This window comes from Micromonospora sp. NPDC003816 (assembly GCF_042874705.1).
Taxonomy (GTDB): Bacteria; Actinomycetota; Actinomycetes; order Mycobacteriales; family Micromonosporaceae; genus Micromonospora.
This window is the reverse complement of the sequence record NZ_JBIANP010000001.1, coordinates 1-57,671: the sequence shown is the minus strand read 5'-3', so window position 1 is coordinate 57,671 and position 57,671 is coordinate 1. Positions and strand designations below refer to the sequence as shown.

Here is a 57,671-nt window from a genome sequence, read left to right as displayed (position 1 = left end):
GGTGGCGTGGCGGTGGCGGCGACGAGCAGGGACAGCTCACGGACGAGGTCGTCCAGGGACTGGCCGCTCTGCGCGCGGAGCAGTCCGAGGCTCAGGTCCGCCAGGAGGTAGAAACCGAGGGTCTTGGCCTGTTCGGAGCCGAACGCCGACATGAGTTCCTCGGCGCCGTCGAGGTCACCGCGGTGCTTGGCCGCGATGACCCCGGCGGCGCGTTGCACCAGCTCCGCCGCGGCCGGGGTGAGGCCGGTCACGCCGCTCAGATCTTCGGCGTGGCGGCGCGGGCGGCGTCGAAGCGGGCGATCACGTCCGACCAGTTCACCAGGTTCCACAGCCGGTCCACGTAGTCCGGCCGCACATTCTTGTACTGCAGGTAGTAGGCGTGCTCCCAGGCGTCGAACACCAGCAGCGGCGTCGATCCCTGACCGACGTTGCCGTGGTGGTCGTAGACCTGCTCCACGATCAGCCGCTGCCCGAGCGGCTCCCAGGCCAGCACGCCCCACCCGGAGCCCTGCACGCCCTTGGTGGCGGCGGAGAGTTGTCCGGCGAACGCGTCGAACGAACCGAAGTGCTCCTCGATCGCGGCAGCCAGCTCACCGTCGGGGCGGTCACCGCCGTCCGGGGAGAGGTTGCCCCAGAAGATCGAGTGCAGCACGTGACCGGACAGGTTGAACGCGAACGTCTTCTCCAATCCGACCAGGGTCGAGAAGTCGCCCTTGGCGCGAGCCTCGGCGAGCTGCTCCAGACCGTCGTTGGCGCCCTTGACATACGTGGCGTGGTGCTTGTCGTGGTGTAGCTCCAGGATCTGCCCCGACATCGCCGGCTCCAGAGCGCCGTAGTCGTAGGGCAGATCCGGCAGGGTGTAGACCGCCATGAGAACTCCTCCAGGGTTGCTGCCATGATGATGCTCTTGCCACTATCTTGCAATAGAACCGACGATCGCGCGGCGAGGAGGGGCGGTTGACCACATCGGAGACCGACCGGGTGACCGCCGCCGTGCGGCGACTACGCCGTGCCGGCCTGCGGAACACCGCTGCTCGACGAGGAGTGCTCGACCTACTCGCCCACGCGGTCGGTGGCCGCGGGCACCTCACCGTGACCGAGCTGCACCACGCGCTGCTCGCCCGTGGTGTGGCCGTGGAACTGTCGACGGTGCACCGGGTGCTGCGGCAACTGGTCGAGCTGGGCATCGCCCACACCGTGCCGGTCGGCCGGACGACCACGTTCGGGCTCGCCGACGACGCGCACCACCACGCCGTCTGCGGCACCTGCGGCGACATGCGGCAGTTGCCGGCCGAGACGGTCGAAGCCAGCCTGGCCGCCGCACGCGCCGTCGGGATCGACCCGGATCCGCCCGGACAGCCCAGTGGTGTCGTCGTCTACGGGCGGTGCGCGGGGTGCCGGACAGCGCCCCGATAAGGGCCCAACCCGTCGGCGTACGGGCGGCACCGGCGACGGTGGGTCCACCGCGCCCGTCCCGTGCCCGCGGCGCCGGCACGGGCAACCGCAGCGGGCTGGCCGACAGCTACCGACTGGCCCTTCGGGCGGCGGCACTGGCCAACGCGCGGCTCGACGATCTCACCGACGCGCGGACGCTGCTGGCGCAGCATCCCCCACTTCCCGCCGTCGTGGATGCCGACCTGCAGAGGCTGCAGGAGGTCGGACATCGCCTGCGTCAGGTGTTCCAGAGCGTGACGGCAGGCGGTGAGCAGCAGGCGGCGGACGAAATCAACGCCCTGCTGACCCGGTATCGGGTCCGACCGATGATCTCCGGCACCTCGGCGGTCGACTGGCACATGCACGTCGCCACACCCGGCACACCGCGCTCGGTCGAGTACGTCGCCGCCGCCGTGTGGGGACTCGCCGTCTGGCTGTGTGAACGTGGCATCGACCGGCTCGGCGTCTGCGCGGACCCAGAGTGCCCGACCGCCTTCCTCGACGACAGCAGAAACCGGTGCCGCCGGTTCTGCTCCGACCGGTGCGCCACCCGCCACCACGTCCGCGCCCACCGTGCCAGACGCCGCGCCACCCGACCCTGACCACCGCCCGGAGCACCTCGGCCGGCCGGCGGGACCACCACGAGACAGCCCTTACTGCAAACTCTTGGCAATTGCATATTATAGGTGGCTGTGCAGACTTCGACCGGCACTCCGCGCCCCATCACCCGCTACGGCACGCCCGTACTGCACCGCCGCTGCGCCGAGGTGACCGACTTCGACGACGCCCTCGCCCACCTCGTCGCTGACATGTTCGCCAGCATGTACGCCGCCCACGGCGTCGGTCTGGCCGCCAACCAGATCGGCGTCGACGCGCGGATCTTCGTCGTCGACTGCCCCGACGCCACCGGCGCCCACACCGTCGCCACCGTCGTCAACCCGGTCCTGCACCTGCCCGAGCACCGCGACCTGGTGACCGACACCGAAGGCTGCCTCTCCGTCCCCGGCCAGCACGCCGAACTGGCCCGCTGCGCCACCGCCACCGTCACCGGCTACGACGTCCACGGCCACGAGATCCGGCTGGACGGCACCGGCACCCTCGCCCGCTGCTTCCAACACGAAGTCGACCACCTCGACGGCCTCACCTACGTCGACCGACTCCCCACCAAACTCCGCAAACGCATCCTGGCCGCCAGCGCCGAACACCCCGGCGTCGGTGCGGGCACCGACCAGGACGACTGACCGATGCCGATCGTCCTGGGCATCGAAACCTCCTGCGACGAAACCGGCGTCGGCATCGTCGCCGACGGCGTCCTACTCGGCGACGCCCTCGCCACCAGCATGGACGAACACGCCCGCTTCGGCGGCGTCGTCCCCGAGATCGCCGCCCGCGCCCACCTGCACGCCGTCACCCCCATGGTCCGCCACGCCCTCGACCGCGCCGGCATCGGCTTCGCCGACATCGACGCCGTCGCCGCCACCGCCGGCCCCGGCCTCGCCACCGCCGTCCAGGTCGGCCTCGCCGCCGGCAAGGCCTACGCCCTCAGCCTCGGCGTCCCCCTCTACGGCGTGCACCACCTCGCCGGCCACGCCGCCGTCGACGTCCTCGAACACGGTCCACTCCCTGACCGCTGCGTCGCACTCATCGTCTCCGGTGGGCACACCTCCCTGCTCCTCCTCGGCGACCTCGCCCGGGATCCCGTCGTCCACCTCGGCGACACCGCCGACGACGCCGCCGGAGAAGCCTTCGACAAAGTCGCCCGCCTACTCGGCCTGCCCTACCCCGGCGGACCCGCCATCGACCGCACCGCCCGCGACGGCAACCCCACCGCGATCGCCTTCCCCCGACCGATGACCGGCCCGACCGACCCGCCCTACCGGTTCTCCTTCTCCGGCCTCAAGACCGCCGTCGCCCGCTGGGTCGAGAGACACGGCGACCGGGCGCTGCCCGTGGCCGACGTCGCGGCGTCGTTCCAGGAAGCCGTCGCGGACACCGTCACCCGCAAGGCCCTGGCCGCCTGCCGCGACCACCAGGCCGACACCCTGCTGCTCGTCGGCGGGGTCGCCGCCAACAGCCGAGTACGCGCCCTCGCCGAGCAACGCTGCGCCGCCGCCGGAATACGGCTACGCGTGCCCGCACCACGACTCTGCACCGACAACGGCGCCATGATCGCCGCCGTCGGCGACCTCCTCGTCCGCGCCGACGTCACACCCGACCGACTCGACCTCGGCGCCGACCCCTCCGCCGTCCTGCACGGCGCGCTCCTACAGGGCCTTCGCCCCTGAATAAGGCAGCGGCGCCCATCCCGGGGGCCTGTGCCGCTCGGCCAGTCTCGACAAGTTCGATACGCCCAGACCCGTGGGCAGGACCCATGTGGCAGCCATCCGCCCCGGTCGGCGAGCCGAGCATCACGCGTGCGGAGGGACAACGCACCCGTCATTTAACGACGATCGTCCGCCTTCGTTTCAGGAAGCCGCTCTCAAGGCGCGGCGCACACCCCCTAACCATCCTAGGAGGATCCCGGTCACTGCCACTTCCCCGCTACAGCCACTCGATCGAAGCCGTGGTACGGCAAGAGGCCCGAGGACACGCATGCCTAACGACCTCGATGACGCCGTCACCGAGGCCGCCAAGGACGCCGGCGTCACCAAGACCGCCTGGATCCGCCAGGCCATCGAGATCGTGCTGACCATGCAGTCCGACGACGATCAGCCCATCTCCCGCGCCAACGCCCTACGAGCCCTGACTCTGCTCCGCTCGGTACGCCGCGCCGCTTGATCAGCGTGAACGTGAGCCCCGCCAATTGCTCGCATTTGGGCTGTCAGCATGCAGTCGCAGCGACACGATCGGCATGCAACTTCCGTCGAAGAGCCCCTGGCCAAGAGAGCGATTGATCAATTCGGGATTCTAGAGTGTGGGCCGTCGGCGAGTTAGGCGGATTCAGAAGTCTTGCCCGCATATGTTCTATTCCTCTAGAAACGGACGCACTCTTCTCGGCATGTCCGGATACGGGGCGCCTCCAGGTCCTTTTCCGAGCGCTCGGTGGTGCATCATGTACTCCACTCCTGGTGCGGCGTTGATCAGAGTCGCCGCTTACCCGGACGGCCTGGTCCTGCCGGCCTGGCCCGACCTGACCTCGCTGTCTCACGGCAAGGAGTCACGTCCCGCAAAAGAGGCCGTCGGCGGTGAATGCCTGCTTCGCGAAGCGTTCGGCGATGCGCCGGTGGGTGGCGGTGTCCGGGTGAAGCTCGTCGGGCAGCGGCATCTCGGCGAAGTCGGTCTTGTCGTAGAGGTCAAGGCCGTCGAGGTAATGCAGATGCGGATCGCGGGTCGCACGCTGGGCGGTGATCCGCGCCAGTTCGTCGCGGATGACGCCGAGGGTGAGCTTCCCGCTTGCCCGTTCCGCCGGGTCGCCGGTGGCCCGGAACCGCACCTGGCCGGCGCTGAGGGCGGCGAGGTCGAAGGCACCGGGGCCGGGGGTGTCCTCGTGGATCGGACAGTAGATCGGGGAGACGACCAGCAACGGCGTGCTCGGGTGGCCCTCGCGGATGATGTCGAGGAACCCATGTACGGCCGAGGCGAACGCCCGAAGCCGCATCACATCGGTGTTGACCAGGTTGATGCCGATCTTCACGCTGATGAGATCGGCCGGGGTGTCGCGCATGGATCGGGCGGTGAACGGGTCGAGCAACGCGCTCCCGCCGAAGCCGAGATTAACCAAGTCGACATCGCCGAAGGACGCGGCGAGAGCGGGCCAGGTGGCGGTGGGACTGGTCGCGTTGGAGCCCTGACTGATGGAACTGCCGTGGTGCAGCCACACCCGGCGTCCCTGCTGCGGTGTCGGTGTCACCGGTGCGTCGGTGCGCAGGGCGACGAGCTCGGTCGTCTCGTTGTGCGGTAGCCAGATCTCGATGTCCTTCATCCGGTCGGGCAGGCCGGTGAAGCGGAGGGTGCCGGGTGGACCGGACCGACGCTCCGTCGTCCCGGTGGTCATGTCGATGGTCACCGTGTCGCCACCGGTGACGCTGGCCTGGCCGGCCAGCTGGCCCTCGACGAGCAGGTCGTAGACGCCGTCGGGGCGGGACGGCAGGCCGGGATAGATGTATCGGGTGGGCAGCGTGTCCAGCTCGACTACGGTGGCCTGGGTGCGAACGGCCAACCGCACGCCGGCGGGTTGGGCCTCCACCATGGCGAGCTGTCCGTCGGTGTTCTGGGCGCGGGCCCAGGCTGGCAGCCGATGCGGCAACAGCCCACGTGCGGTGTGCTCCACGTCGAGTGCGCCGCGCAGGATGTCCGTGCTGATCGGGGTAGTGATCCAGGAGGAGGTCATACTCTCAATCCATGGTCGGGATGGGTGGTCGCGCAGGGCGAGGACCATCCGAGTACCGGGTACTGCCAGTCGTGCTCGCGGCCGTACCGTGCCGCCTCATAGCGGGGGTTAAGCTCGGGCACAGCGATTTCCTTCCAGCCCGGCACCAGGGTAAGCCAACTCAGATGTCACCTATCGGTGCAGCAGACCCCGGAGCCGCTGGCCTGGGGCGTTCTGGCCCCTCAGCAGCCGGTGAAGTGGTTCACCCAGGCCGGCAGCTGCTCAGACGGGAGGAACACCTGGAGGTCCCCGACCGTCTGAGTCGCCGTGCCCCGCACCTCGTACGCACTTTCGTCGTTGATCGGAGTCCGGTCGGACAGCAGGGCGTGAAGCAGCTCCACGGTGATCGCGTCCACCCGGCCATGGAGTCGAGCTGTATGCGTCAGAGCGAGCAGGCTCTGTCGACGGGTCTCCGGATTCGGCGACCGTAGCCCTCGGGCGACCCTGGGCAGGACCGCATCGGTGTCGGGGTTGTTGTGCACCAGAGCGATCAGCGCAACCCCGACGTGCCCTTCGCCTCGGTCGAAGGCCGCGTCGACATCGCCGGGCTCCCGACAGCTGTTGAGGTTGCGACCCTGCTCCCAGTCAAGATTGACGGACTCGACGTCATCGCCGTCCGAGGCGTCCGCAGTCGCATAGATCACCCGTCGAGTATCGGGCCGATCACCACGTCAGTGTCAACCAGCACCCAGGTCAGGGGTTGAGGTCGGCCCACTGCGCCTGCGTCAGCAGACCACCACGCTCCAGCCGGTGAGCAATCTCCGTCTTCGTGGCCGCGTCCAGCGTCTCGGGCAGGCCCTCGAACGAGGCGGGCAGGACATCCACTCCGACGTATCCACCGCATTGACCGTGCGGGGAACGTCTGAGTTCACCGCGTCAGTCTCGGGTCCCTGCTCAGCTCGGGCGGCACATCGTTCGGTAACGCCCGGGCGGGGCACCATGTGACCGGGTGAAGGCACGGCTGAACGCTGGCGCGGAGTTGTAGCCGACGGCTGCCGCGATGGACTCGACGGGCTGGTCGGTGGTCCTCAGACGGCTGGCGGCGACGTCCAGCCGCCATTGGGTGAGGTAGGCGGCGGGTGCCAGGCCGAGAGCCGCGGAAAAGCGGCGGGTGAGGGTCGACCGTGAGGCGGCGACTGCGGCAGCGAGGGTCTCGGTGGTCCATTGGCGGGCAGGGTCGGCATGGAGGTGCTGCAATGCGCGGTGGACCACCGGGTCGCCCATCATGCCGAGCCAGGTGCCTCGGCGTTCGCCGGCACGTGTGGGCAACCAGGCGCGCAGCACCTGGATCAGGGCGATGTCGATAAGCGAGGCGAGCACCGTCGTGGTGGCAATCTGCGGATGGGCGAGTTCGCGGCCGAGCATCCGGACGGTGTCGTCGAGGTCGCCGGCACCGGTGCTGCCCTGGACGTGCATCAGCTCGGGCAGGGCGAGAAGGAGTTGTGTTTTTAAGGTGCGGTCGCAGTCGGATTCGTAGGTGATGGTGATGATCCTGGTGTCCGGGGCACTGGTGCCGAGCCGGACCGCCTCGCCCGTCCGCCGGACCCGGGCCAGCTCGATCGGATCACAGGCTGTCACCGGTGAAGCGGGGGCGTCTCCCAGCACATAGGAGACTCCCGCCGCGAGTAGGACGACATCACCGGCGTCCAGCCGCAGCGGCGAATGCCCCGCTCTCGTCAGCCATGCCTCGCCCGCGGTGATGGCGTGCAGACCCGCAGCCGAGCTGTCCTCGCCGGCGACGGCCCACCGCCCGCCGGCCTCGACGCACGCGCCGAGCGTGCCTCGAACCCTGGCCACTCTCAGCACGTCACTCACCACATCCATGATGCGCAAGGTTAACGATCTGACGCAGAAGAGCATCGACTGGGTCATTCTGCGTTCCGTACGGTTACAACATGATCAACAAGGCAGTGCGGGCCCCGGACGCCACCGAGCCCCGGCACGATCGTCGTCACCGGATGCGGGCTCTGCAGTTCGACCGCTTCGGATCCCCCGACGTCCTCGTGCTCCGCGACGTCACCACACCCGCACCGGGCACCGGCCAGATCCGGATCGCGGTGCGGGCGTGCGGCCTGAATCCCGCCGACTGGGCGATCGTCGCCGGCCTCTTCGCCGACCAACTGCCGCCACCGCCGCGCGGCCTCGGACTTGAGGTCTCCGGCGTCGTCGACGCGGTCGGCCAGGGCGTCACCGACATCGAGGTCGGCGACCGGGTGTTCGGACCGGCGCCCTACGACGGCCCGACGGCCGGCGCCGCCGAGTACGCGCTGATGACCACATGGGCACGGCTTCCCGGCGGTGTCGCCGACGAGCAGGCCGCCGCGCTGCCGATGGCCGCCGACACGGCGTGGCACGCCCTCGACGACCTCGGCGTCCAGCCGGGTGAGCTGCTGCTGGTGCACGGCGCGGGCTCCGCCGTCGGCGAGGCGGCGGTGCGCCTCGCTCTGCACCGCGGCGTCCGGGTGATCGCCACCGCCGGACCGACCAAGGCCACCACCTTGAGGCAGGCCGGCGCTACCGTGACCGGCTATGGCGAAGGCATGAGCGAGCGGGTCGCCACCCTGGCCGCCGGCCGCATCGACCGGGCTCTGGACACCACCCCGATCGCTGGCCGGGCCGACCGCCCCGGCCAGACCAGCCCGTCCGGTAGTTCGCTGCCGGCCCTGATCGACCTGACCGGCAACCCCGACCGGGTCCTGACCATCTCGGACTTCGCCGTCGCGGCTGAACTCGGTACCCGGATCACGTATATCGACATGCGCTTCGACCTGCTGAACGAGATAGCCCGGCTGGCCGGCAGTGGTGTCCTGACCGTCACGATCGTCCGCACCTTCACCCTCGATGCCATCCAGGAGGCCGCCGAACTCAGCTGCTCCGGGCGGCCCGGCGGCAAACTCATCCTGCTCCCGTAATCGGAGGGCGACCCGCCGACGGCGGGCACGTCGTCTTGGCTGCCGTCGGTACCCATGACGACCCTCGCCCCCGCCGAGCGTCTCGGCGTGGAGTTAGCGCAGTCGTGGCGCGACCGCCACCCGCCGGACGGGGGCGGGTGACGGTCGCGCTCGTTGAGAGAGTCAGCAGGGCAGCCGGTTGGCCACCTCCAGCAGACACGGATCGAAGGTGATGTCGACGTCTGGGGCGGTCGGTGCGCCGGGCATCGGCGTCTGCGACGCCGGCTCGTTCACCACGTACCCGTGGAAGGTCCACGCCTTGATCCGGCCGTCCGGGCTCTCCACCAGGTAGTCGGCCCGACGGTCGCCGTTCAGGTCGGCGAACCTGACCTGCGAGCCGCTCGCCCCGACCCCGGAGGCGACCAGTCCGTCGAAACGCCAGGTGAAGCGGTTGTTGCCGTACGCGTTGAGCCAGGCCCAGGCGCGTCCGGCGGCGTCGACCAGCAGGTAGTCGGCCCGGAAGTCTCCGTTGAGGTCCGTCAGGTGGATCTCGTCGCGCACCAGGTGCGGGCCCGGCGCGATCGACCCGGCGTAGTCCCAGCCCCACCCGGATGCGGTACGCCTGTTGAGCCAGGCCCTCACTCCGCCGTCGTCGCCGAGGACGAGGTAGTCGTCCTTGCGATCACCGTCCATGTCGGCGAACCGCACCTGTTCCTTGGGTGCCTGGACACCCGGGGCGATGACACCGACGTAGTTCCAACCGAAGCCGCCGTCGGGCGTGTACCTGTTGAGCCATGCCCGGGTCGCGCCGTTGTCGTCGAGGACGAGGTAGTCGTCCTTGCCGTCGCCGTCCACGTCGGCGAACCGGACCCGGTCCCGGCCCGGAGTGGTGCCGGTGGTGATCGCTCCGGCGTAGTCCCAGCCGTAACCGCCGCCCTGGCCTACCCGGTTGACCCAGGCGGCGACGCTGCCGTCCGCGCGGATCGCCACCCAGTCCGCTCGGCCGTCGCCGGTCAGGTCGACCATGCCGCTGCGGGTCGTGGGGTCCGGGTTGCGGCCGATGACGCCCTGCCAGTCCCACACGTCCGGGCGGCCGTACCTGTCGTTGAGCGCGGCGGCGGCCCGGCCGGCGGAGTCGACCAACAGGTAGTCGTCCTTGCCGTCGCCGTTGATGTCGGCGAACCTGACCTGGTCGCGGTTCGCGCCGGCGGCGGTCAGGGTACGTCCGTGGTTCTGCCACACGATGCTCGGGGGTCGGGTTCCCGGTGCCTGGACGGTCAGGGCGGGAAGCGTGTTCAACCAGACGTTGACGTGCCCCTCGTCGTGCACGACCAGGTAGTCGTCGCGGGCGTCGCCGTTGACGTCGGCGAACCGGACCCGGTCCCGGGTCGCGTTCACGCCGCTGGCCACCTGCCCCATCGAAGACCACCCGTACGCGCCGGCGGTCGAGTACGCGTTGGCGTACGCGGTGACCCGGCCCTGATCGTCGACGACCAGGTAGTCGTCCTTGCCGTCGCCGGTCATGTCGGCGAACCGCACCTGGTCGCGGGTGGCGCCGACGCCGGTGGCGATCACCCCGGCGTACGACCAGCCGAACCCGCCCGCCGGGGTGAACTGGTTGATCCACGCCGACACCCGGCCGGTGCCGTCCACCACGAGGTAGTCGTCGAGTGCGTCCCCGTCGACGTCGGCGAACCTGACGTTCTCCGGAACCGTCCCCACCCCGGTCGCGACCGTCCCGCGATACTTCCAGCCGTACCCGCCACCGAGGGTGTGCGCGTTGGTCCACGCCTTGACCCTGGCCTGATCGTCGAGCACCAGGTAGTCGTCCAGGCCGTCCCCGTCGACGTCCGCGAACTGCACCCGGTTGCGGGGTGCGCCGACGCCCGGGGCGACGATGCCCTCCCAGCGCCACCCGGTACCGGACGCGGTGCTGCCGTCTGAGATCGAGTCGGGCGCCTTGCCGACCTCACCAGCGCACGCGTCGGCTCTCCCACCGACCGGGTCGACGATGGTGCCGGCGGCGCGGGCGGCCCGGACGGCGCCGAGGAACGCGTCGGCCATCTTGCGGTAGCCGTCGGCGTTCGGGTGGACCGAGTCGGTCAGGTCGTCCCGGGTCACGGCGCTCATGTCGACCACTCGGACCCGCTTGCCGGCGGCTGCGTGCTTGGCGACGATGCCGGGGATAGCCCGGTTGTACGCCTGCACCTGGTTGTTGGTGCCCGCGTTGTACGCCGGCACGAGCTGCGCCACCAGCAGCGTGGTCTCCGGGGCCAGCGTGACGATCTTGCCGATCAGGGCGTCCAGCCGAGCCGGAGCGCCGGCCACCTCGAAGTTGCGCGACATGTCGTTGGTGCCGATGTGCAGCAGCACCACGTTCGGCCGGTAGCGCGGGATCGCACACTCCACCAGCCGGTCGATCTGGTCGATCCGCCAGCCCGGATGGCCCTCGTGGTTCTTGTCCGGCAGGGTCCCCGAACTCTGCGAGCCGACGAGGTCGAGCACCGCGTCGTCCTTCAGCCCGTCGAAGAGGCGTGCGCGATATCCCGTGCCGTCCGGGTTGTCGACACCGACGCCGTAGGTGATCGAGTCACCGAGCGGCATCACCCGCAATGCGGCCAGCCCCCGCGGGATCGCCGGGACCGTCGGGGCGGACCTGATGAACTTGTCATACAGCGCTTTGTAGACGGAGCCGAGGTACGTCCTGCACAACGGGCAGACCCGGCCGACACCACTCGCCATCCGGTCGATCACGGCCACGACCTGTCGGAAGAACTCCCCCTTATCGTCCACCACCTGGCCGACAAGTTTCCACTCCCACAGGCCGGCAACCCCGGCGGCGACGAGCACGGCAATGACATCAGCGCCCCAGGCCTGCAGGTCGTTGATCAGGCCGGTCCTCGCGTTCTCCGCAGTACGACTGATGAAGTTGGACAGTGCCTCGCCGAAGGCGGCACAGGTGGCCACCACGACCGGGTCAGAAGCGAGGTGCCCCCGGTTGACGCGGTAGTCGAGGCAGGCTGCCTCCAGGAAGACCCGCAGGACATTACCGACGATCGACATTCCGGCCGACGCCCACTCTCCTCCGTTCGCGTCCGGTGGCGTGGTGTCCTTGATCTCGATCGTGGTCGTGTCCGTGCCCTGATGGAGCTCGATCTCGACCTTCTTCGGCAGCGTGCCGTCCGGGTTCGCGTTGTACTTCTTCCTCAGGCCGCACAAGATGAGCTCATCGGCGGTCTTGTCGGCGATGCTGCCGACATCGCATGTCAGGTCCCGCTTGACCAGCTCGTCCGAGTCGAGCGGCATGTCGTCGGCATCGAGGTCGTAGTACCGGGCGGGGTAGGCGCTCGCGAGCGCCCGCTCGACAAAGTGTTCCTGCTCGGCCGGGTAGCGGACGTCGAATCGCCAGGTGAAGTCAGCGGCGGCACGTGCCGGAACCACGACGGCGACCGGGGCCAGCACCACGGCGAGAAGCGCACTCAACACGCTGCGGACAAATAGGGGGATTTTTGTTTTCATCGGACTTCCTGTCTGCGGAAAGGGGCGCGACTGGGCCGCGGACGCCGGTGGCGCCCGTCACGCGATTCGGGTGTGGGGCTAGTCGACCGGGGCGGCGGTGGCCGGACTGGCCAGGGCGACGATCGCGACCGCGGTGCTGTCCTGCACCAGCAGGACGCGGGTGGTGTGCTGTTCGGTGCCGGCGTCGGCCTCGGTGGCCCAGACCCTCAGCGCGGCCTGCGACGCGTCGGGCAGCGAGATCTGCTTGTCCCTGGTGTTCACGACGACGGTGCCCTTCGGGCCGTCCAGCGCCGCGCACATCGCGGTGTTGTTCGCCTCGACGTACCACGCGTCGGTGCCGCACGGCAGGCCGAGACCGCCGAACCAACCGTCGGTCTGGCCGCGCTCGGCCGGTTCGCTCAGCTCGTCACTGATCAGATAGACGTCGGCAGTCGAGGCGCCTTGCGGCAGCTGGGCGGGTCCGGCCGGCCAGCCGATCCAGGCCACGAACGCGGCGACGAGCACGGCGACCGAGACCGGCGCCCAGATCACGAGGGGGTTGACGCGGGTTCTGGTGGTCATGACACATTCCTCTTCCGGCGCGACGCGGGGTGGGTTTCTCCTGCTCAGAGGCCGTTCTCATCGACCTCGTCGATGGGAATGACACTACGGACGCCCCGCCGGGCAGCCATCCGACCACGGTGCTCATCCTGAGTGGTACCGCGGTACCACACGACTCAGACGAGCCCGTTCGTGTGCGCCCAGATCACCGCGTGCACCCGGTCGCGGGCCCCGAGTTTGGCCAGCACCCGGCCGACATGGGTCTTCACCGTCGACTCGGACAGGAACAACTCCCCGGCGATCTCAGGGTTGGACAGTCCACGGCCGATCGCGACCAGCACCTCGCGCTCCCGGGCGGTCAGCTCCTCCAGCAGGCCCGTGCCCGCCGGGTCGGGGGCCCGCCCGCCCTGGTAGTGGTCGAGCAGGGCGCGGGTGATCCGGGGCGAGACCACCGCCGCGCCGGCTGCGACGGTGCGGACCGCGTCGATCAGGTCGGCCGAGGGCGCGTCCTTGAGCAGGAAGCCGCTGGCCCCGGCGCGCAGGCCGGTGAACGCGTACTCGTCCAGGTCGAAGGTGGTCAGGATGAGGACCCGGGTGCCGGGACAGTTGGCGACGATGTCCCGCGTCGCCTCGATCCCGTCCATGATCGGCATCCGGACGTCCATCAGCACCACGTCGGGGCGGCGTTCCCGGGCCAGCAGGGCACCGGCCCGGCCGTCGCCGGCCTCACCGACGACACGCAGGCCGGGTGCCGCGCCGAGGACCATGGCCATGCCCTCGCGCAGCAGTTCCTGATCGTCCACGAGCAGCAGGGTTATCTCAGACATCGGCGCCTTCCGCGGGATGGGGCAGGTCTACTCGGACGGTCCACCCGACCACCTGACGGCCGGCTTCGACGGTGCCGCCGTACATGGCGACTCGTTCGCGCATCGCGTTCAGACCCTGCTCGCTGCCGACCGACGGGGCCGGCGTGGTGCCCCGGCCGTCGTCGGCGACCATGATCCGGATCGGGTCGTCGCCGTAGTCCAGGTCGACCAGGACGTCGGTGGGCCTGTCGGCGTAGCGCAGCGCGTTGGTCAGCGCCTCCTGCACGACCCGGAACACCACCCGCTGCAGACCCGGTGAGGACGGATCCGGCCCGTGGCGGCGCAGGGTCACCGGCAGGCCGGCGATCCGGAACGTCTCGATCAGGCTCTCCAGGTCACCAGGAGTGTCCGGGGTGTCCTCGCGCAGCACGCCGAGCAGCCGGCGCATGTCGGTCATCGCCTCCCGTCCCAGGGCAGCGACCCGCTGCACGGCCTTGCGGGAACGCTCCGGGTCGGTGTCGGCGACCGCGGTCGCGCCGTCGGCCAGGCGGACCATGATGGTCAGGTTGTGGGCGACGATGTCGTGCATGTCGTGGGCGATCCGCACGCGCTCGCGGGCGGCGGCCAGCTTGCCCTCCTGCTCCTTCTCACGGGCCAGCCGGGCGGCCCGGTCCTCCAGTGACCGCACGTGCCGGCGGCGGGTGGCGACGGTCGCGCCGACCAGCACCGCAATGATCACCGCGAGGCCGTAGAGGCCGATGAAGGGGCCGAGCCCGTAGCGGCCCTCATGCTGGAAGGTGACCACCCCGAGCACGGCCACCGAGAGCACCGCGCCGATCGTCGCAGCCCGCAACGAGCGGTGTACCACCAGCGCATACATCACCACAGCGAACGCGAACAGCTGGGTGTCGCCGGACAGGACGTCGCCGGTCACCGTCACCGCCAGCACCGCCCACGGCCACGACCGCCGCCAGATCAGCGCCAGCGAGATCACCGTGTTGACGGCCACCGCCCACCAACTGGCGCGGGTCATGTCGCCGGTCAGCATGTCGAAGTCGAGGCCGGCCGTGAGGCTGACCACGACGACGATGACGGTGGCCAGGTGGGGATGGTGGGCCCAGAAGACCCGGATCCCGGTGTCGGGCTCCACGGGTCAGAGGTTCCAGAAAGCCGTCGACGGGTCGGCCCCGAACATCACGCTCACCACCATCAGCACCAATCTGACCAGCAGGACGACGCTGAGGGCGAGGCTGACAGCGGACGCCGTGTGCTTGACGACGAGCGTGACGGCGAACGCGAACAGCGCCACGAGCACGCAGTATCCGATATCGACGGCCCACCGGCCCACGACTGTGCCGTAGCGCACATCGACCGGCGTCACGACAGCGTAGGCCAGGATCAGGCACACGGCCCCGAGCACCGCCGCGACCACGGCCACCACCAGGGCCTTCGCGGTCATCACGGCGATCCGGCGAGGTGTGGCCAGGAAGGTCGTCCGGATGGTGCCGCTGGCGTACTCCGCACCGGGCACGACAGCCGCCAGCACGACGATCACCGTCTGGAGGACCACAGCGGCCAGGAGCCCGGACACCGCCGCGGCCGAGGGGGTGAGGACCAGCGCGGTTCCCACGCAGATCCAGAACGATGTCAGGGTACGGAGTTTCAGCCACTCGGCGGCGACGAGGCGGATCATCGGCCGCGGGCCAGCGCCAGGTAGACGTCATCGAGGCAGGCGTCCACCGGGGTGTTCTCGATCAGCAGGATCCCGGCGCGGGCGGCCAGCCCCGCGATGTCGGCCGAGGTCAGCCCCGTGATCTCCAAGCGGCCGTCCGGGCGCAGAGCGACGGCTGCGCCGTGCCCACGCAGCAACTTCTCCAGGTCGCCCGAGCGGTCCGGGCGGACCCACACCGCCGGGACCGTGTTCCGTGCGATCACCTCGGCCGCCGGAGCGTCGGCGAGCACCCGGCCTCGCCCGAGAATGATCAGCCGGTCGATGTCGCGGGCCAGTTCCCCGGTCAGGCGGCCGGTGACCAGGACGGCCCGGCCCTCGCGGGCGAGCGTCCGGAGCAGGGCGCGCAGCCAGGCGACACCGTCCGGGTCCAGTCCGGCCGCCGGATCGTCGAGCAGCAGGGCCGGCGGGTCACCCAGCAGCGCGCCGGCCAGGCCGAGCCGCTGCCGCGGGCCGGGAGAATAGACGCCGGCCCGCAGCCGCGCGACGTCGGCCAACCCGGCCATCTCCAGGACCTCGTCGGTGCGGCGGTCCGGGATCCCGTGGGTCCGGGCGAGGATCCGCAGGTGGTCGCGGCCGGTACGGCCGGGATGAGCCGGCGGCGGGGCGAGCAGGACGCCGACCTCCCGCAACGGGTACGCCAGATCACGGTAGGACCGGCCGTCGAACAGGCACCGGCCGGACGTGGCCCGTTCCAGCCCGACCATCAGGCGCAGCGTCGTGGACTTGCCGGCGTCGGCCGGGCCGAGGATCCCGTGCAGGACACCGGGTTCCAGGCGGAACGACACGTTCCGCACTGCCGAGACGCCGCCGTACCTCCTGGTCAGGGCGTGAACTTCGATCACCGGGCCGACGTTACGGACGGCCGGGCGGCCCGCCATCCGACCACGGTGCTCATCCCGCGTGGTACCGCCGTACCACGCGGAGGGGAGACTCCAGGACCGGCTTGCCAGCAGCACCGAGCCACCGGTGGCCGACGCCCGTCATCGTGATCGGCTCGCCGCAATGGCCTCCCCTGGAGGTGGCGACCGAGATGGTGGCTGCGCCCCAGGTGGCAGTCGCGGGTGGTACGCAGTCGTCGATGAGGCTCGGGGCGAGCAGGCCGGCGGCGGCCCTCACGTGAAGGCGGCGTGTCCGGTCAGCATCTGCCCGATGATCAGTTGGTGCACTTCGGAGGTTCCCTCGTAGGTGAGCACCGATTCGAGGTTCGCTGCGTGTCGGATGACCGGGTAGTCGAGGGTGATTCCGGCCGCGCCGAGGATCGCCCGGCATTCCCGGGCGATGGCGATCGCCTCCCGTACGCTGTTCAGTTTGCCCAGGCTGATCTGCCGGTGGTCGAGAGTCCCGGCGTCCTTGAGTGCGCCGAGCTGCAACGCCAGGAGCATGCCCTTGCCCAGTTCGAGACCCATGTCGGCGAGTTTGAGTTGGGTGGCCTGGTACGCGGCGAGCGGCTTGTCGAAGATCTGCCGGCTACGGGAGTACGCGATGGTCGTCTCCAGGCAGTCGTGCGCCGCGCCGAGCGCTCCGAAGACGATGCCGAAGCGGGCCTCGTTGAGGCAGGACAACGGCCCGGAAAGGCCGGCAGCCTGAGGCAGCATCGCGTCGGCGGGAAGCCGCACGTCGTCGAGGACGAGTTCCGACGTGACCGAGGCGCGCAGGGAGAGCTTGCGCTTGATCTCCGGGGCGGTGAAACCGGGGGTGCCGGCGGGCACGAGGAAGCCCCGCACTCCCTCGTCGGTGTATGCCCAGACCACGGCGACGTCCGCCACCGATCCATTGGTGATCCACATCTTGGTGCCGTTGAGTACCCAGTCGTCGCCGTCGCGGCGGGCCCGGGTCCGCATTCCGCCCGGGTCGGAGCCGAAGTCCGGCTCGGTCAGCCCGAAGCAGCCGATTGCCTCGCCCGCGGCCATTCGGGGCAGCCACTGCTGCTTCTGCTCCTCGGAGCCGAATCGCCAGATGGCGTACATGGCCAGCGAGCCCTGCACCGAGACCAACGAGCGGAGCCCGGAGTCACCCGCCTCCAGTTCGAAGCAGGCCAATCCGTACGCCACGGCGGAGGTGCCGGCGCAGCCGTAGCCGCTCAGGTGCATACCGAGCACGCCGAGGTCGCCGAGTTCGCGGGCCAGTTCCTGGACGGGCAGGCCGCCCTGTTCGTACCAGGTGGCGATGTGCGGGCGGACCCGCCGGTCGACGAAGCCACGGACGGCGGCCTGGAGGTCCCGGGTGTCGTCGTCGACGAGGGTGTCGACGCCGACGGACGCGAGCGCGGACACGGGGGCAGACAGGGTCACGGTTCGGTTCCTTCCGAGGCTTGCAGGTGCGCGATCACGCCACGTGCCACGGCGACGGCCATCGCATCGAGCGCGTCGTGGGTCATCGCCGCCATGTGCGGGGTCGCGAAGACCCTGGGATGGTGCAGCAACGGGTCGTCGGGAGCGGGTGGTTCGGGCGCGAACACGTCGACGGCGTAGCCGCGTAACCGCCCAGCGTCGAGTGCGGCCAGCACGGCTGCGCCGTCCACGACACCCGCCCGTGCGGTGTTGACCAGCAGGGCGTCCGGCCGCATCCGAGTGAGCGCGGCGGCGTCGATCAGCTCGGTCGTCTGCGGAGTCTGCGGTACGTGCAGGCTGACCACGTCGGCTTCGCGCAGCAGGTCGTCCAGCCCGACCAGGCGTACCCCAGCTGGTGGGGTGGTGGTGGCGACGTCGTATCCGATGACCGTCATGCCCAGTCCCTGGGCACGGATGGCGACGCCCCGGCCGATCGCGCCGAGCCCGATCAGGCCCAGCGTGCGGCCGGCGAGCATGGTCCCGGTCAGCCCGGCCGCGACGACCGCCGACGGCAGTGAGCGGCCGGCCGGAAAGACACCGCCGGCCAACGAGGATGCCGCCGCCGGTGCCTGGCGGGCCAGGGTGAGGGCGGCCAGGACGACGAACTCGGCCACCGACTCGGCGTTGGCGCCCGGTGTGCTGACCACCGGTATGCCGAGGCGTTCGGCGGCGGCCAGGTCGATGCCGTCGACGCCGGCGCCGTGCCGGCCGACGACCTTCAGTCGCCGGGCGGCCGTGAGCATCCCGGCAGTCACGGCCGAGGAGCGCACTATCAGGGCGTCGGCCGTGGCCAGGGGCCCGGCGAGGGTCTCCGGGTCGGTGGCGTGGGCGACGTGCACCTCACCCGCGGCGTGCAGCAGGTCCATTCCGGCTGCGGCGATCGGCTCGGTGAGCAGGATCTTCGGTGTCATGGACGTGTCCTCACCAGCCGGTGTAGCAGGTCACCGGCACGCTGTAGAAGTCGCGCGCGTAGCCGCCCTGCTCCCGTGGGCCGTGGTTGGAGGCGCCGGTGCCGCCGAAGGGCAGGTGCAACTCGGTGCCGGCGGTGGGCAGGTTGACGGTGACGATGCCGGCGCTCGCGTCCCGCTTGAACCGCTCGGCCGCGGACAGGGACGTGGTGACGATCCCGGCGGACAGCCCGAAGTCGGTGTCCCCGGCCACGTCGATAGCCTCGTCGAGATCGTTGACGCGGATGACGCAGGAGACCGGACCGAAGATCTCCTCCCGGGCCACGCGCATGGTGTTGCGGGCGTCGGTGAAGAGGGTGGGGCGCATGAACTGCCCCTCGTCCGGGTGGTGCTCCCCGCCGGCCACCACGGTGGCGCCCTCGTCCCGTCCGATCCGGACGTAGTCGAGGTTCTGGGCGAGTTGCTCGGGACTCACCACCGGACCGAGGTCGCTGCGCGGGTCGAGCGGGTCGCCGACCCGTAGTGCGCTGACCGCTGTGGCCAGCGCCGCCACGAACCGGTCGTGGATGTTCGCCTGCACGATCAGTCGGCTCGACGCCGTGCAGCGCTGGCCGGTACTGAAGAAGCTGCCGTCCAACGCGCAGCGGACCGCCACCTCCAGGTCGGCGTCGTCGAGCACCACCAACGGGTTCTTGCCGCCCATCTCGAGCTGGAACCGCTTGTTGCCGTGGGCGATGCACTGCCGGGCGACGTGTGCGCCGGTGCCGGTGCCGCCGGTGAACGAGACACCGTCGACTGCGGTCGAGGTGAGCAGCTCCTCGCCGACCACCCGGCCTGCGCCCATGACGAGGTTGAACACGCCGGGTGGCGTTCCGGACTCGGCGACGATCCGGGCGAGTTCCCCGGCCGAGGCGGTCACCAGCTCGGCCGGCTTGAGCACCACCGTGTTGCCGTGGGCGAGCGCGGGTGCGACCTTCCACGCCGGAATGGCGAGCGGGTAGTTCCACGGCGTGATGATCCCGACCACGCCGAGTGGCCGGCGCCGGACCTCGGCGTGCACGTTCGGACGGGTGGACGAGTAGACCTCGCCCTGCGGTTGCAGGAGTTGGTGGGCGTAGTACCGGAAGGTCTGACCAGCCCGGACTACCTCTCCCCGGGCCTCGGCGAGGAGCTTGCCCTCCTCCCGGGCGAGCAGGACGGCGAGTTCCTCGGTCCGGCGCAGCAGGGTGGCACCGATCCGGTCCAGGATCTCCATCCGGGCCGCGACCGGCTGCCGGGCCCAGCCGGGTTGGGCCCGACGGGCGGCCTCGATCGCCGCCCGCGCGGTGTTCCGGTCGGCCAGGGCGTACTCGCTGACCACCTCGCCAGGACGCGCCGGATTGTGGTTGGCGCGGCGTTCGCCGTCGACCCACTCCCCGTCGACGAGGTTGAGATGGTGCGGCATCGTCCCGGTCACCGGTCGCCACCGGTCACGGTGACGAGGGCCTGGTCGGTCGGGCCGGCCGCCTCGGGGAAGTGGCAGGCCACCTGGTGACCGCTGCCCACGGCAGTGGTCAGCACGGGCTCCTGCGTCGCGCAGATCTCCTGTGCCTTCCAGCATCGGGTCCGGAAGCGGCATCCGCTGGGCGGGCTCAGTGGGCTCGGCACGTCTCCGGTGAGGATGAGGCGCTTGCGCTCGGTCTCGACCAGCGGGTCGGGAATCGGGACCGCCGAGAGCAGCGCCTTGGTGTACGGGTGCTGCGGCCGGCGGTACATGTCCTCGCACTCGCCCACCTCGACGACGGTGCCGAGGTACATCACGGCGATCCGGTCACAGAGGTGCCGTACGACGGCCAGGTCGTGCGCGATGAACATCATCGTGAGGCCCAGGTCGTCCTGCAACTGCTCCAACAGATTGACGATCTGCGCCTGCACGGAGACGTCCAGCGCGGAGACCGGCTCGTCGGCCACGATGAAGTCCGGGTTGCTGACCAGCGCCCGGGCGATGCCCACCCGCTGGCGCTGACCACCGGAGAACTCATGCGGGTAGCGGTCGTGCCACTGCTCACTGAGCCCGACAAGTTGCATGGTGTCGACTGCCTTGGCCCGCCGCCCGGCTGCGGAGAGCTCGGTGTGCACCAGGAGCGGTTCCTCGATGAGTTCGCCGATGGTCATGCGCGGGTTCAGCGAGGCGTAGGGATCTTGGAAGATCATCTGCATCCGGCGGCGCATCGCCCGCATCCGGCTTCGGCTCAGGGTGGTCAGCTCGGTGTCGTCGAAGGTCACCGTGCCGCTGCTGGGCGTGAGGAGTTGGAGGATGGCGCGTCCGGTGGTGGATTTGCCACAGCCGGACTCGCCGACCACACCGATGATCTCGCCTCGTCGGACGTCGAGGTCCACTCCGGACACCGCCCGCAGGCGGGCCGGTCGCAGCTTGCCGCGCACCGGCACCTTGAAGTCGACCGCCAGGTCACGCACCTGCAGCAGGGGCCGTTCGGGTGTGGCGGCAGCAGCCTGCGACATCAGCTCTCCTTCGTCGAGAGGTAGGGGTGCCGGTCCTTGGTGGTGAGCCAGCCACCCTCGTCGATGGACCGCATCCCCCAGCAGCGGGTCAACTGACCCCGGTCGGGGGTCTCCCAGGTGGTGACGAGATCGGGTGCGCGACCCCGGCAGGTCTCGCGCACGTGTGCGCAGCGCGGTGCGAACCGGCAGCCGTCCGGCATCTCCGACAGCTCCGGCGGGCGTCCGGCGATCGGGCGGAGCTTGCCGCCGCGGACCAGGTCGAGCCGGGGCACCGAGCCGAGCAGCCCCCAGGTGTAGGGCATCTGCGGACGGTGGAACAGGTCGACCGTCTCGGCCCGCTCGACGATCTGGCCGGCGTACATCACGTTGACCCGTTCGGCCATGCCCGCCACGACCCCGAGATCGTGGGTGATCAGCAGGACCGCGGTACGTGTCTCCCGGGCCAGCTCGCGGAGCAGATCCAGGACCTGTGCCTGGATGGTCACGTCGAGTGCGGTGGTGATCTCGTCGGCGAGGATCAGTCGGGGGTTGCAGGAGAGCGCCATCGCGATCATCACGCGTTGCCGCATCCCACCCGAGAGCTGGTGGGGATAGGAGCTCAGTCGGGTCTCGGCGGCGGGGATGCGCACCATCTCCAGGAGTTCCACAGCTCGCGTCCGCGCGGCGCGGCGGCTCAGATCGAGATGCAGTTCCAGGGTCTCGGTGAGCTGCTTGCCCACGGTCAGCACCGGGTTCAGCGAGGTCATCGGGTCCTGAAAGATCATCGAGATGCCCTTGCCGCGGACTGCCCGCAGTTCGCGCGGGCGCAGCCGCAGCAGGTCCCGCCCTTCGAAGAGCACCTGTCCGCCGGTCACCTCGCCGGCTGGGGGCACGATCAGGCCCATGATGGACTGCGCGGTGGCCGACTTCCCGCAGCCGGACTCCCCCACCAGGGCCACCGTCTCGCCCGCGTCGACGGTGAACGAGACGCCGTCGACCGCCGTTACCGTGCCGCGCGCGGCACGGAATTCGGTACGCAGATCGCGCACCTCCAACAAGGCCATCGGACCCCCCGCAGTTCGGGACGCTAGAGCGTCGCTATCCGTCAACCAGGAGTGTTGCACAGACGATGTTCGTCGTCTAGGCTCCCGTCTGCGACGAATACCGCCACCAATCCAGTTGGAGCAACGTTGGCATCCAAGGACTCGATCGAAAAAGATCGCAGCATCATCCGGGAACTCGTCCAGGACCCCCGGCAGACAAACGTGGCGCTGTCCGTCAAGGTCGGACTCTCCGAAGGTTCGGTCCGACGGCGGATGGAACGGCTCGTCAGCGGCGGCCTGTTGCAGTTCGCCGCGATCCCCAGCGCCGCCTTCATGGGGCGCCCGGTGCACACCCTGTTCGAGATCCAGAGCGCTCCCGGCAGCACCGATCAGCTGATCGACAAGCTCGCGGGCATGCCGGAGATCGCCTACGTCTATCACGTCACCGGGCAGTTCGACATCATCGCCGTCGGCTACTTCGCCTCCAGCAACGCCATGCGGCGGTTCTGGACCGAGCGACTGGGTCACCTCGACGGCGTGATGGAGAGTCGCTCGGTGATGGTGCTACGGGTCGCCAAACGGGCCCACGAATGGGCTCGCGACATCGCCGTCACCGGCGACGACGAGTCCGCCCACGCGGACTCGGAGCCACACACACCCGGCTCCTGAACCTGACCTGACCGAGAGAGACACGCCATGCTGCGCATCACGCTGATCCGCCTTATATCGGTTATTCCGGTCCTGTTCGGAATCTCGGTCATCTCGTTCCTGGTGATCCGCATGATCCCCGGTGACGTGATCAGCTCGATCATGGGGCAGGACTTCGGCGACCCCGCGATCGAGGCGGAGATGCGCCGCTACTTCGGTCTCGACATGCCCGTCTGGGAACAGTTCCTGAGGTGGCTGGGGGCGCTGCTCCAGGGCGACCTCGGCACCTCGATGCGTACCGGCCAGCCGGTTCTCCAGGAGATCATGCAGCGCTTCCCGTCCACACTGCTGCTGGCGGTCTCGGCGCTGCTGGTCTCGATCCTCATCTCCATCCCGCTCGGGGTGCTCAGCGCCACCAAGCGCAACGGCCTGCTCGACGCAAGCACCCGGGTCGCCTCGCTGATCGGGCTCTCCCTGCCGAACTTCTGGCTGGGCATCCTGTTGGTGTACGTCTTCTCGGTCGCGCTCGGCTGGCTCCCGTCGCAGGGCGCCGGGGAGGGCGAGGGGTTTCTGGGCAGCCTGAAATACCTCGTCCTGCCCTCGGTCACCCTCGGCGCCAGCCTCGCCGCGATCAGTATGCGGATGACCCGTTCCAGCATGTTGGAGGTGCTGAACCAGGACTACGTCCGCACCGCCCGAGCCAAAGGGCTGGGCGAACGCGGAGTCATGGTGCGGCACGCCCTGCGCAACTCGCTGATCCCGGTGGTGACCGTGCTGGGCATCCAGGCCGGGGCGCTGCTCGGCGGCACGGTCATCGTGGAGCAGGTCTTCGCCTGGCCGGGGCTGGGCACGATGGTCATCCGCGGGATCAGCCAGCGTGACTACCCCGTCGTCCAGGGCACGCTGCTCTTCCTGGCCTTCTTCTACGTCGTGGTCAACCTTCTCGTCGACCTGCTCTACACCTACCTGGATCCGAGGTTGCGCAGTGGTCACTGAAGCCGTGCACGGTCACCCCGAGGGCAGCAAGCAGCAGTCCCCCGTCGCGAAGCCGAAGCCGACGGGTCGGCGCGGCGGTCACCTGCTCAAGCTGATCACGCGGGACAAGGTCGGACTGGTCGGACTGGTCATCGTCGTGCTGATGGTGGCAGCCGCAGCGCTGGCTCCCCTGATCTCGCCCTACGACCCGACCGCGATGAGCAACCAGCGACTCGCGCCGCCCGGCGGCGACTTCCCACTCGGCGCCGACGAGGCCGGTCGCGACCTGCTCAGCCGGGCACTCTACGGCGCACGTACCTCGCTGACGGTCAGCCTGATCGTGGTCACCTGCGCCGGTGCCATCGGCGTACTGCTCGGACTGCTCGCCGGCTTCTACCGGGGCCTGCTCGACGCGATCATCACCCCGGCGACCGACATCATGTTCTCCTTCCCCACCCTGCTGCTGGCGCTCGCGGTGGTGGCCGCCCGAGGCCCGGGCACCGAGAACCTGATTCTCGCCCTGGTCATCGTCTTCATCCCCAGCTTCGCTCGGATCGTGCGCGGCACCGCGATGTCGGTGCGGCGTGAGCCGTATGTGGAGTCCGGTCAGGCGGTCGGGCTGAGCAACACCAGACTCATCCTCAAATACATCCTGCCGAACTCGGTGGCACCTATCGCGGTGCAGTTCACCACGAGCATCGCCTACGCGATCCTGATCGAGGCTTCGCTGGGCTACCTCGGGCTCGGCGTGCAACCTCCGCAGCCGTCCTGGGGCTCGATGCTCTCCAACGGCAAGTCGTTCATGGAGTTGTCGATCTGGCCCTCGGTGGTGCCAGGGGTCTGCATCGTGATCGCCGTGCTCGGCTTCAACCTGCTGGGGGACACCCTTCGCGACGTTCTGGACCCGCGGCTACGGGGCCGCTCCAGTCGCTGACCCGCAAGGAGCACAACCGCGTGGAATCCATCGACGACCACGTCGTTCGCCGGCTCACGGAGTGGTCGCAGGGCCGCCCCGCGCCTGCGCAGACCTCTGCCGACATCGACCTGGACTCCGACCTGCTGATCGACTATCTCGACGCTCAGATCCAGAGTCGACACCTCGACTTCGCGCTGCGCTGGTTGCAGACGCAACGGGAGGGCTTCTACACCATCGGCTCCAGTGGACACGAGAGCAACGCCGCCGTCGCACTGGCGCTGCGCCCGACCGACCCCGCCCTGCTGCACTACCGCTCCGGCGGCTTCTACGCCGCACGAGCCGGCCAGGTCACCGGCTCCACACCGATCGCGGACGTCCTGCACTCGGCAACCGCCTCCCGGGACGATCCGATCTCCGGCGGTCGACACAAGGTCTTTGGAAACCGGGCCCTGAACATCATCCCGCAGACCTCGACGATCGCCTCGCACCTTCCCCGGGCGATGGGCATGGCGTTCGCACTGGACCGGGATGGCGCGGCAAGCGACTATCCTGCCGACGCGGTCGTGGTCTGCAGCTTCGGCGACGCCTCGGCCAACCACTCCACGGCGGCCGGCACGCTCAATGCGGTGGGCTACAGCGCTCACCAGCGCATTCCGGTACCTCTGCTGTTCGTGTGCGAGGACAATGGCATCGGAATCAGCACCCGCTCCCCGCACGGCTGGGTACGACGGATGCTGTCCGCCCTGCCCGGCGTGGACTACGCATACGCAGACGGCACCGACCCTGCTGGCCTGCTGACCACTGCGGCCGACCTGGTGGACCAGGTACGCACCCACCGTCGGCCCGCAGTGCTGCACCTGGGCACCGTACGGTTCATGGGACACGCCGGCTCGGACGCCGAACTGGCCTACCGGACCCAGGCCGAGATCATCGCCGACTACGCCCGCGATCCGATCCTGGCAACGGCCGCCCTGCTGGCACACCGGCAGATCCTCAGTCCGACGGAGACTCTCACCCGCTACGAGCACGCCCGCAAGCAGGTGATGGAACAGGCCCACCTGATGTCGGGCCGGATCGAGCGGCTCTCCGACGCGGCGGCGGTGACCGCACCGCTGACCGCCCGCGACGTGGATCGGGTCCGTGCCGCCGCCTGCCGCGGTGGCACCGGACGCGAACGGGCCTTCGGCGGGAGACTTCCCGAGACGCGTGGCCCACTCACCCTGGCCCAGACGATCAACGCGACGTTGCACGACGCCCTGATGACCTGGCCGCAGGCCCAGGTCTTCGGTGAGGACGTGGCCCGCAAGGGCGGCGTCTACGGTGTCACCCGAGGCTTGCGTAAAGTCTTCGGCGCCAGGCGGGTCTTCGACACGCTCCTCGATGAGCAGGCCATCCTCGGGGTGGCGCTCGGCGGGGCCTTGGCCGGCACACTGCCGATCCCGGAGATCCAGTACCTGGCCTATCTGCACAACGCCGAGGACCAGCTCCGCGGCGAGGCCGCGTCGCTGCGTTTCTTCTCCAACGGGCAGTACGCCAACGGCATGGTGGTGCGGATCGCCGGCCTGGCCTACCAGAAGGGGTTCGGCGGGCACTTCCACAACGACAACTCGGTGGCGGTGCTGCGTGACATCCCCGGTCTGGCCTTGGCGGTCGCCTCGCACCCGGCCACCGCACCCGATCTGCTGCGCCAGTGCCTCGCTCTGGCCGAGCAGGAGGGCCGGGTCTGCGTCTTCCTGGAGCCGATCGCCCTCTATCACCGGCGTGACCTGCATGTCGATGGCGACGGCGGCTGGCTCGCCGGCTATCCGACGCCGACGCAGTGGGCGACGACGGACACCGCGCTGGGTCAGGTACGCACCGTCCGCCCGGGCACCGACCTGGCGATGGTGACCTTCGGCAACGGCCTGCCGATGAGCCTGCGAGTCGCCGACCGGCTCGCCCGCGACCAGCAGGCCGGCACCCGGGTCATCGACCTCCAGTGGCTGTCGCCGCTGCCGGCCGCCAGCCTGCGCGCCGCCCTAGACGGCATCCCTCGGGTCCTCGTCGTCGACGAGACCCGCACCAGTGGCGGCGTGTCCGAGGCCGTGGTGGCCGCGCTGGTCGACGGCGGCTTCACCGGCGCGATCTCCCGGGTCAACAGCGTCGACAGCTACGTCCCGCTGGGTCCGGCCGCCGACGCGGTCCTGCTCGGCGAGGACGACGTGCTGGCGGCGGCCCGCGCACTGCTCGGCCGGGCCTGACCTCCGGCCGCACCGTCACGACGGCGGCCCACCCGGTCCGGGACGGGTGGGCCGCACCCTTGCGTCCACCGCCGGCGTCCTGGTTGCCGTCCCACCTGACCCGCCGTCCCTGGCACACCAGCACGACGCGACGGCGGTCCGCCCGTGCTGGGGGACCGCCGTCGCGTCGTGGATGGTGCGGGTCAGTACCCCAACGCCGGCTGGCGTTTCTGGCCGGTCAGCGGCTCACCGGCGAGATACCGATCGAAGTTGTCGCAGAAGTCGGCGTAGAGCCGTTGCAGATTGCCCGAACCACGAAACGACGTGTGTGGGGTGACCGTGGTGTTCGGCAGGCTCCACAACCGGTGCTCGGCGGGAAGCGGCTCCTCCTCGAACACGTCGAGCACCGCACCGGCGATCCGGCCCTGCCGCATCGCGTCGACGAGCGCGTCCTCGACGACGAGCGCGCCCCGCCCGACGTTGACCAGGATCGCGGACTCCTGCATCGCCGCGAATCGCTCGGCGTCGAAGAAGTACCGGTTCTCCTCGGTCAGCGGCATGGCCAGCACCACCGAGTCGGCCCCCGGCAGCAGCGCCAGGTGATCGGCGTACGGCTCCACCCGGTCGAAGCCCTCGGCCGGGGTGCCGGCACGGTTGACCCCGATCACGGTGACACCCAGTGCCCGCGCTCGCCAGGCGACCTCACGCCCGATCCCGCCGGTGCCGAAGACCAGCATGGTGCTGCCGATCAGGTCCCGGCCGACGAGTCGTACCCACTCCTGCCGCTCCTGCGCCTCACGCAGCGCCGGGAATCCGCGCTGGTGCAGCAGCACCGCACCGATGATGTACTCGGCGATCGGCACGTTGTAGGAGTTCCCCGAGCGGGTGTAGACGAGCCCTTCCGCCAGGCGGCGGCGCATGATGTCCCCGCCCACCCAGTCGAACCCGGCGGCGGTGATCTGGATCCAGCGCAGCCCGTCGCACTTGCTCAGCAACTCGTCGAAGGTGTCCTCGTTCATCGCGCTGCGCAGGATCACCTCGGCGTCGAGGTACTCCTCGCGCACCGGCTCGTCCTCCGACACCGGCGTGAACCGGCACTGCGGATACCGCTCCCGGAGCTGCGGCAGCAACGTGTCCAGGTTGGGGGTGATCAGGACGTGCGGCCCCGACGTGGCGACGGTCATGACGACTCCTGCGCCCGCTTCTTCCGCTCGTTGTAGGTCAGGCCGCCCTTGGCCCAGTTGTCGTACGAGACCTCGTAGAGCAGGACGTGGGTGTTCTCGCGCGGCGAACCGTACTTGACCAGCACGTCGGTCAGCTCGGCGATGATCGCGTCCTTGGTCTCCTGGTCACGCTTGCCGATCTCGGCACGGATGATGGCCATCTCAGTTCTCCTTTGTCGTCGCCGCGGACGCCGCGCTGGCGAAGTCGGGGTTGTTGGCGTACTCGGACTTGACCGCCAGGTAGGCGAAGGCGTGCGTGACGCCGGTGCGCAGGACGCCGTCGAACACCTCTCGGGCCTTGTCGATGTCGCCCTCGTGGTAGTACCAGTTACCGAGACCGTAACCCTGGGTAACGGTCTTCAGGTCGTTGCCGTCGCACATCGCCCAGAGTTGGTCGGGGGTGACGTCCCCGGTGTAGAGCTGCATCCGGCCCTCGTAGCCGACGAGGTGGTCCTCCTGAACCAGAGAGATCGCCCGGAAACGGTCGAGGACCTCCTCGGCCTCGACCGGCCGGCCGAGGCGACGTAGGGCCATGTACTGCCAGTCCTGCGACGCGACGATGCCCTCCTGGTGGCGCGATGACTCCTCGGCGGCGCGGAAGCTGGACAGGCAGCCCTCGAAGTCGCCGATCAGATACTGGGCGACGCCGAGGTGATACCAGATGCCGGCGTGCAGTGTGGTGTTGTACCGGTCGAGCGCGTCGGGGTTGCGGGCGGCCATGGTGTCGGTGAGGTGCTGCGGGCGTACCTGCTCGGGTCGGCCGAGAATCAGGCTGACGACGTCCTTCTCCACCTCGGGCTGGTACATCTCGTACTCGTCCTCGACGCCGGGGAGCTGATCGGCCGCAGCGCGCAGGTCCTCGATGGCCCCGGCGTAGTCGCCGATCGAGATGCGGCGGTGTCCCCGGAAGCGCAGCAGTCGTGCGCTGCCCGGCTCCTGTGCGAGCGCCTCGGTGAGCAGAGCCACCGATTCCTCGTGCTTGTTGAGGTAGCCCTTGAGCCGGGCGGCGATGATGTAGCGGTCGGTCAGCGGTACGGACGTCATGAGCTGCCTTTCGTCACAGGGGGTGGCGGGGGCGTCGGTGTGCCGGCACCCCCGCCACGACCCGTCAGCGGTCGAGCCAGATGTTGCGGTAGAAGCGGTACGTCGGGGTCGGGTCGCCCTTGTAGCCCATGACGTCGGCCTGCACCACGTCGAAGTCCGCGTTCAGGAAGGTCATCGCGACCGGCCCACGCTCGGCCAGGATCTTCTCGGCCTGCTGGTAGAGCGCCGCGCGCTTGTCCTTGTCCAGTTCCGAGCGGGCCTGGACGACCAGGGCCTCGTACTCGTCGTCGCTCCAGTTGCCGTAGTTGAGGCCACCGCCCTTGAGGAAGCTGGCGGTGAAGCGCTCATCCGGGTCATAGGTCAGGCCGAAGCCGGACTGGTACATGTCGAAGTCGGCGGACTTCGTCTTCGTGTCGGCGATGGTCGACTCGACCGACTCGATGGTCACCTTGATCCCGATCTTGGCGAGTTGCTGCTGCTCGACCTCTGCCGAGCGCACCTGGAACGCCGAGGTGGCGATCACCATGAGCTTGGCCTCGAAGCCGTCCGGGTAGCCCGCCTCGGCAAGCAGGGCCTTGGCCTTCTCCACATCGGCCTGGCCGTAGATCGGGTCCTGCACGGCACCGAAGCGGTCCGGCGGCAGGTAGCCCGCGTTCAGCGGGGTGCCGTAGCCGGAGTTGGCCACGTTCAGGATCTCCTGCCGGTCGAGGGCCAGGAAGATGGCCTGCCGGACCTTCACGTTGTCGTACGGCGCCTTGGAGGTGTTGAGCCGCAGGTGCAGGGAGAGCGAGCCGGAGCCGCCGTACCACTTGAGCTTCTCGTCGCTCTTGAGCGCGTCGATGAACTCGGGCGCCGGACGCCAGAGGAAGTCGACTGTCCCGCTGCGGACCGCCGCCGCCCGGGCGTTGTCGTCCGGGTTGAAGGTGAAGTCGATCCCGTCGAGGTACGGAACACCCTGCTCCCAGTACTGGGTGTGCTTGTCGAGCTTGATCGCCTGGCCCGTGACCCGCGAGGCGAGCTTGAACGGCCCGCTACCGCCGTCGACGCTGCCGTTGAGGCCACCGGCCTCGACCACGGTGCGGTCCACGATGGAGGACGCCGCCGTGGAGAGCAGGGTCAGGATGGCGGCGTTCGGCGTCGACAGCGTCATCTCGACGGTGCGCTCGTCGGGCGCCTGCACCGAGGCGATGCTCTCGTAGCTACGGGCGCGAGGCGCCCGGGTCGCCGGGTCCTTGATCCGTTCGATCGAGTACTTCACATCCGCCGCGGTGACCTTGCGCCCGCTGTGGAAGAACGCGTTGTCGCGCAGCTTGAACGTCACCGTCAGGCCGTCGGCGCTCTGCTCCCACGACTCGGCGATCGCCGGCTTGATCTCGCCCCGGTAGGACTGCACCAGTGACTCGTAGATCTGCTCGTTGATGACGAAGGCCGAGGTCTCCGACATCCGGTGCGGGTCGAGTTCGTTGGCGTCCAGCCGGATCATGACCCGCAGCCGGCCACCGGACTTCGGTGTACCGGACGGCTGAGAGTCATCCTCCAGGCGCACGTTGGCGGTCAGACCGTCGTTGGATCCGCTGTCACCGTTGGTGGACGGAGGCTCACCACCCCCGCAGCCGGCGGCGAGCGCCGAGATGACGCCCACTGCCAGCACCTTGGTCAAAATTCGAGTACGCATGGGTCTCCTTCGCTGGTATCACAATCAGCGCTTTAGGTCAGGCCGGCTTCCACGTCTCCCCGTAGACCCGGAGCCAGTTGCCGCCGAGGATCTTGGTGACGTCCTCCGGCGAGAAGCCGCCGTCGAGCAACGCGGTGGTGAAGTTCGGGAAGTCCGCGGCGTCGTCCATGCCGATCGCACGCCGCTCGTTCCATCCGAAGTCGCCGAGGAGGTTCTGTTGCTCCCTGGAGTTCGACTGTGCGATGGCTTTCAACTGTGCGATCCGCATCGGCTCGGTCCACGTCTCGTCGTAGTCGGTGGCGATGGCGACGTGGTCCACGCCCGCCACCTCCACCACGCGGCTGACATGCTCGACGAAGCGGACCAGATCCGGACGCCGGGACGGGGCCTCCGGGTAGTACAGGAACCCTGACAAGGTGGTGATTCCCATGACGCCGCCCTGCTCCCCGAGGGTGCGCAGATAGTCGTCGGACTTGGCCCGGATGTGCGGCGACATCGCGTCACAGAAGGAGTGGGTGACCACCACCGGCTTGCTGGACGTCTCCATGGCGTCCAGGCCGGTGCGCTCGCCGCAGTGTGAGACGTCGACCAGGATGCCCAGCTCGTCCATCGCCTGGACGAAACGACGACCCCGGTGCGTCAGGCCCGCGTCTGTCTCCTCGCCACAGCCCGCGCCGAGCAGGTTCTGCCGCTGGTAGGTCAGTTGCAGGATGCGGACACCCAGGTCGTAGAAGGTGCCCAGCAGGTCGAGGTCGACCCCGATCATCTCCGTGTCCTGCGGGCCGAAGATGACGGCCTCCTTGCCTTCGGCCTTGGCCCGATGGATGTCGTCGACGGTCAGTGCGAGCAGAACGTCGTCGGGGTGTTCGTCGATCCACCGACGACACCGGTTCACCTCCCGCAGCGCGGAAACCGTGTCGGCGTACGGCCTGGTGACGGTGTGGTTGACGGCGGTGACACCGCCTCGCCTGATCCGGTCGAGGTGGGCGTCGCTCAGTTCGATGACGGTGCTGCCGTCCACCACGGTGGCAGCGGCGTGCAGCTCGGTCGCCGAGGCTGCGGAAGTGTGCGTGGCAGCAGTGTTCACGTCATCTCCAGGATCATCGGAAAGATGCTGTGACCCTACGAGTGACGCCACTTCCTGTCTATAGACCTAAGACCTTCGTCGGATAACCGTTCAGAAACGACGATATTCGTCGCTTCCGTGGATCGATACGCACCGCCGTCGCATCCTCTGGGACAAAAGCCAGCAGAAAGGGCACACTCCACCCCTTCCGCCAGGGGGAACATCAAAGTCTCTACAAGATCCGGGGCGGTTGAGCAGTGTCCTTCTTCCTGCTTGCTCTGTTGCGCGGCGACGGCGCTGGTCGGCCGCCCGGCCGCCACGTGGGCCCTGTGCGCCGCCAGGGACGCCGCACTAGTCTCCTCACCGCAACCCCCGGGCCGCCGTGCCACGGCGCGGACGGCGGCACCCCGGCGACCGGAGGCGCGTGTGCCCGACGAGATCGACGACTCTTTCCTTGCTCTGCCACTGGCCCGCCTCGCCGACGCCGCCCTGTCGCGGGCCCGGCAGCGGGGCGCGCGGTACGCCGCGCTGCGGGTGCAGCGGGTCCGCTCCGGGCGCACCGTCGTGCACGACGGTGCGCTGCGGGCGAGCGAGGAGGAGACCGAGACCGGCCTGGCGGTACGGGTGCTGCACCGGGGCGCGTGGGGCTTCGCCGCCACGCCGGAGCTCACGCCGGAGGCGGCGGTACGCGCCTGCGACGACGCGCTGGCGCTGGCCCGGGCCTGCGCCGATGTCGGCGGCGGGCCGGTCGCGCTCGCACCCGAGCCCGCGTACCCGGCGGCGACCTGGCGCTCGCCGTACCGGGTCAACCCGTTCGAGGTGCCGGAGAGCGAACGGGTGGAGCTACTGAGCGACTGGTGCGCCGGGCTGCTGGCGCACGAATCGGTGGCGCACGTGCTGGCCCGCGCCACCGCCGCCCAGGAGAACACGTACTACGCCGACCTGGACGGCACCCGCGTCGCCCAGCAGCGCGTCCGGGTACACCCGCAGGTGCTGGCGGTGGGCCGGCACCCGCGCGACGGCGGCGTCCAGACGCTGCGCACCGTCGGCCCGCCGGTGGCCCGCGGCTGGGAGTACCTGCACGGCGAGGGCTGGGACTGGGCCGGCGAGCTGGCCGAACTGCCGGCGCTGCTGGCCGAGAAGACGCCGGCGCCCCCGGTGCGGCCGGGCCGGTACGACCTGGTGATCGACCCGTCGCAGCTCTGGCTCACCATCCACGAGTCGATCGGGCACGCCACCGAGTACGACCGGGCGCTGGGCCACGAGATGTCATACGCGGGCGGCACCTTCGCCACGCCCGACGCCGCCGGGCAGCTGCGGTACGGCTCGGCGCTGATGAGCGTGGACGCCGACCGGTCGGCCGCGCACGGACTGGCCACCGTCGGGTTCGACGACGAGGGCGTGGCCGCGCAGTGCTGGCCGCTGATCGAGGCGGGTGTGCTCGTCGGGTTCCAACACGACCGCGCCTCGGCCGCGCGGGCCGGCCTGCCGCGCTCCGCCGGCTGCGCGTACGCCGAGTCGTACCGGCACACGCCGATGGCCCGGATGCCGAACGTGTCGCTGCGCCCGGCGGTGGACGGGCCGGAGACCGCAGCCCTGATCGCGGGCGTGACGGACGGCTTCTACCTGGCCGGCTCGGACAGCTGGTCGATCGACATGCGGCGACGGCAGTTCCAGTTCACGGCCCAGCGCTGGCACCGCATCCGCAACGGGCGGCTGGCCGGGCAGGTTTCCGGCGCCGCGTACCAGGCGGAGACCACAGCGTTCTGGTCCGCGCTGTGCGGGCTGGGCGGGGAGGGCACGTGGCTGCTCTCCGGCGCCGACATGTGCGGCAAGGGTCAGCCGGTGCAGGCAGCCGCGGCCAGCCACGGCTGCCCGGCCGCGGTGTTCCGCGGCATCGACGTCGTCGACACCGGAGGGCGGGACGGGTGAGCGGGATCCAGGACGCCTTGGAAGCGGCGCTGCGGCACCGGCGCGAGGCCAACGAGCTGCTGCTGATCGCCGACGAGACGGCCGCTGCGCACCTGCGCTGGGCGGGCAACGCACTGACCACGAACGGCAGCGTCCGGTCCCGTCGGGTGACGGCGGTGGCGCTACGGGACGGCGCGGTCGGCGTACACGTGGGGCTGGTCGGCCACGGCGGCGCGCTCGGCGACGCGCTGCCCGGCCTGGTCCGCACGGCCGAGCGGGCCGCCCGCGACGCGCCGCCCGCCGCCGACGCGGCACGGCTGCCCGAGCCGTGGCGGACGCCGTCGTGGGCGGAACCGCCCGGCGGCACCTCGGTCGACGCGTTCCGGGACGTGCTACCCGGCCTGGCCGACGCGTTCGCGGCGGCCGGGCATCGGCGGCTCTACGGCTACACCGAGCACCGGGTGGTCACCACCTACCTCGCCGCGTCGACCGGCGCCCGCCTGCGGCACCCGCAGTCCACCGGCCTGTTCGACCTGAGCGTGCGCGACGGCGACGACTCGACGTGGGCCGGTGTGACAGCGCCCGACCTGACCGGACTGGATGTGCCGGCGCTCGCCGCCGAGCTGTCCGCCACGCTGGCGCGGCCCGGCCGCCGGGTCGAGCTGCCGCCGGGACGCTACGAGGTGCTGCTCACCCCGAACTGCGTGGCCGACCTGATGCTTCACCTCTACCTGGCCGCCGGGGCGCGCGGCGCGCTGGACGGGCGTACCGCGTTCAGCCGCCCGGACGGCCGGTTGCCGCTCGGCGAGCGCCTCACCGCGCTGCCGCTGACGCTGCGCAGCGACCCGGACCATCCGCTGCTGCCCTGCGCCCCGTTCACGATCAGCCGGGGCACCGACGACCTGACCGCAGTGGTCGACAACGGGCTGGCGTTGCGGCCGACCCGCTGGATCGACGAGGGCGTGCTGACCGCGCTCGTGCAGACCCGGCACACCGCCGCGCGGACCGGCGCGCCGCTCACCCCGATGGTGGACAACCTGGTGCTGGAGGGCGGACCGGACGCGCCGTCGCTGCCCGAGATGGTGCGCTCCACCCGGCGCGGCCTGCTGCTCACCTCGCTGTGGTATCTGCGCGACGTCGATCCGGCGTCGCTCCTGCTGACCGGCCTCACCCGCGACGGCGTACGCCTGGTCGAGGACGGCGAGATCGTCGGCACGGTGCACAACTTCCGGTTCAACGAGAGCCCTCTGTCGCTGCTGGCCCGGGCCACCGAGGCCGGGCGGCCAGCGCCGGCGCTGCCCCGGGAGTGGGGCGACTACTTCACCCGGATGGTGATGCCGCCGCTGCGGGTGCCCGACTTCCTGATGTCGGCGGTCAGCACGGCGACGTGAACAGCGCGGCGAACCGGTCCAGGGTGCGCCGGTCGTACACGAGCCGTTTCTGCGGCGGGTACGGACGCCGTGGCGGAGGCACGTACCCGGGCTCGCCGCGCCGGGGCAGCGTCCCGTCCGGGCGGCGCAGGTGCGGACCGTGGAAGAACCAGCAGAGCTGGCCGACCAGTTCGGCGAAGACCAGCGGATGCAGGTCGGGCGGGTACATCGCGAGGTGGCAGCGGGTGGCTCGGAACTCGCCGCGCGGTCCGAACGTGTTGCCGAACAGGACGTGCCCGAAGACGTCGTGGACCGCCCGGAAGATGTCGTTGTGCAGCAGCTCCTCCCCGCCGACCCGGACCCCGACGGGGGCGCGCAGCGGATGGTCGCCGTCCGCGCCGGCCGGCCCGTGCCCGTGGCGGGTGAGGAAGACGTGCAGCAGGCCGGTCGAGCGGACCCGCGCGACCAGCTCCCGCGAGTCCCGGTACGGCTGCCCCGGCCCGGCCCAGGGCAGCACCCGGATGCCCGCCTCGCCGATCAGCCGGAACTGCCGCAGGTTCTCCGCGGCCAGCCGGGTGTACCCGCGGTCCGTGCCGGCGGTGACCATCGGCGCGGCGTCGTATCGGTCGGCCACCTCCCGGCAGAAGTCCTCGTCGAGGCGCAGCGGCTCGGCGGCCAGCCGGTCCAGCCGGACGGCGGGCACGCCCGCGCGCGCCGCCGCCCGGTCCGCGTGGGCCTGGGCCAGCTCGCCGATACGTACGGTGAGCCGGTGGTCGTCGCCGCTCGTCGGCCGGGTCGTCAGTCCTCCCCCAGCCACAGGTTGGTCAGGTCACCGTTGAGCACCGGGTACGGCAGCCAGTTGCGCACCCGGTGCCCGCGCAGCCAGTACTGGTGGGCGAAGAGGATCGGCACCACCGCGCAATCGCGCAGCACCTCCCGCTCGACGGCCCGCCAGTGCTCGTTCGCAGCCCTCTCGTCGACGCAGCTCAGCGCCGCGTCGATGTGCTCGTTGACGACCGGGTTGTGGTAGTGGCCGAAGTTCGACCCCCAGTCGTCGTTGTCGGAGACGCCGGAGCTGTCGAAGAGTGCCTGGAGGTAGACGCGGGCGTTGTTGCCGTGCCAGTCCGGTTCCCAGCCAGACAGCGCCACGTCCCAGCGGCCCTCACGCGCGCCGTCGGCCCGGCCCAGGTACGTGCCGAACAGCTCGGTGATGCCGGCCGGGACGAGGTCGAGGGTGATGCCGGCCCGGGCGGCGGCGGCCCGGACCACCCGCGCGGTCTCCGGGTGGATGTCCCGGTCCCGGTAGACCAGCTTCAACGTGATCCCGTCGGGGTAGCCGGCGTCGGCGAGCAGCCGACGGGCCTGCTCCGGGTCGCCGGCGCCGTCGTTCGCCGCGTACGGGGCGAATGGCCGGTGCGCGCGGCACAGCGGCGGCAGGATCTGCTCGGCGATGTCGTTGAGGCGCGGCCCGCCCCAGACCTCGGCCACAGCGGTCTTGTCGATCGCGTACTGCAACGCCTCCCGGACCTCCCGGCGGGCCAGCGCCTCGCCCTCGTTCGGGCTGAGCACGTTGATCACCAGGTACGGGCTGAACAGACCGGCCGGGCAGACCTCCAGCCGGGGGTCCCCGGCCGCGAACATCTCCGGCAGCCGCTCGGTCAGCGGCTGGATGTCCCACATCATGTCGGCGTCGCCGTCGATCACCATGTCGTGGCAGGTCTTCTCGTCCAGGCCCTGCCGCACCTCGATGCGGTCCACATGGGCGGCCCGGACCGGATCGGTGGCCGGGTCCCAGGTGCGGCTGCGCTCCAGAGTGATGCGCCGGTCCGGCTCGTAGCCGGTGATCCGGTACGGCCCGATGGAGCCGATTCGCTGGTCCAGCTCGGGGCTGCCGGGCACGAACCAGAGGTACTCCTCCGGCGTCGGGGAGGCGAACGGCAACGCCAGGAGGTTGAGGAACTCGGAGGTGGGGCGGCGGGTGGTCAGCTCCACCGTCCGGTCGTCGAGCGCCCGCAGCCCGGGCACCTCGGCGGCCTCCAGGTAGGGCGCCACCACGTTGAGGTCGCGGGGCAGGGTGAACAGGTCGTCGCGGAACTCGGCGAGCCCGTCGACCGTGCTCAGGTAGTAGGGCAGGCCGGGGCTGGGCGCCATCGGGTGGGCCAGCCGCTTGATGCCACGTACCACGTCGGCGGCGGTCAACGGCCGGGGCCCGTTGGGCAGGTCCCAGCGCAGCCCGTCGCGCAGCGTGAACCGGTAGCGGCGGCCCTCGGCGTCGTACGGCCCGTCCGCCGCCACCGCCAGGTCCGGCACCAGGTCCCCGGCCCGCCGGTGGTCACGGGTCGACGGGTAGGTGACAAGCTGCCGGGTGTAGGCGCGGACGATACCCCGGGTCACCGTGTGGTAGGCCAGCGCCGGGTCGAGGTGGTCGACGTCGCCCGCGCCGACCAGGGTGAGCGTGCCGCCGCGGCGCGGGCCGTCCGCGCCGTTGGCCCGTCTGAGGTCCGTCGGTACGTCTGCCGTGGTCATGCGGACTCCTCCAGCCAGAGGTTGGACAGGTCGAACCAGCGGTCGACAGTGGGCATGGCAATGGCGTTGCGGACCCGCCGGCCCTTGCGGTGCGGGATGGTCGGGGCGTGCACGAGGATCGGCACGATCGCGGCGTCCCGCATGACACACAGGTCGACTTGGTGCCACAGTTCGGTGGCGCGGGCCCGGTCGGTGGCGCCGAGCGCCTCCTCGATCAGCCGGTCGACCTCAGGGTTGCTGTATCCGCCGTAGTTGCTGGTGCCGCGCGACGTGTTGGTCTGGAACATCGGCTGGACGTAGGTGCGCCCGTTCGGGCCGAACCAGTCGGGCGTCCACGACGGGGCGGAGATGTCCCAGGCGCCGGCGCGGGCGTTGGCCGGGTCGCGCAGGAACTGGTAGTACTCGGCGTGGCCGAGCGCCACCAGGCGGACGTTGATGCCGCCCTTCTCCAGATCGGCGGCGTAGGAGCGGGCCACCTCCGGGTTGGCGTCCACGTCCCGGTGCACGGCGGTGAGGGTGAGCCCGTCCGGGTAGCCCGCCTCGGCCAGCAGTTCCCGGCAGCGCTCCGGGTCGCCCCGGTCCCCCGGTGTCGGGTACAGGTTGAACTCGACGTGCCCGTCGTTGCCGGGCGGGATCGCCGTGTGCCCGCACGACATCACCGTCCCGGCCTCCAGACCGTGGTAGATCTCGGCGATCGCCGCCTTGTTTATCGCGTAAGCGATGGCCTGGCGCACCTTGAGCTTGCTCATCGCCCCGTCGGCGTTCGGGCTGAGTAGGTTGAACACCAGGTACGGGTTAAGCGCGTAGCCAAGGTCGTTGCCCGGGTCGGTGGGCGCCACGTCGTACGGCTCGGTGATCGGTGACGCCCAGGACAGGTCGGCGCGGCCACTGTCGATCGCCTCCCCCACCTGCTGCGGGCTGGCGATCTCCATGGTCACCTCGACCCCGTCGAGATACTGCTGGCGCACCGGGTCAGACGCGCTGCGCCACACCGGGTTGCGGTCCAGCCGCACCGACTCGCCGTGGACGTAGTGGGTGATCCGGTACGGCCCGTTGGAGCGCACCCGCCGCCGGAACTCCGCGCTGTCCGGCAGCACCTCGTCGTACTCGACCGGGGCGGCGGAAGCGCACTGCAGCGCCAGGATGTGCAGGAAGTCCACCGCCGGGCGGATCAGGTCGAAGACGATGGTCCGGTCGTCGACCGCGCGGACGCCGGCGATCTCGTGGCTGTTCTGGAAGGCGGCCAGCTCGGCGGCGGCCGGCTCGGTCGAGGTGATCGCGGCGGCGTACGCGTCGCAGTACTCGGCCATCCCCCTGATGGTGCTGGTGAAGTAGCCGATCCCGCCGGCCTGCAGCACCGGGTTTGCCATCCGCTTGAAGCCGCGCACGAAGTCCCCGGCGGTCACCTCGCGGGGCGGGTCGGTGTCCCAGCACACGCCGGGGCGAAGGCGGATCGTGTAGCGGGTGTGGTCTGCGCTGACGCCGCTGTTGTCCACTGTGGGCACCGCCTCAGCCACGTCGGGCTGGGGCGTGACGGCCGACGGGTCGCGCAGGTCGACGACCGGCCGGTAGGTGAAGAGCTGGCGGGCTATGAGCCGGATGATCTGCCCGCCGAGCATGTAGTAGGCGCAGGCCGGGTCGAGATGGTCCATGCTGCCGGGTCCGTAGAGCCGCAGGATTCCCCCGTACCGGGGCTGGCCGCCGTTCATCGACACACACCTTTCGTCGTCCCTGTTCGCTGCTGCCGGTGCCGGGTACTCAGATGGGTGCGAGCGCGGTCCCCGCCACGTCGGCCCGCAGCTGCGCCGGCAGCAGCGGCTCCCGCAGCAGCGTGTCGAAGCGGTCGCTGAGGCTGGTGCCCGGCTCGCGGGCGGCCAGCCAGGCGTCGACCAGTCGGCCGCCCTCGGAGTAGGTGACTAAGTACGCGCGCCACAGCGGGTCGGCAGCGAACGTGACCATCTGCTCGGCCCGGTCGGGCGGCAGCAGCAGCCACCGCCGCAGGTGGGCGAGCGCCTCCGCCCGGTCGCCGCCCTCGTCGTGCAGGAGCAGGGCGGCGTCGATCCGGGCCGGCAGCAGGCGCACGATCAGGCCGCGCATCCGCTCGACCCGCTCGCCCTCGACGTGGACGCCCTCCCCGGCCAGGATGCCGGCGGTCCACTCCCCCCAGCCGGCGCCGAGCACCGCGTCCACCGCGGCCTCGGCCAGGCCCTCGGTGACCAGGCATCGGGGCGTGTGGACCAGGGAGATGGTGTGCTCGCCCTGGCCGCCGTCCCGGACCAGGCCGGCCTCCTTCAGGCAGTGCTCGGTGTGGTGGCCGGGGTACGACTCGTGCGCAACGATGATCGGCAGCGCGGCCACCGACCGGCCGCTGGCCGCGTTCAGCGCCACGGCCGAGCGGAAGCCGCCCAGGTAGCGGTTGTACGCGTTCCACGGCGCGTCCCGGACCACGGTGTACTCGACGCGCTCGCTCCCCGGCAGGCCGAACCGGTCCCGGGTCCGCGCGCGCAGCGCGTCGGAGACCGCCTGCACGCAGCGGTGCAGCCGCTCCGGCGGGACGGTGTTGCGCCGATAGAACTCCTCCACCCGGTCCGCGAGCGGCCCCGGCCCGGGCAACAGCGCGTCGATCTCGTCGTGCACCGCCGCGTAGTGCTCCGGCGGAGTGCGGGTCACGTCGACGTCGAAGTAGGCGCGCACCTCGTCCCGGAAGGACATCGGCGTGCCGGCGAGCCGGTCGGCGACCGCGCGCAGCGCGGCGAGCTGGGCGGTGAGGTACCGGCGGCGGGCCGGTTCGAGGTCGCTGTCGCCGACCGCGGCGAGCGTCCGGCCGGCCTGACGGGACAGCTCGCGGGGGTCGGGCGGCGGTTCGGCGGCGACCTGGTCGCGCAGCGCCGAGTCACCGTAGTAGCAGTCGACGAGCCCGTCGACCAGCCGGCCGAGGCGCAGGCCGAGCAGCAGGTAGTCGCGTACCAGCGAGTTCACTCGCCCGCCTCCGGGCGTGCCGCGGTCAGGTCCGCCGCGTACCCCTGCGGCGGCAGCGGCCGGATCCCGTCGACCCGGTCCGGTCGCCTCGGCGCTACCACCGGCGCCCGGTGCAGGATCGGCACCACCGCCACGTCGGCGACCGCGCGCTCCGCGGCGGCCCGCCAGGCGGCGTCGGCCCGCCACGGCTCCGGCGCGTCGAGCGCCCGCTCGATCAGCGCGTCCACCTCAGGTGCGGCATAGCCGCCGTGGTTGGCGCCGCCGGGCACCGGGTTCGCTTGCAGCATCGCCTGCGCGAAGACCCGCCCGTTGTGCTCCAGCCAGTCGGGCACGCGCGCCGCCACGGCGAGCTGCCAGCCGCCGGCCGTGGCGGGCGCGCGCAGCGCCTGCGCGTACGTGGCGTCGGCGAGCCCGACCGCCCGGGTCGGCAGGCCCGCCCGGGTCAGGTCGGCCGCGCAGGCGTGCGCCACCTCGGGCCCGCAGCCGGACTGCGGGTGGATCAGGACCAGCGGCGGGCCGTCGGCGTGGCCCGCCGAGGCCAGCAGGTCGCGGGCCCGCGCCGAATCGCCGGCGTGAGCCAGGGTGGGGTACGGGTCGGCCGTGCCGTGTCCGGCGTTGCCCGGCGGGATCAGCGAGCCCGCCACCCGTACCGGCACGCCGGGGCGGTGACGCCGGTACAGGCCGGCCACCGCCGCCTTGTCCACGGCGAGCGCCACCGCCTGCCGTACCCGGAGGTCGGCCCAGACCGGGTCGCGCAGATTGAGCAGGAGGTAGGGGTCCAGCACCCAGCCGAGCGCGCAGTCGACCGGCTCGGCGGCCGGCAGCCCGCCGACGGCGGGCGCGACCGGAACCTCGGCCGGCGCGTCGGCGGGCTCCGCGTCGGCGCGGCCGGCGCCGTCGCTCAGGCGCAGCTCCACCCGGTCGGCCTCGGCCCGCCGGTACGGGTCGGCAGCCGGCTCCCACGCCGGGTTGCGGACCAGCTCGACCCACTCGCCGGGCCGTTGTAGCCACACCCGGTACGGGCCGTTGGCGCGCAGGTGGGCGGCGGCCTCAGGGCTGCCCGGGACGAACGCTTCGTGCTCCGCGGGCACCGCCGACGCCGCGGGCAGCGTGAGCATCTGCACGAAGTCCAGCGCCGGCCGGGCCAGCTCGATGACGAGCGTCTCGTCGTCGAGCGCGAAGACGCCGGGGATCTCGTACGCGTTCTGGTACACGGCCAGCGTCGCCGCGTCCGCGGCCCGGTGGGTGGCCTCCGCCGACCACGCGGCGGCGAACTCGGCCAGGCCGCGCACGGTGCCGGCGAAGTACGCCAGCGACGGCGAGGGCCGGACCGGATTGCACATCCGCTTGAAACCGCGGACCACGTCGTGCGCGGTGACCGGACGCCGGTCGGGGGTGTCCCAGCGGACGCCGGGGCGCATGTGGAACACGTAGCTGCGGTGGCTGGCGCCGAGACCTGCGTTCCAGGTGGAGGGGACCTCCAGGGCGAGGTCGGGCACCGGCGTGACGGCCTGCCAGTCGTGCACGTCCCGGGCGGTCTGCCAGGTGACGAGCTGCCGGGTGTGCAGCCGGACGAACGGGGCCGCCGACGCCGGGGCACAGGTGGGGTCCAGCGGTGCGGCGTCGGTGGGCGCGAGCACCCGCAGCACGCCGCCGCGCCGCCGCGAGGTGGCCGGCTCCGGCCGGTAAGGGGCCACTGTCATGACAGCTCCCGCACCAGGTCGGCGATGGCGTCGACGGCGAGGTCGACCTCCTCGGCGGTGTTGTAGAGGTGGGTGCAGATCCGGGCGGCGTAGTGCTGGTGCGGTGAGCCGGCCACGTCGAACTCGGTCCACCGGGTCCAGATCCGGTGCCGGCTCTCCAGCTCGTCGACGAGGCGGGCGAACTTGGTGATGTTCCAGCCGTCGGCCCGGTCGGGGAACGGGTTGAACGCCACCAGCGGCGCGGTCAGCCGGTCGTCGGTGAGCGGTGAGTACAGCGACTCGACGCCGAACCGTTCGATGATCCGGGCGCGGGTGTGCTCGCCGAGCGCCACCGCGTGCCGCTCGATCCGGTCCCGGCCGATGCGGTCCCACAGCTCGCACGCCTTGGCCAGGGCGGCGCCCCGGGCGATGCTGGCGCTGCCGGCGCTCTGCAGGTAGTCGCCCATGTTGTAGCTCTCCACCCTGGTGGTGGTGCGCGGCGGCGGGGCGCCCATCATCGGGTACCAGGTGGAGATGACCGGCCAGAACGTCGGCAGCGGCAGCGGGTTGTGCTCGGGGTGGACCTTGTTGCGGACGTAGAGCAGCCCGGTGCCGAGCGGCCCGCACTGGAACTTCGAGCCGGAGCAGGTGACGAAGTCGGGCCCGAGCGCGCGCAGGTCGGTGTCGAACAGGCCGGGCAGCAGCGCGCCGTCGACCACTGTGGTCAGGCCGTGCTGCTGGGCCAGGTCGCAGAGCTGGCGCACCGGCATCCGGGTGCCGGTGAACAGCGTGACGGCGGCGAACGCCAGCACCTTCGTCCGCGGCGTGATCGCCCGGGCGAACATGTCGACGATCTCCTCGGCGGTGACGTCCGGCCCGACCGGCGGGGTCAGCACGGTAAGCGTGATCCGGTGCCGGTTGCGCAGCAGGTTGAAGTTGGACAGCACCGAGTAGCACTCGTGGCTGGTGGTGATGACCTCGTCGCCCTCGTGCAGGTCGAGCCCGTTGATGACCCGGGCCACGCCCTCGGTGGCGTTGTGGCAGATCACCATCTCGTCCTGGTCGACGCCGAACGCCCGGCCGATGGCGGCGCGGTGCTCGGGGTACATGCCGGGCGGGTAGACGTTGCGCAGTCCTCCGTTCCACGCCCGGGTCACCCGGTCGTTGACGTCCAGCACCTCGTACGGCATCACTCCGATGGTGCCGGTGTTGAGGTGGACCGCGTCGGGCTCCATCGCGAACAGCGACCGCAGCTCCGCGAAGGAGGCGGTGCGCAGCGGGTCGGCCGGTGCGGGCGGCCCGCTGGTGCGGGCGGCCGTCGTGGTCGCGGGGTCGTCGGTCACGCTGACGCGCATGGCGTCCCTCCTATCAGGAGCTGGCACCCGCCAGTGAATTTACCATATGATTATCAAGTAAATAGCCGTCCCGCCGCCCGTCCCGTCCGCCCGCGCCGGGCTCTCCGGCGCGCCCCCACCGCAGAGCAGGGAGAAGCGATGATCGCGTGCCACACCGGCGGTTGGCCGGACACCGAAGCTCCTCGGCGGACGGAGCGGGCCCGCGCGTCCGGCTGCTCGTGCGGCTGCGCCGGCCGCTGCCGGCCGCCGTCCGCCGACGCCTGCGGCGAGCGCGACCGCCGGCAGGAGCAGTTCGACGCGCGCGACCGGGTGCCCTGACGCCGGACGGGTGGGGGCGGCCGGGACGCGCCGCCCCCACCGGGCCGGTCAGCCGCCGAGCACGTCCGGCAGCCGGACCGCCTTGAACCGCCGGTCGGCGAAGTCGCAGTACCAGACCAGCTCGCCGTCCCAGGCCAGCCCGGTCGGATGCCCCGGCAGCCGCACCGTGGCGACCAACCGGCCCGACTCCGCGTCGACCGCGTGCAGCAGACCGTCCTCGAACTCGGCGTAGAGCACATGACCCTCGGCGTACGTGAGGCCCGAGGGCGACCCCACGACCGGGTGTTCCCGCTGCACCGTCATGGTCTCGAAATCCCGCAGCTGGATCACCGCGGGCGCGCGCAGGCAGAGCCACACGCCCTCGGGCCCGGTCTCCATGCCGGTAACCCGGCCGTTGGAGGGCCGTACCGGCTTCGATCCGACCGTCTGGCCGGTGACCGGGTCGATCAGCAGGATCCGCTTCGGCCGGCCGCCGATCTGGCACAGTTTTCCGTCCGCGTACCCCAGGTCGGCACGCACGTCGGGGTACGCGAACCACCGGCGTACCGCGCCGTCCGCCGGGTCGATCGCGAAGATCCGCGCGGCGTCCTGGTCGGAGTGCCAGAGCCAGGTGCCGTCCCAGGTCAGGCCGCACATGTATCCCGCCGGACCGGGCAGGCTGCGCACCACCTCGACGGGCGGTGCGATCGTGGAGCCGCTCACCGTCTCGTTCTCCCTTCGTTGGCGGACCCGGCCCGCGCCGGGCCGGCGTACCTGCGGGCGGCGTCAGTCGACGGCCGCCACCGGCGCGTCAAGCCGGGCCGCCAGCGCGGCGATGTGCTCCGGCGACGTGCCGCAGCACCCGCCGGCCACGGCGAGCCGGTACTCCACCGTCCAGCGGGCGACCAGGTCGCCGAACTCCGCGGGGTCGAGCAGCGGTCGCGGTCCGGGCGCGCCGTCGCGGCGGTCCTCCAGGTTCGGGTACGCGCCGATCGGGCCGTCGTCGGCATCGCGCAGCGCCCGCAGGCACCGCTCGGTCGCCTCCGGCCCGGTGCAGTTGACCAGCACCACCTCGGCCCCGGCGGCGCGCACCGCCCGCGCGGCGTCCACCAGGGAGTCGCCGGACAGCAGCCGGCCCTGGTCGTCGCAGACGAAGCCGGCCCAGGCCAGGGCGCCCACCTCGCGCACCTGCTCCACCGCGATCCGGGCCTCGCGGGCGGTGTTCATGGTCTCCACCAGCACCAGCTCCACCCCGGCCCGGACCAGCTCCACCGCCAGCCAGCGGTGCTCCTCGCGCAGCTCGTCGTCGGCCGGTACCAGGTCCGGCCGGTAGCAGTCCTCCACCGGGGCCATCGACGCGGCGATGCGGGTGCCGGGCGCGCCGGCCGCGTTGCGGGCGGCCAGCGCGACGCCGACGGCCGCGTGCACCATCCAGCCGAGGCCGGCGTCCTCCAGCCCGGCGCGGCGCAGCGACCGCAGGTTGCAGCGCAGCGTGTTCGCGGTGAGCACCTGCGCCCCGGCGGTCAGGAACCGTTCGTGGACGTCGCGCAACACGCGCCGCCGGCTGTCCGCCAGCAGCGCCGCGATGCCCCACCACGGAGCCTGGTGGGGCAGCCCGGCGCGCTGCAACTCGGTGGCGAGTCCTCCGTCGAGCACCACCGTGGCGCCGCCGGTCGTGAATGCGGACATGTCTCCTCCTTCGCGGAGCGAATATGCCGGTCAGCGGGTCAGACGCCGTCACGCAGCGCGGTGACCAGGTCCTCGACCAGGTCGGCCGGGTCCTCGATGCCGGGTGAGATCCGGATGAGCCGGTCGGTCAGCCCGAGACGCCGGCGCACCTCGGGCGGCACCGGGCGGTGGGTCATCAGCGCCGGGCACTCGATCAGGGAACGGACGCCGCCGAGGCTGACCGCAGCGGTGAACAGGCGTACCCGGTCGAGCAGCTTGGCAGGGTCGCCGAGGTACTCGAAGGCGGCGAGCGCGCCGGGCGCGGTCATCTGCCGGGCCGCCACCGCATGCTGCGGATGCGTCGGCAGACCCGGATATCTGACCCGGGCGATGCTCGGCTCGGCCAGCAGCACCGCCACCACCGCGCGGGTGTTCTCCACCTGTCGGGCGGTGCGCAGCGACAGCGTCTTCAAGCCCCGGTGGGTGAGATAGCAGTCGAATCCGCCGGGGGCGTTGCCGGCCACCGTGCGGTACGCCAGGAACCGCCGGTGCAGCTCCTCGTCCTGGTAGACGAGCGCGCCGCCGAGCACGTCGAGATGACCGGCGACGGACTTGGTGGTGCTGTAGAGCGCGATGTCGGCGCCATGCGCGAGCGGTCGTTGCAGCACCGGCCCGGCGAGCGTGTTGTCCACCACCACCAGGGCGCCGTGCCGGTGCGCGAGGTCGGACACAGCGGCGATGTCGGCGACCTTGAGCAGTGGGTTGGTGGGCGTCTCCAGCCACACCATGGCCAGCTCCGGCCCGCACTCGCCGAGCGCGCGGTCCCGCTCGGCCGGGTCGGCGAGGTCCACCTGCCGTACCGTCACGCCGCGCTCGGCGGCGGCGGCGAGCAGCTGGTGGGTGCCGCCGTACATGTCGTCGGAGGCGAGCACCAGCCGGCCCGGCGGCACCACCGACAGCGCGGTCGTGGCGGCGGCCTGCCCGCTGGTGTAGACGGTGGCGTGCCGGGCGTCCTCCAGCGCGGCGAGACACTCCTCCAGCGCCTCCCGGTTGGGCTGCTCGCCCCGGGCGTAGAAGTAGCGCGGCGGGTCCTGGGCGGTGCGGTCGTAGGTGGTGGCGAGGTGGATCGGGGGCACCACGGCGCCGGTGCCGGACACGGGTTGCTGGCCGACGTGCACCAGCCGGGTGTCGAACCTCATGACGCTCCCTTCCGGGCGCTGCTCAGAGGAACCGGACGTCGGGGTGATCGGTGGTCCAGGGACCCGCCCGCACGCCGGCGAGCAGCTCACCGACGAGGTCGATCTCGGCAATGGTGTTGTAGACGCCGAAGGAGAGCCGGACCGTGCCGAGCAGGCCCAGCTCGTCGAGGAAGGTGCTGGCGCAGTGCACGCCGCAGCGCACCGCCACGCCGTGCCGGTCCAGGTGCGCCCCGACGTCATACGGGTGGATGCCCTCGACCACGAAGGAGACGATGCCGCTGGGGTCGGTGGCCGGGTCACCGACTACCCGCACACGGTCGATCGCGCCGAGCACGTCCACGGCGTGCCGGACCAGCGTCCGGTCGTGCCGGCGGATCGCGTCCCAGCCGAGGTCGCTCAGGTAGTGCAGGGCGGCGGCCAGCCCGACCGCGCCGGCCACGTGCGGCGTGCCGGCCTCCCACCGGGCCGGCCCGTCGAGGTAGCGGACCGGCTGGTCGGCCGCGACGCCCTTCACCGTGCCACCGCCCACCTGGTAGGGCGGCAGCCCGGCGAGCAGGTCCCGGCGGCCGTGCAGCACGCCGACACCCATCGGCCCGTACGCCTTGTGCCCGGAGAAGCAGTAGAAGTCGGCGTCGATCTCGCGCACGTCGACCGGCCGGTGCGGTACGGCCTGGGCGCCGTCGACCAGCACGAGCGCGCCGGCCCGGCGGGCGGCGGCGGTCATCTCCCGTATGGGGTTGACGGTGCCGAGCACGTTCGAGACGTGGCTGACCGCCACCAACGCGGTGTCCGGGCCGAGCGCGGCGGCGAATCGGTCGGCGCCGACCCGCCCGTCGGGTCCGGCCGGCACCACTGTCAACGTGGCGCCCGTACGGTCGCAGAGCCGGCGCCAGGGCAGCAGGTTGCTGTTGTGCTCCATGCCGGTCACCACGACGCGCCGGCCCGGCCCGGCCACCCGCTGCCCGGCGGTGTCCGCGACCAGGTTGACGGCGGCGGTGGTGCCGGCGGTGAAGAGCACCTCCTCCGGCTGCGCCGCGCCGATCGCCCGCGCGGCGCTCTCGCGGGCCTGCTCGTACCACTCGGTGGACTCCAGGCCGAGCCGGTGGTAGCCGCGCCCGACGTTACTGTTCGCCCCGGTGTAGTAGTCGGTCACCGCGTCCAGGACGACGCGGGGCTTCTGCGTGGTGGCGGCGTTGTCCAAGTAGGCGACGAGGTCGTCGGCCCGGCGGGCCAGCAGGGGGAAGTCGTCCCGTACCGCCCTGGGCAGCGCCTCCGGAGCGTGTCGCACCGTGTCCGTCATGCCGGCTCCTGTCGCTTGACGGCCGGTCGTCGGTGCCGGCGCACGCGCCGCGCGGGGTCGCCCCGCGACGCGTGCGGCGCCGTCTGGCGCTCGGGCGACGGAAGGGCGGACCGGTCGTCCCCGTGGGACCACAGTGCTCGGGAGGTGCCGCACGGGTGCGGAGTGCCGGACGACGACGGGCCCCGACGAACGCCGAGGCTAGTTCAGAATAATATAGTGGACCTGTCCCGTCACCCCCTGGCGCGGGTCAGTGACCGGAGGTCGTCCGGACGGCGGGCGCCGCGCCGGCGTCCAGGCCGAGCAGCTCGCAGCAGCGCAGCACAGCGTCGATGTCGCCCTCCAGCTTGAGCTGGCCGCCGACCATCGCCATCAGCGGCGTGACCCGCCCGGCACCGATGCGGACGAACGTGGCCGCGTCCGTGGTCGCCACCATCGCCGGGTCGTCGGACGGCCCCTTCGCCACCCGCGGCACCCCGCCGGCGACGTCGATGCGGAAGACCTCGTCGTCGACCTGGAACTGGTAGCTCTCGTCGATCGGGGAAACCTTGTCCCACTGGAACATCGCCTCCACGGCGAGAAAGCCCCAGTGGGGGCGGACCGTGTCCTCGGCGCTCAGGTCACCGACGAACTCCAGGCCCCAGTGCGCGAGCCCGAGCACCATCGGCCGCAGCGCCTGCCCGGTCGGGGTCAGTTCGTAGGAGAGCCGGCCGCCGGTGCCGTGCACGTCGACCTGCCGCAGCACCCCCGAGTCGACGAGGAACTTGAGCCGGTCGGCGAGCAGGTTCGTGCCGATGCCGGGCAGGTCCGCGAGCAGCTCGCTGTAGCGCCGGGGCCCCATCAGCAGCTCCCGGATGATCAGCAGCGTCCAGCGTTCACCCAGCACGTCGAGCGCGGACGCGAGCCCGCAGTACTGGTGGTAGGAGCGCTTGCCGGCGAGGCCAGTCGGTGCCATTCCGCTATCGTATATTTTAGTCCGCTGTTTGCGCAGGTGGGGCCGCGCTGTCGAGGCGACCGGCCAGGCCCGGCGGACCGTTCGGCCAACGCACAGGTGGCGCTCAGGCGGCGGCGCGGCGGCCGAAGAGCCCGCGCATCAGCACCGGCTTGGCCAGCTCCTGGAAGTCGAGGTCGGGGTCGAGGTCGCGGACCGTCCCCTCGATCACCAGCAACGAGAGCAGCGGGAAGATGAGGTCCGGCGCGGCGTGCACGCCGTGGCGCCGTTGCAGGTCGAACATCTCCGCGGCGAACGCGATCAGGCTGAACTCCCGGGCCGGCAGTCTGTGGCTGCGCTCCACCAGGTCGGCCATCTTGACCAGGAACGTCTCCACGTCCGCATCCGGCCGCAGACCGGTGCCGCTGCGCACCACGATCTCGGCGCAGTACCGGCCGCGCCCGATCGACATGTTCATGAAGAACTCGGCGAACAGCCGGCGCAGCTCCTCGGTGAGCTGCACGCTGAACCCGGCGTCGAGCACCACCACCTGGGCACCCCGGGTGAAGTAGAGGTTGCCCGGGTGCATGTCGCAGTGGACGAATCCGTCCACGAAGAGCATGTGGTAGATCGCTGTCATCGCGGGGGCGGCGAACCGCTTGCGTACGGCCGCCGACATCGACCGCGCCACGTCCACGTCGAGGTCGGGCACGAACTCCATGACCAGGCAACGCGGCCGGCAGACGTCGTCACGTACGGCGGGCACCCGGACCCGGGGCACCACGGCGAGGTTCTCCTTGAGCCGGCGCAGGTTCTCCGCCTCCCGGGCGAAGTCGAGCTGGGCGAACACCGCCCCGCACATGTTCTCGACCACCTCCCGCACCGGGACGCCGCGCAGCATCGGCAGGCGGGCCATCACCCGGGCGCCGTGCCGCATCAGCGCAAGGTCGAGGGCCATCGTCGACTCGATGCCGGGACGGCGCAGCTTGAGCGCCACCTCGGCGCCGTCGGGCATCCGCCCACGGTAGACGCAGGCCACGCTGCCGCTGGCCACTGGCGTCGGGTCGATCTCCGCGAACTCCGCAGGCGTCTCGCTGCCGTACGCCTCGGCCAGCGCCCGGCTGGTCTGCTCGGAGGTCATCGGGTCGACCCGGTCCTGGAGCACAGACAGCTCGTCGCAGAGCGCGGGCGTCAGCACGTCGCGCCGGGTGCCGAGCACCTGACCGGCCTTGACGAACGTCGGACCGAGCCGCATCAGCAACGTGGTGAGGCGGCGGTAGAGCAGCCGGCGGGCCCCCGGCCGGTCACCTCGGACCGCCTTGACCAGCGCAGGCGGCAGCGCCGGCAGTAGGTGGGCGGCGCCGACCGCGCCGATCCAGGTCGAGCGGGCCAGCAGCGCGCGCGTCGTCACCATGGACGTCAACCCTTCGTGATGCCCGGCACCTCGATCGCCCGGAGCTGCAGGGTGGTGAAGTCGCAGTACCAGATGCGGCGGCCGTCCCAGGTGATGCCGGTCGGGTTGCCCGCGACCGAATAGGCGGCCACCTCCCGGCGGGCCGCCACGTCGTACAGGTTGATGGTGGCCGCGTCGTGGTCGGAGTAGACGAGGTAGCTGTCGGAGACGGTCAGGCCGGCGACCGGGTGCCGGACCGGGAACGTGTCGATCAGCCCGAAACCTTCCGGGTCGCGTAGGTCGACCTGGCGCAGGTCCTCGTAGCCCAGCCAGAGCCCGTGCCGGGTCGCCTCCAGCCCGCACAGCACGTTGCCGGGGCGCGGGTTGCCGAACTCGCCGAGCAGCTCGCCGTCCTCGGGATCGACCAGCCGCAGCACGCGGTCGTCGCCCGCCACCTGCAACAACCGGCCGCCGATAGTGGTCAGGTCGGTGCGCACGCCGGGGCAGTCGAGCCGGCGGACCACCTTGCCGCTGATCGGATCCAGGGAGGCGATCTGGCTGGAGACCGCCTCGGAGAACCAGAGGCACTCCGCAGACCAGGTCAGACCGCAGAGCTTGAGAGCGCCACGGACGGGAATGTCGCGGACGGTACCCACCGCGAAGGGCATCAGGACCTCCTCTGCCGGGACAGGCCGCACTCCAGCCGCCAGCCGGTCACCGTGCGGACGTCGCGCCGGGCCGGGCGGCGCAGGGCGACGGACAGCTCGTCGCCCTCGGCCACGTCGGTGTGTCGCAGCGGCCACACCCACACCGCCCAGTTACAGCCGGGGTACGACGGGAAATTCGACAGCGCCACGTCGTCGGTGAAGTCGGCGGTGAAGAAGCCGAGCACGGCGTGCAGCCGTCCCGGCGCGGTGACCGGCAGACGCTGCCGCAGCGTCTGCCGGGACGGTGACCGGCCGTCGAGCGTCTGGTCGAGCACCACTGTGGGCTCGGCCAGCAGCTTCGGCGGACGCTGAAAGAAGTGCAGCTGCGCCGCGGGGGCCACGAGCTCCTGCACGGGGTCGAGCCGGTAGCCATAGAAGTCGCCGCCCCACAGCCCCCAGCCCTCGTCAGCGAGCTCGGCCGCGGCCAGCCAGGTCCGCAACCGCCGGGGCACCACCCGGCCGCCGGAGCGCAGGTGCCGGCGGGCGATCACGTGCAGCACCTCGGCCATCTCCTCCTCCGGGCCGAGGTTGCCCATCATCTCGGAGACCAGCACGTCCGCCTTGCGGGGCAGCCGGACCGTACGGGCGTCGCCGGTGACCAGCGTGAGCCGTCCCTTAAGGTCGTTGGCCTCGATGATACTGGCCGCCGCCGCGGCGGTGGCCGGGTCGGCCTCGACCGCGTACACGTGCTCGGCGCCGTGCCGCAGCGCCAGCAGCGAGAGCGCGAGCAGCCCCGCGCCCACGTCGACTACCACGTCGCCGGGGGTGACGGCCTCCTCCAGCGCCCTGTCGTACGCCCGCAGCCGGGGCACGTCGCCGAGCATCATCTGGTGCATGAGCAGCAGCCGCTGGTCCACGCGGTACCCCCTGAGCGCGCGTCCCTCCCGACCGCCGTAGCAGCCGGGAGGGACATCGTGACGGTACGTTGCTATTGGTTTTACCAGTAGAACCTCTGGCCGGCAGGCCCGTCAAGCGGACCCGTCGGTCAGGCGTTCACCGCGGCGTGCTCGCCGACCAGCGCGTCCCGCATCACCAGGTTGACGCCGGTGAGGCGGGCCTTCGGCTGCTCGTCCACGGCGACCAGCGCGGTGTCCGAGCCGTCCAGCTTGAGTTCGGTACCGGTGGCCTCCATGCCGCGCATCTTGCCGTTGACGTGCACGGAGTTGGCGGCGTAGAGCGTCTCGTGCGGCGTGACCAGCTCGAACTCGGCGTCGATGTGCAGATCGCCGGGGAACTTGAGCCGGCTGAGGCTGTCCTCGTTGCCCTCGCCCAGCGTGCCGCCGGAGACCCGCGGCCAGCTCGCCCGCAGCATGACCCGGCCACCCAGCTCCGGACTGTGTCCGACGACGGCGACGCGGGCCAGCTGGGCGAGCACGCCCTGGCCCTCATCGTGCTTGTCCGGGCCGAAGAGCAGCACCTCGGCGCCGGCCGCCTGGCGATAGTCCCCGGCCAGGTCGACCCGCACCGTCTTGCCGTTGACCTCGACCTCGATCTGCCCCTCCAGCGAGGTCTGCATGATCATGGACGGGTCGACCAGCATGGACATGCACGGGCCGGCGCTGGGCGCGAAGAACAGGTTCGGCGTGATCCCGACCGGCTGGTTCTCGTCGTTGGCCGGGTACCACGCCTCCGGCAGCGTGGTGCCCTTGACGACGTTCGGCGCGGCCATCACGTCGAACGGACCGTCACCGCGCGGCTTGCCCAGGTAAGGGCCGGTCAGCGGCTTCTTGAACGGCGGGACGCTGTCGACCACGCCGTAGATGTCGATGACGTTGCGGTGGGCGAGCCGCAGCGTGCTCGACTCCAGGATGCCGAAGCGGCGGATGTAGAACTCGGCCGGGAAGTTCTTGCCCGGCACGATCTGCCGCACGTGCCCGCTGTTGGGCAGGAACGGGTTGGACAGCACCTGGATGCGGTCGTCCAACTCGTAGCTGAACCCCTTGATGCCCACCTCGGGCGCGCTGATCAGCTCGGTGGCGAACTGCGCGTAGCCGTTCTCGTCGACCTTGTGCTCGAAGCCCGGCATGGGCCACTTGTTGAGCTGCACGAAGCCGGACAGGTTGATCGTCTCGCGGCGGCCCGAGTAGTAGTCCTCGCCGAAGACCACGGTGGCCGCGGCGAGGATGTGCGGGCGGATCGGCTTGGGTTCGAGGTTCAGGGACTCGTAGGTCTCTCTGGTGGAGCTCAAGCCAGACACCTCCAATGTCTGTCGGCAGGGGTCAGCGGCGGTCTGTGGGCCGCTGGTGGACCGGACCCGACCGGTCCCGCCAACTATCAAGCTATGTGTTTTTAAAGCATACTGTCAATGCCTGGGCATCGTCAGGTGTCAAAGCCCCGGGAACACGACGGCCCGCTCCCCGGCGGGGAGCGGGCCGTCGATCGCGACCGCCGGTCAGTCCGGTACGGCCGCCACCCCGGCCGGCAGCAGCGGCCAGGACAACCGCAGGGGAAGCTCGGCGGCGGGGCTCGTTACGGCACCCGGGGTGTCGTACTCCAGCGCCAGCCGGCGCAGCAGGCCGAGCATCCGGTACCGGCCACCGGCTGTCCCGACCGGCATCACCAGGGCCTTGTCCACCAAGGCGGCGAGCACCACCCGCACGTCCGTCGGGCCGGACGGATGGGGCCACCAGAACCGCCGGGCGGCCGCCAGGTCGAACACCCCCGGCAGCAACGCGACGTGCTGGAACAGGCAACGCTCGACCACGTCGAGGCGCTGGACGCTGCGGTCGAGCATCGCCCGCAGTGACGTGTGGCGTGGCTCCGGTCCGGCGGCCGGCGGGCGCAGTCCGTCCAGCGGTCCCTCCAGCTTGCGCAGCACCCCATCCAGGCTGTCGGTGGACAGGCACGCCGCCGCCATCTCCAGAGCCAGCGGCAGGCCGTCGAGCCGGCGGCAGATCTCCACCGCTATCTCCGCGTCACGCCGGTCGAGACGGAACCCGGGGCGGGCCTGAGCCGCCCGTTCGGCGAGCAGCGCGACCGCCGGATTGGACAGGACCGAAGGCCATCCTCCCGGCTGCGGCACCGGCAGCGGATGCAGGCGCTGGACCCGCTCGTACGGCAGCCCGAGCGGCTGGCGCGACCCGGTCAGGACCACCACGTTCGGGCACGCCAGCAACAGCCGGTCGGCGACCACCGCGCACGCGTCGACCAGGTGCTCGGCGTTGTCCAGCACCACGAGCGTCGGCTGGTCGCGCAGCAGTTCGACCGGATCCTCGGCGCCGTTACCCCCGAGCATCCGGGCCAGCCGGCGCTCCAACTGCCGCCGGTCACTGAGGTCGAGCGTGTCCACTGTCAGGACCCCGCCGGTGAATACACGGGCGGCCTGGTGGGCGGCGCGCAGCGTCACCGCCGACTTGCCGCAGCCGGGCGCGCCGGTGACAGTCACCGCGCGGTACTTCGCCAGCAGCGCCGCCAGCTCGGCGATGTCCCCGGCCCGCCAGTGCAGCGGCCCGGAGATCGGCCCGCAGCCGGGCCTGCGCCGCGCGGCGGGCACCGCCGGCGCCGGCCGAGGCACCGGTGGACGCCCGGCCGGGCGCACCAGCGCCCGGTGCACCGCCCGCAGTTCCTCCCCCGGGTCGACGCCCAGTTCGGTACGGAGCCGCTCGGTGATGTCGGCGTACCGGTGCAGCGCCACGGTCCGGTGCCCACTGCCTCCAAGCACGGCCAGATAGTCGGCCTGGATCGCCTCGTGCAGGGGTTCCAGCCGGGCCAGCCGGGTGGCGGTGTCGAGCACCGCCGCGGCCCGTCCCAGCCGCAGCCCCAGACCCACGTAGCTGTGTGAGGTCGCCACCCAGGCCGCACCCAGGGCCTCCACCTCGATGTTGTCGTGCAGCAGCGAGCGCAGCTCACCGAGGGTCGGGCTGCGCCACAGGTCCAGCGCCTGCCCGAGCAGGCGGAACGCCTCCTCGCGGCAGCCCTCACCGATCCGCTTCTCGGCCTCGGCGACGTAGCGCCGGAACCGGGCGACATCCGTCTCGACGGTCTCGGCGCGCAGCGAGTACCCGGAGACGGTCGAGGCGATGACCCGTACCCGGCGCCGTGGCGGATGTTCCGGTTCGAGGACCTGGCGCAGCCGGGCCACGTACGTGTGCACGAGCGACCGGGCGCTCGGCGGGACCACCCCGCCCCAGACCGCCTCCTCCACCTCGCTCACCGGGACGCTGTCGCCGAGGCGTAACGCCAGAAGGGAGAGCAATGCCCGCTGCTTGGCCGGGCCAGGCTCCACCGGATGCCCCTTCCGCCTCACTTGCAGCGGACCCAACAGGTCGACCCGGTAACAGGCACGACTCTCCATCATCTATCCCCCTAGGCTCAGCGTGAGCCCGAGACTGGCACATCCGGTTACCGAGTGGCCACACTGAGCTATTGCTCAGGAAACTCGGCAGGCCAGGTCGCCGACCCGCCCCAGCAGCGTGATCACCGCCCGGGAGGTGCGCAAAGGTCGCCGGGCAGCGCACCGGCAGCCACGAGTTCTTTTCATATGGCGAAGCTATTGATAGAAGTTGCGGAATGCGCCGGACTGCGCGATCCCGCGCCGACGAAGTCGCACCCCAGAGGGGGATGTCGCTCGCCGAGGCACCCTCATCGCTCGAGCACGATAGACAAGATGCTATATGAAATCTTAGTATTTCTATGGCCGGATGACTCAGGTGAGGAGCACGAGGGCATGTTCGAGCGGTTCACCGACCGAGCGCGACGGGTTGTCGTCCTGGCCCAAGAAGAGGCCCGGATGCTCAACCACAACTACATCGGTACGGAACACATCCTGTTGGGCCTGATCCATGAGGGCGAGGGCGTCGCGGCGAAGGCCCTGGAGAGCCTGGGGATCTCGTTGGAGGGCGTCCGCCAGCAGGTGGAGGAGATCATCGGCCAGGGTCAGCAGGCGCCGAGCGGGCACATCCCGTTCACGCCGCGGGCCAAGAAGGTGTTGGAGCTGTCGCTGCGCGAGGCTCTGCAACTCGGCCACAACTACATCGGCACGGAGCACATCCTGCTCGGTCTCATCCGCGAGGGCGAGGGCGTGGCCGCGCAGGTGCTGGTGAAGCTGGGCGCCGACCTGAACCGGGTCCGTCAGCAGGTGATCCAGTTGCTCTCCGGCTACCAGGGCAAGGAGCCGGCCGCCGCCGGCACCGCCCCGGGCGAGGCGGCCCCGTCGACCAGCCTGGTGCTCGACCAGTTCGGGCGGAACCTGACCCAGGCGGCCCGGGAGGGCAAGCTCGACCCGGTGATCGGGCGGGAGAAGGAGATCGAGCGGGTGATGCAGGTGCTCTCCCGCCGGACCAAGAACAACCCGGTCCTGATCGGTGAGCCCGGCGTCGGCAAGACCGCCGTGGTGGAGGGCCTGTCCCAGAAGATCATCAAGGGCGAGGTGCCCGAGACGCTGAAGGACAAGCAGCTCTACACGCTCGACCTGGGTGCGCTGGTGGCGGGCTCCCGCTACCGGGGTGACTTCGAGGAGCGCCTGAAGAAGGTGCTCAAGGAGATCCGCACCCGGGGCGACATCATCCTGTTCATCGACGAGATCCACACCCTGGTCGGTGCGGGCGCCGCCGAGGGCGCGATCGACGCGGCGAGCATCCTGAAGCCGATGCTGGCCCGTGGTGAGCTGCAGACCATCGGCGCGACGACGCTGGACGAGTACCGCAAGCACCTGGAGAAGGACGCCGCGTTGGAGCGTCGTTTCCAGCCGATCCAGGTGGGTGAGCCCTCGCTGGCCCACACCATCGAGATTCTCAAGGGCCTGCGGGACCGGTACGAGGCGCACCACCGGGTGAGCATCACGGACGCGGCGCTGGTGGCGGCGGCGACGCTGGCCGACCGGTACATCTCCGACCGGTTCCTGCCGGACAAGGCGATCGACCTGATCGACGAGGCCGGGGCCCGGATGCGGATCCGCCGGATGACCGCGCCGCCGGACCTGCGTGACTTCGACGAGCGGATCGCCCAGGTGCGCCGGGACAAGGAGTCCGCGATCGACGCGCAGGACTTCGAGCGCGCCGCTCAGCTGCGCGACAAGGAGAAGCAGCTGCTGGGTCAGAAGGCACAGCGGGAGAAGGAGTGGAAGGCCGGCGACCTCGACGTCGTCAGTGAGGTCGACGACGAGCAGATCGCCGAGGTGCTGGGCAACTGGACGGGCATCCCGGTCTACAAGCTGACCGAGGAGGAGACCTCGCGCCTGCTGCGCATGGAGGACGAGCTTCACAAGCGCGTCATCGGGCAGGAGGACGCGGTCAAGGCGGTCTCGAAGGCGATCCGGCGTACCCGCGCCGGCCTGAAGGACCCGAAGCGTCCGTCGGGCTCGTTCATCTTCGCCGGCCCGTCGGGCGTCGGTAAGACCGAGCTGTCCAAGGCGCTCGCCGAGTTCCTGTTCGGCAGCGAGGACGCCCTGATCCAGCTGGACATGTCCGAGTTCCACGACCGGTACACCGTGTCGCGGCTCGTCGGTGCGCCTCCCGGCTACGTCGGCTACGACGAGGGCGGGCAGCTGACCGAGAAGGTGCGGCGTCGGCCGTTCTCGGTGGTCCTCTTCGACGAGAT

At 71.0% G+C, this 57,671-nt stretch carries 52 protein-coding genes (1 of these 52 running past the window's edge); 14 read left to right on the top strand and 38 right to left on the bottom strand.

Translation table 11 applies throughout. The features are described from left to right. Together ACFYTT_RS00260 and ACFYTT_RS00255 are read right to left on the bottom strand one after the other, a co-directional pair. Positions 1-251 carry the 5' portion of a superoxide dismutase gene (locus ACFYTT_RS00260; protein WP_387256715.1) on the bottom strand. It extends 10 nt beyond the left edge of the window, so 251 of the gene's 261 nt are visible here — the first part of the coding sequence; it begins with the start codon at positions 249-251; its stop codon lies off the left edge, out of view. 5 nt (positions 252-256) lie between these two features. Then, on the bottom strand, positions 257-871 hold the full coding sequence (locus ACFYTT_RS00255; RefSeq protein WP_357217866.1) for a superoxide dismutase: 615 nt from the start codon (positions 869-871) through the stop codon (positions 257-259). 86 nt (positions 872-957) lie between these two features. Between ACFYTT_RS00255 and ACFYTT_RS00250 the strand changes: the two genes are divergently transcribed. From ACFYTT_RS00250 to ACFYTT_RS00230, 5 genes are all read left to right on the top strand, one after another. Beyond that, positions 958-1,416, top strand: a complete 459-nt coding sequence (locus ACFYTT_RS00250; protein WP_387256713.1) for a Fur family transcriptional regulator — start codon at positions 958-960, stop codon at positions 1,414-1,416. After that, positions 1,395-2,036 (top strand): CGNR zinc finger domain-containing protein, encoded by a 642-nt coding sequence (locus tag ACFYTT_RS00245; protein WP_387256711.1) that lies wholly within the window; start codon positions 1,395-1,397, stop codon positions 2,034-2,036. The genes ACFYTT_RS00250 and ACFYTT_RS00245 overlap by 22 nt, the downstream gene beginning before the upstream one ends. 90 nt (positions 2,037-2,126) lie before the next feature. Beyond that, positions 2,127-2,675, top strand: coding sequence for a peptide deformylase (def, locus tag ACFYTT_RS00240; RefSeq protein ID WP_387256709.1), 549 nt, complete (start codon positions 2,127-2,129; stop codon positions 2,673-2,675). A 3-nt stretch (positions 2,676-2,678) separates the two neighbouring features. Continuing rightward, positions 2,679-3,719: a tRNA (adenosine(37)-N6)-threonylcarbamoyltransferase complex transferase subunit TsaD gene (gene tsaD, locus ACFYTT_RS00235; protein ID WP_387256707.1), complete on the top strand. Its 1,041-nt coding sequence runs from the start codon at positions 2,679-2,681 to the stop codon at positions 3,717-3,719. Positions 3,720-4,026: 307 nt separating this feature from the next. Next, a complete protein-coding gene (locus ACFYTT_RS00230) occupies positions 4,027-4,212 on the top strand; it encodes a hypothetical protein (RefSeq protein WP_387256705.1) in 186 nt (61 codons plus the stop codon). Positions 4,213-4,591: 379 nt separating this feature from the next. Here the strand turns inward: ACFYTT_RS00230 and ACFYTT_RS00225 are convergent, their stop codons facing one another. The 4 genes from ACFYTT_RS00225 to ACFYTT_RS00210 all read right to left on the bottom strand — a co-directional run bounded on the left by ACFYTT_RS00225 (position 4,592) and on the right by ACFYTT_RS00210 (position 7,675). Continuing rightward, entirely contained in the window at positions 4,592-5,764 is a 1,173-nt protein-coding gene (locus ACFYTT_RS00225) for a GDSL-type esterase/lipase family protein (RefSeq protein WP_387256703.1), read from the bottom strand. A gap of 221 nt (positions 5,765-5,985) precedes the next feature. Next, positions 5,986-6,447, bottom strand: a complete 462-nt coding sequence (locus ACFYTT_RS00220; RefSeq protein ID WP_387256701.1) for a hypothetical protein — start codon at positions 6,445-6,447, stop codon at positions 5,986-5,988. Positions 6,448-6,496: 49 nt separating this feature from the next. Next, complete coding sequence (locus tag ACFYTT_RS00215; RefSeq protein WP_303393485.1) at positions 6,497-6,628, bottom strand: hypothetical protein; 132 nt, start codon at positions 6,626-6,628, stop codon at positions 6,497-6,499. 69 nt (positions 6,629-6,697) lie between these two features. Then, positions 6,698-7,675 (bottom strand): cupin domain-containing protein, encoded by a 978-nt coding sequence (locus ACFYTT_RS00210; RefSeq protein ID WP_387256699.1) that lies wholly within the window; start codon positions 7,673-7,675, stop codon positions 6,698-6,700. 23 nt (positions 7,676-7,698) lie between these two features. Here ACFYTT_RS00210 and ACFYTT_RS00205 point away from each other — a divergent pair, with 23 nt between their 5' ends. Then, positions 7,699-8,715, top strand: a complete 1,017-nt coding sequence (locus ACFYTT_RS00205) for an NADP-dependent oxidoreductase (RefSeq protein ID WP_387256697.1) — start codon at positions 7,699-7,701, stop codon at positions 8,713-8,715. Positions 8,716-8,877: 162 nt separating this feature from the next. Here ACFYTT_RS00205 and ACFYTT_RS00200 read toward each other — a convergent pair whose 3' ends face one another. The 11 genes from ACFYTT_RS00200 to ACFYTT_RS00150 form a co-directional block, all read right to left on the bottom strand. Beyond that, positions 8,878-12,180, bottom strand: coding sequence for an FG-GAP-like repeat-containing protein (locus tag ACFYTT_RS00200; RefSeq protein WP_387256695.1), 3,303 nt, complete (start codon positions 12,178-12,180; stop codon positions 8,878-8,880). Positions 12,181-12,291: 111 nt separating this feature from the next. Further along, on the bottom strand, positions 12,292-12,774 hold the full coding sequence (locus tag ACFYTT_RS00195) for a hypothetical protein (RefSeq protein ID WP_387256693.1): 483 nt from the start codon (positions 12,772-12,774) through the stop codon (positions 12,292-12,294). A 155-nt stretch (positions 12,775-12,929) separates the two neighbouring features. Next, positions 12,930-13,580 (bottom strand): response regulator transcription factor, encoded by a 651-nt coding sequence (locus tag ACFYTT_RS00190; RefSeq protein WP_131051024.1) that lies wholly within the window; start codon positions 13,578-13,580, stop codon positions 12,930-12,932. Continuing rightward, positions 13,573-14,709 (bottom strand): histidine kinase, encoded by a 1,137-nt coding sequence (locus ACFYTT_RS00185; RefSeq protein WP_387256691.1) that lies wholly within the window; start codon positions 14,707-14,709, stop codon positions 13,573-13,575. Before ACFYTT_RS00185 ends, ACFYTT_RS00190 begins: the two co-directional genes overlap by 8 nt. A gap of 3 nt (positions 14,710-14,712) precedes the next feature. After that, on the bottom strand, positions 14,713-15,252 hold the full coding sequence (locus ACFYTT_RS00180) for a hypothetical protein (protein ID WP_387256689.1): 540 nt from the start codon (positions 15,250-15,252) through the stop codon (positions 14,713-14,715). Then, entirely contained in the window at positions 15,249-16,133 is an 885-nt protein-coding gene (locus tag ACFYTT_RS00175; protein WP_387256687.1) for an ATP-binding cassette domain-containing protein, read from the bottom strand. The genes ACFYTT_RS00180 and ACFYTT_RS00175 overlap by 4 nt, the downstream gene beginning before the upstream one ends. Positions 16,134-16,403: 270 nt before the next feature. Beyond that, on the bottom strand, positions 16,404-17,582 hold the full coding sequence (locus tag ACFYTT_RS00170; RefSeq protein ID WP_387256686.1) for an acyl-CoA dehydrogenase family protein: 1,179 nt from the start codon (positions 17,580-17,582) through the stop codon (positions 16,404-16,406). Continuing rightward, positions 17,579-18,532 carry an NAD(P)-dependent oxidoreductase gene (locus ACFYTT_RS00165; RefSeq protein WP_387256684.1) on the bottom strand — a complete coding sequence of 318 codons (954 nt, stop codon included), beginning with the start codon at positions 18,530-18,532 and terminating at the stop codon, positions 17,579-17,581. The genes ACFYTT_RS00170 and ACFYTT_RS00165 overlap by 4 nt, the downstream gene beginning before the upstream one ends. 10 nt (positions 18,533-18,542) lie before the next feature. After that, a complete protein-coding gene (locus ACFYTT_RS00160) occupies positions 18,543-19,985 on the bottom strand; it encodes an aldehyde dehydrogenase family protein (protein ID WP_387256682.1) in 1,443 nt (480 codons plus the stop codon). Further along, on the bottom strand, positions 19,982-21,031 hold the full coding sequence (locus tag ACFYTT_RS00155; protein WP_387256681.1) for an ABC transporter ATP-binding protein: 1,050 nt from the start codon (positions 21,029-21,031) through the stop codon (positions 19,982-19,984). Before ACFYTT_RS00155 ends, ACFYTT_RS00160 begins: the two co-directional genes overlap by 4 nt. Beyond that, complete coding sequence (locus tag ACFYTT_RS00150) at positions 21,031-22,074, bottom strand: ABC transporter ATP-binding protein (RefSeq protein ID WP_387256679.1); 1,044 nt, start codon at positions 22,072-22,074, stop codon at positions 21,031-21,033. Before ACFYTT_RS00150 ends, ACFYTT_RS00155 begins: the two co-directional genes overlap by 1 nt. A 126-nt stretch (positions 22,075-22,200) precedes the next feature. Between ACFYTT_RS00150 and ACFYTT_RS00145 the strand changes: the two genes are divergently transcribed. From ACFYTT_RS00145 to ACFYTT_RS00130, 4 genes are read left to right on the top strand one after another with little or no spacing between them, the layout of a single operon-like run. Beyond that, complete coding sequence (locus ACFYTT_RS00145) at positions 22,201-22,722, top strand: Lrp/AsnC family transcriptional regulator (protein WP_387256677.1); 522 nt, start codon at positions 22,201-22,203, stop codon at positions 22,720-22,722. Positions 22,723-22,749: 27 nt separating this feature from the next. Next, positions 22,750-23,697 (top strand): nickel ABC transporter permease, encoded by a 948-nt coding sequence (gene nikB, locus ACFYTT_RS00140; protein ID WP_387256675.1) that lies wholly within the window; start codon positions 22,750-22,752, stop codon positions 23,695-23,697. Continuing rightward, positions 23,687-24,610, top strand: a complete 924-nt coding sequence (locus tag ACFYTT_RS00135) for an ABC transporter permease (protein WP_387256674.1) — start codon at positions 23,687-23,689, stop codon at positions 24,608-24,610. The genes nikB and ACFYTT_RS00135 overlap by 11 nt, the downstream gene beginning before the upstream one ends. 20 nt (positions 24,611-24,630) lie before the next feature. After that, complete coding sequence (locus ACFYTT_RS00130) at positions 24,631-26,832, top strand: thiamine pyrophosphate-dependent enzyme (protein ID WP_387256672.1); 2,202 nt, start codon at positions 24,631-24,633, stop codon at positions 26,830-26,832. A gap of 182 nt (positions 26,833-27,014) precedes the next feature. Here the strand turns inward: ACFYTT_RS00130 and ACFYTT_RS00125 are convergent, their stop codons facing one another. From ACFYTT_RS00125 to ACFYTT_RS00105, 5 genes are all read right to left on the bottom strand, one after another. Beyond that, positions 27,015-27,995 (bottom strand): D-2-hydroxyacid dehydrogenase, encoded by a 981-nt coding sequence (locus ACFYTT_RS00125; RefSeq protein WP_387256671.1) that lies wholly within the window; start codon positions 27,993-27,995, stop codon positions 27,015-27,017. Then, a complete protein-coding gene (locus ACFYTT_RS00120) occupies positions 27,992-28,195 on the bottom strand; it encodes a 4-oxalocrotonate tautomerase family protein (RefSeq protein WP_387256669.1) in 204 nt (67 codons plus the stop codon). Before ACFYTT_RS00120 ends, ACFYTT_RS00125 begins: the two co-directional genes overlap by 4 nt. Before the next feature lies 1 nt (position 28,196). Continuing rightward, the gene (locus tag ACFYTT_RS00115) at positions 28,197-29,078 is read right to left on the bottom strand and encodes a tetratricopeptide repeat protein (protein ID WP_387256667.1); all 882 of its coding nucleotides are present in this window, start codon (positions 29,076-29,078) and stop codon (positions 28,197-28,199) included. 64 nt (positions 29,079-29,142) lie between these two features. Continuing rightward, positions 29,143-30,753 carry an ABC transporter substrate-binding protein gene (locus ACFYTT_RS00110; RefSeq protein ID WP_387256665.1) on the bottom strand — a complete coding sequence of 537 codons (1,611 nt, stop codon included), beginning with the start codon at positions 30,751-30,753 and terminating at the stop codon, positions 29,143-29,145. 37 nt (positions 30,754-30,790) lie between these two features. After that, on the bottom strand, positions 30,791-31,840 hold the full coding sequence (locus ACFYTT_RS00105) for a dipeptidase (RefSeq protein ID WP_387256663.1): 1,050 nt from the start codon (positions 31,838-31,840) through the stop codon (positions 30,791-30,793). A gap of 405 nt (positions 31,841-32,245) precedes the next feature. Here ACFYTT_RS00105 and ACFYTT_RS00100 point away from each other — a divergent pair, with 405 nt between their 5' ends. Beyond that, a complete protein-coding gene (locus ACFYTT_RS00100) occupies positions 32,246-33,751 on the top strand; it encodes a TldD/PmbA family protein (RefSeq protein ID WP_387256661.1) in 1,506 nt (501 codons plus the stop codon). Beyond that, a complete protein-coding gene (locus ACFYTT_RS00095; protein WP_387256659.1) occupies positions 33,748-35,121 on the top strand; it encodes a metallopeptidase TldD-related protein in 1,374 nt (457 codons plus the stop codon). The genes ACFYTT_RS00100 and ACFYTT_RS00095 overlap by 4 nt, the downstream gene beginning before the upstream one ends. Here the strand turns inward: ACFYTT_RS00095 and ACFYTT_RS00090 are convergent. Genes ACFYTT_RS00090 through ACFYTT_RS00065 form a run of 6 tightly spaced genes read right to left on the bottom strand, consistent with a single transcriptional unit; the run spans position 35,105 to position 43,642 of the window. Then, positions 35,105-35,917: a hypothetical protein gene (locus ACFYTT_RS00090; RefSeq protein WP_387256657.1), complete on the bottom strand. Its 813-nt coding sequence runs from the start codon at positions 35,915-35,917 to the stop codon at positions 35,105-35,107. The two genes, ACFYTT_RS00095 and ACFYTT_RS00090, sit on opposite strands and share 17 nt — an antisense overlap. Continuing rightward, complete coding sequence (locus ACFYTT_RS00085; protein ID WP_387256655.1) at positions 35,899-37,626, bottom strand: ABC transporter substrate-binding protein; 1,728 nt, start codon at positions 37,624-37,626, stop codon at positions 35,899-35,901. The genes ACFYTT_RS00090 and ACFYTT_RS00085 overlap by 19 nt, the downstream gene beginning before the upstream one ends. Further along, positions 37,623-39,335 carry an ABC transporter substrate-binding protein gene (locus ACFYTT_RS00080; protein ID WP_387256654.1) on the bottom strand — a complete coding sequence of 571 codons (1,713 nt, stop codon included), beginning with the start codon at positions 39,333-39,335 and terminating at the stop codon, positions 37,623-37,625. Before ACFYTT_RS00080 ends, ACFYTT_RS00085 begins: the two co-directional genes overlap by 4 nt. 49 nt (positions 39,336-39,384) lie before the next feature. Beyond that, positions 39,385-40,605 carry a DUF885 domain-containing protein gene (locus ACFYTT_RS00075; RefSeq protein ID WP_387256652.1) on the bottom strand — a complete coding sequence of 407 codons (1,221 nt, stop codon included), beginning with the start codon at positions 40,603-40,605 and terminating at the stop codon, positions 39,385-39,387. Beyond that, a complete protein-coding gene (locus ACFYTT_RS00070) occupies positions 40,602-42,308 on the bottom strand; it encodes an ABC transporter substrate-binding protein (RefSeq protein ID WP_387256650.1) in 1,707 nt (568 codons plus the stop codon). Before ACFYTT_RS00070 ends, ACFYTT_RS00075 begins: the two co-directional genes overlap by 4 nt. Beyond that, positions 42,305-43,642, bottom strand: coding sequence for an aminotransferase class V-fold PLP-dependent enzyme (locus ACFYTT_RS00065; RefSeq protein ID WP_387256649.1), 1,338 nt, complete (start codon positions 43,640-43,642; stop codon positions 42,305-42,307). The genes ACFYTT_RS00070 and ACFYTT_RS00065 overlap by 4 nt, the downstream gene beginning before the upstream one ends. Before the next feature lie 138 nt (positions 43,643-43,780). On the opposite strand from ACFYTT_RS00065, the gene ACFYTT_RS00060 reads away from it, so the two are divergent. Then, on the top strand, positions 43,781-43,960 hold the full coding sequence (locus ACFYTT_RS00060; RefSeq protein WP_387256648.1) for a hypothetical protein: 180 nt from the start codon (positions 43,781-43,783) through the stop codon (positions 43,958-43,960). A gap of 48 nt (positions 43,961-44,008) precedes the next feature. Here the strand turns inward: ACFYTT_RS00060 and ACFYTT_RS00055 are convergent, their stop codons facing one another. The 10 genes from ACFYTT_RS00055 to ACFYTT_RS00010 form a co-directional block, all read right to left on the bottom strand. Then, positions 44,009-44,662 carry a hypothetical protein gene (locus ACFYTT_RS00055; RefSeq protein WP_387256647.1) on the bottom strand — a complete coding sequence of 218 codons (654 nt, stop codon included), beginning with the start codon at positions 44,660-44,662 and terminating at the stop codon, positions 44,009-44,011. A gap of 63 nt (positions 44,663-44,725) precedes the next feature. Continuing rightward, positions 44,726-45,628: a homocysteine S-methyltransferase family protein gene (locus ACFYTT_RS00050; protein ID WP_387256646.1), complete on the bottom strand. Its 903-nt coding sequence runs from the start codon at positions 45,626-45,628 to the stop codon at positions 44,726-44,728. Between the two features lie 38 nt (positions 45,629-45,666). After that, complete coding sequence (locus ACFYTT_RS00045; RefSeq protein WP_387256644.1) at positions 45,667-46,806, bottom strand: trans-sulfuration enzyme family protein; 1,140 nt, start codon at positions 46,804-46,806, stop codon at positions 45,667-45,669. 22 nt (positions 46,807-46,828) lie between these two features. After that, on the bottom strand, positions 46,829-48,106 hold the full coding sequence (locus tag ACFYTT_RS00040) for an aminotransferase class V-fold PLP-dependent enzyme (protein ID WP_387256643.1): 1,278 nt from the start codon (positions 48,104-48,106) through the stop codon (positions 46,829-46,831). A gap of 247 nt (positions 48,107-48,353) precedes the next feature. Continuing rightward, entirely contained in the window at positions 48,354-49,058 is a 705-nt protein-coding gene (locus tag ACFYTT_RS00035; protein WP_387256641.1) for a winged helix-turn-helix transcriptional regulator, read from the bottom strand. Positions 49,059-49,161: 103 nt separating this feature from the next. Beyond that, a complete protein-coding gene (locus ACFYTT_RS00030; RefSeq protein ID WP_387256639.1) occupies positions 49,162-50,448 on the bottom strand; it encodes an ABC1 kinase family protein in 1,287 nt (428 codons plus the stop codon). A 5-nt stretch (positions 50,449-50,453) separates the two neighbouring features. Then, a complete protein-coding gene (locus ACFYTT_RS00025; protein ID WP_387256638.1) occupies positions 50,454-51,095 on the bottom strand; it encodes a hypothetical protein in 642 nt (213 codons plus the stop codon). Next, a complete protein-coding gene (locus ACFYTT_RS00020) occupies positions 51,095-51,991 on the bottom strand; it encodes a 50S ribosomal protein L11 methyltransferase (RefSeq protein WP_387256637.1) in 897 nt (298 codons plus the stop codon). Before ACFYTT_RS00020 ends, ACFYTT_RS00025 begins: the two co-directional genes overlap by 1 nt. 128 nt (positions 51,992-52,119) lie before the next feature. Continuing rightward, entirely contained in the window at positions 52,120-53,322 is a 1,203-nt protein-coding gene (locus ACFYTT_RS00015) for a DUF6004 family protein (RefSeq protein WP_387256636.1), read from the bottom strand. Between the two features lie 204 nt (positions 53,323-53,526). After that, a complete protein-coding gene (locus ACFYTT_RS00010) occupies positions 53,527-55,359 on the bottom strand; it encodes an ATP-binding protein (RefSeq protein WP_387256635.1) in 1,833 nt (610 codons plus the stop codon). Between the two features lie 441 nt (positions 55,360-55,800). Between ACFYTT_RS00010 and ACFYTT_RS00005 the strand changes: the two genes are divergently transcribed. Next, a partial coding sequence (locus ACFYTT_RS00005) for an ATP-dependent Clp protease ATP-binding subunit (protein ID WP_387256634.1) occupies positions 55,801-57,671 on the top strand: 1,871 nt, incomplete at its 3' end.

Coding starts and splice junctions, on each gene's coding strand:
- ACFYTT_RS00255 (WP_357217866.1), bottom strand. CDS start 871: ATGGCGGTCTACACCCTGCCGGATCTGCCCTACGACTACGGCGCTCTG.
- tsaD (WP_387256707.1), top strand. CDS start 2,679: ATGCCGATCGTCCTGGGCATCGAAACCTCCTGCGACGAAACCGGCGTC.
- ACFYTT_RS00230 (WP_387256705.1), top strand. CDS start 4,027: ATGCCTAACGACCTCGATGACGCCGTCACCGAGGCCGCCAAGGACGCC.
- ACFYTT_RS00225 (WP_387256703.1), bottom strand. CDS start 5,764: ATGACCTCCTCCTGGATCACTACCCCGATCAGCACGGACATCCTGCGC.
- ACFYTT_RS00210 (WP_387256699.1), bottom strand. CDS start 7,675: ATGACCCAGTCGATGCTCTTCTGCGTCAGATCGTTAACCTTGCGCATC.
- ACFYTT_RS00205 (WP_387256697.1), top strand. CDS start 7,699: ATGATCAACAAGGCAGTGCGGGCCCCGGACGCCACCGAGCCCCGGCAC.
- ACFYTT_RS00195 (WP_387256693.1), bottom strand. CDS start 12,774: ATGACCACCAGAACCCGCGTCAACCCCCTCGTGATCTGGGCGCCGGTC.
- ACFYTT_RS00190 (WP_131051024.1), bottom strand. CDS start 13,580: ATGTCTGAGATAACCCTGCTGCTCGTGGACGATCAGGAACTGCTGCGC.
- ACFYTT_RS00180 (WP_387256689.1), bottom strand. CDS start 15,252: ATGATCCGCCTCGTCGCCGCCGAGTGGCTGAAACTCCGTACCCTGACA.
- ACFYTT_RS00165 (WP_387256684.1), bottom strand. CDS start 18,532: ATGACACCGAAGATCCTGCTCACCGAGCCGATCGCCGCAGCCGGAATG.
- ACFYTT_RS00155 (WP_387256681.1), bottom strand. CDS start 21,031: ATGTCGCAGGCTGCTGCCGCCACACCCGAACGGCCCCTGCTGCAGGTG.
- ACFYTT_RS00150 (WP_387256679.1), bottom strand. CDS start 22,074: ATGGCCTTGTTGGAGGTGCGCGATCTGCGTACCGAATTCCGTGCCGCG.
- nikB (WP_387256675.1), top strand. CDS start 22,750: ATGCTGCGCATCACGCTGATCCGCCTTATATCGGTTATTCCGGTCCTG.
- ACFYTT_RS00125 (WP_387256671.1), bottom strand. CDS start 27,995: ATGACCGTCGCCACGTCGGGGCCGCACGTCCTGATCACCCCCAACCTG.
- ACFYTT_RS00120 (WP_387256669.1), bottom strand. CDS start 28,195: ATGGCCATCATCCGTGCCGAGATCGGCAAGCGTGACCAGGAGACCAAG.
- ACFYTT_RS00115 (WP_387256667.1), bottom strand. CDS start 29,078: ATGACGTCCGTACCGCTGACCGACCGCTACATCATCGCCGCCCGGCTC.
- ACFYTT_RS00110 (WP_387256665.1), bottom strand. CDS start 30,753: ATGCGTACTCGAATTTTGACCAAGGTGCTGGCAGTGGGCGTCATCTCG.
- ACFYTT_RS00085 (WP_387256655.1), bottom strand. CDS start 37,626: ATGACCACGGCAGACGTACCGACGGACCTCAGACGGGCCAACGGCGCG.
- ACFYTT_RS00080 (WP_387256654.1), bottom strand. CDS start 39,335: ATGAACGGCGGCCAGCCCCGGTACGGGGGAATCCTGCGGCTCTACGGA.
- ACFYTT_RS00070 (WP_387256650.1), bottom strand. CDS start 42,308: ATGACAGTGGCCCCTTACCGGCCGGAGCCGGCCACCTCGCGGCGGCGC.
- ACFYTT_RS00065 (WP_387256649.1), bottom strand. CDS start 43,642: ATGCGCGTCAGCGTGACCGACGACCCCGCGACCACGACGGCCGCCCGC.
- ACFYTT_RS00060 (WP_387256648.1), top strand. CDS start 43,781: ATGATCGCGTGCCACACCGGCGGTTGGCCGGACACCGAAGCTCCTCGG.
- ACFYTT_RS00050 (WP_387256646.1), bottom strand. CDS start 45,628: ATGTCCGCATTCACGACCGGCGGCGCCACGGTGGTGCTCGACGGAGGA.
- ACFYTT_RS00045 (WP_387256644.1), bottom strand. CDS start 46,806: ATGAGGTTCGACACCCGGCTGGTGCACGTCGGCCAGCAACCCGTGTCC.
- ACFYTT_RS00040 (WP_387256643.1), bottom strand. CDS start 48,106: ATGACGGACACGGTGCGACACGCTCCGGAGGCGCTGCCCAGGGCGGTA.
- ACFYTT_RS00035 (WP_387256641.1), bottom strand. CDS start 49,058: ATGGCACCGACTGGCCTCGCCGGCAAGCGCTCCTACCACCAGTACTGC.
- ACFYTT_RS00030 (WP_387256639.1), bottom strand. CDS start 50,448: ATGGTGACGACGCGCGCGCTGCTGGCCCGCTCGACCTGGATCGGCGCG.
- ACFYTT_RS00025 (WP_387256638.1), bottom strand. CDS start 51,095: ATGCCCTTCGCGGTGGGTACCGTCCGCGACATTCCCGTCCGTGGCGCT.